44 protein-coding genes and 1 pseudogene (1 of these 45 only partly in view) are annotated in these 44,635 nt (G+C 63.9%); 29 read left to right on the top strand and 16 right to left on the bottom strand.

Features of this window, described 5'->3' with window-relative positions; genetic code table 11:
• The 8 genes and pseudogenes from B0T39_RS25840 to gltX all read left to right on the top strand — a co-directional run.
• Positions 1 to 232 (top strand): annotated as a pseudogene (locus B0T39_RS25840) (IS4 family transposase); the annotation flags it as partial.
• 254 nt (positions 233 to 486) lie between these two features.
• Positions 487 to 1,377 (top strand): ribokinase, encoded by an 891-nt coding sequence (locus B0T39_RS11750; RefSeq protein WP_081546795.1) that lies wholly within the window; start codon positions 487 to 489, stop codon positions 1,375 to 1,377.
• Entirely contained in the window at positions 1,374 to 1,772 is a 399-nt protein-coding gene (gene rbsD, locus B0T39_RS11745; RefSeq protein ID WP_081546793.1) for a D-ribose pyranase, read from the top strand. The genes B0T39_RS11750 and rbsD overlap by 4 nt, the downstream gene beginning before the upstream one ends.
• Positions 1,773 to 1,783: 11 nt before the next feature.
• On the top strand, positions 1,784 to 3,277 hold the full coding sequence (locus B0T39_RS11740; RefSeq protein WP_081546791.1) for a sugar ABC transporter ATP-binding protein: 1,494 nt from the start codon (positions 1,784 to 1,786) through the stop codon (positions 3,275 to 3,277).
• A 66-nt stretch (positions 3,278 to 3,343) separates the two neighbouring features.
• The gene (locus B0T39_RS11735) at positions 3,344 to 4,282 is read left to right on the top strand and encodes an ABC transporter permease (RefSeq protein WP_081546789.1); all 939 of its coding nucleotides are present in this window, start codon (positions 3,344 to 3,346) and stop codon (positions 4,280 to 4,282) included.
• A 62-nt stretch (positions 4,283 to 4,344) separates the two neighbouring features.
• On the top strand, positions 4,345 to 5,283 hold the full coding sequence (gene rbsB / locus B0T39_RS11730) for a ribose ABC transporter substrate-binding protein RbsB (RefSeq protein ID WP_081546787.1): 939 nt from the start codon (positions 4,345 to 4,347) through the stop codon (positions 5,281 to 5,283).
• Between the two features lie 140 nt (positions 5,284 to 5,423).
• Positions 5,424 to 6,455 (top strand): substrate-binding domain-containing protein, encoded by a 1,032-nt coding sequence (locus B0T39_RS11725; protein WP_254894542.1) that lies wholly within the window; start codon positions 5,424 to 5,426, stop codon positions 6,453 to 6,455.
• Between the two features lie 119 nt (positions 6,456 to 6,574).
• On the top strand, positions 6,575 to 7,960 hold the full coding sequence (gene gltX, locus B0T39_RS11720) for a glutamate--tRNA ligase (RefSeq protein WP_081546783.1): 1,386 nt from the start codon (positions 6,575 to 6,577) through the stop codon (positions 7,958 to 7,960).
• A 215-nt stretch (positions 7,961 to 8,175) separates the two neighbouring features.
• On the opposite strand, the gene B0T39_RS11715 is transcribed toward gltX, so the two are convergent.
• From B0T39_RS11715 to B0T39_RS11705, 3 genes are all read right to left on the bottom strand, one after another.
• The gene (locus tag B0T39_RS11715) at positions 8,176 to 8,973 is read right to left on the bottom strand and encodes a TenA family transcriptional regulator (RefSeq protein WP_081546781.1); all 798 of its coding nucleotides are present in this window, start codon (positions 8,971 to 8,973) and stop codon (positions 8,176 to 8,178) included.
• 93 nt (positions 8,974 to 9,066) lie between these two features.
• Complete coding sequence (locus B0T39_RS11710; protein ID WP_081546779.1) at positions 9,067 to 11,490, bottom strand: putative bifunctional diguanylate cyclase/phosphodiesterase; 2,424 nt, start codon at positions 11,488 to 11,490, stop codon at positions 9,067 to 9,069.
• Positions 11,491 to 11,958: 468 nt separating this feature from the next.
• On the bottom strand, positions 11,959 to 12,468 hold the full coding sequence (locus B0T39_RS11705; protein WP_081546777.1) for a winged helix DNA-binding protein: 510 nt from the start codon (positions 12,466 to 12,468) through the stop codon (positions 11,959 to 11,961).
• A gap of 156 nt (positions 12,469 to 12,624) precedes the next feature.
• On the opposite strand from B0T39_RS11705, the gene pxpB reads away from it, so the two are divergent.
• The 7 genes from pxpB to pcp all read left to right on the top strand — a co-directional run bounded on the left by pxpB (position 12,625) and on the right by pcp (position 18,355).
• The gene (gene pxpB, locus B0T39_RS11700) at positions 12,625 to 13,287 is read left to right on the top strand and encodes a 5-oxoprolinase subunit PxpB (protein ID WP_439896890.1); all 663 of its coding nucleotides are present in this window, start codon (positions 12,625 to 12,627) and stop codon (positions 13,285 to 13,287) included.
• Positions 13,280 to 14,212, top strand: a complete 933-nt coding sequence (locus B0T39_RS11695; RefSeq protein ID WP_081546773.1) for a biotin-dependent carboxyltransferase family protein — start codon at positions 13,280 to 13,282, stop codon at positions 14,210 to 14,212. Before pxpB ends, B0T39_RS11695 begins: the two co-directional genes overlap by 8 nt.
• Positions 14,197 to 14,934, top strand: coding sequence for a 5-oxoprolinase subunit PxpA (gene pxpA, locus B0T39_RS11690; protein WP_081546771.1), 738 nt, complete (start codon positions 14,197 to 14,199; stop codon positions 14,932 to 14,934). The genes B0T39_RS11695 and pxpA overlap by 16 nt, the downstream gene beginning before the upstream one ends.
• Before the next feature lie 63 nt (positions 14,935 to 14,997).
• Positions 14,998 to 15,711 carry a DUF969 domain-containing protein gene (locus B0T39_RS11685; RefSeq protein ID WP_081546769.1) on the top strand — a complete coding sequence of 238 codons (714 nt, stop codon included), beginning with the start codon at positions 14,998 to 15,000 and terminating at the stop codon, positions 15,709 to 15,711.
• On the top strand, positions 15,708 to 16,694 hold the full coding sequence (locus B0T39_RS11680; protein WP_081546767.1) for a DUF979 domain-containing protein: 987 nt from the start codon (positions 15,708 to 15,710) through the stop codon (positions 16,692 to 16,694). The genes B0T39_RS11685 and B0T39_RS11680 overlap by 4 nt, the downstream gene beginning before the upstream one ends.
• Before the next feature lie 9 nt (positions 16,695 to 16,703).
• Positions 16,704 to 17,714 (top strand): DUF2891 domain-containing protein, encoded by a 1,011-nt coding sequence (locus B0T39_RS11675; RefSeq protein WP_081546765.1) that lies wholly within the window; start codon positions 16,704 to 16,706, stop codon positions 17,712 to 17,714.
• Positions 17,711 to 18,355, top strand: a complete 645-nt coding sequence (pcp, locus tag B0T39_RS11670) for a pyroglutamyl-peptidase I (RefSeq protein ID WP_081546763.1) — start codon at positions 17,711 to 17,713, stop codon at positions 18,353 to 18,355. The genes B0T39_RS11675 and pcp overlap by 4 nt, the downstream gene beginning before the upstream one ends.
• Positions 18,356 to 18,362: 7 nt before the next feature.
• On the opposite strand, the gene crcB is transcribed toward pcp, so the two are convergent.
• From crcB to B0T39_RS11635, 7 genes are all read right to left on the bottom strand, one after another.
• Positions 18,363 to 18,752, bottom strand: coding sequence for a fluoride efflux transporter CrcB (gene crcB / locus B0T39_RS11665; protein ID WP_081546761.1), 390 nt, complete (start codon positions 18,750 to 18,752; stop codon positions 18,363 to 18,365).
• 223 nt (positions 18,753 to 18,975) lie between these two features.
• Positions 18,976 to 19,338 carry a roadblock/LC7 domain-containing protein gene (locus tag B0T39_RS11660; protein WP_048410238.1) on the bottom strand — a complete coding sequence of 121 codons (363 nt, stop codon included), beginning with the start codon at positions 19,336 to 19,338 and terminating at the stop codon, positions 18,976 to 18,978.
• A gap of 50 nt (positions 19,339 to 19,388) precedes the next feature.
• Positions 19,389 to 20,021, bottom strand: coding sequence for a hypothetical protein (locus B0T39_RS11655; protein ID WP_081546759.1), 633 nt, complete (start codon positions 20,019 to 20,021; stop codon positions 19,389 to 19,391).
• Positions 20,018 to 20,572: a GTP-binding protein gene (locus B0T39_RS11650; RefSeq protein ID WP_081546757.1), complete on the bottom strand. Its 555-nt coding sequence runs from the start codon at positions 20,570 to 20,572 to the stop codon at positions 20,018 to 20,020. The genes B0T39_RS11655 and B0T39_RS11650 overlap by 4 nt, the downstream gene beginning before the upstream one ends.
• Before the next feature lie 18 nt (positions 20,573 to 20,590).
• The gene (locus tag B0T39_RS11645; protein ID WP_081546755.1) at positions 20,591 to 21,649 is read right to left on the bottom strand and encodes a hypothetical protein; all 1,059 of its coding nucleotides are present in this window, start codon (positions 21,647 to 21,649) and stop codon (positions 20,591 to 20,593) included.
• A gap of 11 nt (positions 21,650 to 21,660) precedes the next feature.
• Positions 21,661 to 23,046: a hypothetical protein gene (locus B0T39_RS11640; protein ID WP_081546753.1), complete on the bottom strand. Its 1,386-nt coding sequence runs from the start codon at positions 23,044 to 23,046 to the stop codon at positions 21,661 to 21,663.
• Positions 23,039 to 23,830: an MBL fold metallo-hydrolase gene (locus tag B0T39_RS11635; RefSeq protein ID WP_081546751.1), complete on the bottom strand. Its 792-nt coding sequence runs from the start codon at positions 23,828 to 23,830 to the stop codon at positions 23,039 to 23,041. Before B0T39_RS11635 ends, B0T39_RS11640 begins: the two co-directional genes overlap by 8 nt.
• A gap of 249 nt (positions 23,831 to 24,079) precedes the next feature.
• Between B0T39_RS11635 and hmpA the strand changes: the two genes are divergently transcribed.
• From hmpA to B0T39_RS11620, 3 genes are all read left to right on the top strand, one after another.
• On the top strand, positions 24,080 to 25,297 hold the full coding sequence (gene hmpA / locus B0T39_RS11630; protein ID WP_081546749.1) for an NO-inducible flavohemoprotein: 1,218 nt from the start codon (positions 24,080 to 24,082) through the stop codon (positions 25,295 to 25,297).
• Positions 25,298 to 25,512: 215 nt separating this feature from the next.
• Positions 25,513 to 25,959, top strand: coding sequence for an Rrf2 family transcriptional regulator (locus B0T39_RS11625; protein ID WP_081546747.1), 447 nt, complete (start codon positions 25,513 to 25,515; stop codon positions 25,957 to 25,959).
• 98 nt (positions 25,960 to 26,057) lie between these two features.
• Complete coding sequence (locus B0T39_RS11620; protein ID WP_081546745.1) at positions 26,058 to 26,915, top strand: endonuclease; 858 nt, start codon at positions 26,058 to 26,060, stop codon at positions 26,913 to 26,915.
• 19 nt (positions 26,916 to 26,934) lie between these two features.
• Here B0T39_RS11620 and B0T39_RS11615 read toward each other — a convergent pair whose 3' ends face one another.
• From B0T39_RS11615 to B0T39_RS11600, 4 genes are read right to left on the bottom strand one after another with little or no spacing between them, the layout of a single operon-like run.
• Entirely contained in the window at positions 26,935 to 27,792 is an 858-nt protein-coding gene (locus tag B0T39_RS11615; RefSeq protein ID WP_081546743.1) for a carbohydrate ABC transporter permease, read from the bottom strand.
• A gap of 17 nt (positions 27,793 to 27,809) precedes the next feature.
• On the bottom strand, positions 27,810 to 28,676 hold the full coding sequence (locus tag B0T39_RS11610) for a carbohydrate ABC transporter permease (protein WP_081546741.1): 867 nt from the start codon (positions 28,674 to 28,676) through the stop codon (positions 27,810 to 27,812).
• A gap of 10 nt (positions 28,677 to 28,686) precedes the next feature.
• On the bottom strand, positions 28,687 to 29,931 hold the full coding sequence (locus B0T39_RS11605) for an ABC transporter substrate-binding protein (protein WP_081546739.1): 1,245 nt from the start codon (positions 29,929 to 29,931) through the stop codon (positions 28,687 to 28,689).
• Between the two features lie 27 nt (positions 29,932 to 29,958).
• Positions 29,959 to 30,825 (bottom strand): BadF/BadG/BcrA/BcrD ATPase family protein, encoded by an 867-nt coding sequence (locus tag B0T39_RS11600; protein ID WP_141111196.1) that lies wholly within the window; start codon positions 30,823 to 30,825, stop codon positions 29,959 to 29,961.
• 233 nt (positions 30,826 to 31,058) lie between these two features.
• Here B0T39_RS11600 and B0T39_RS11595 point away from each other — a divergent pair, with 233 nt between their 5' ends.
• Positions 31,059 to 32,270, top strand: coding sequence for an ROK family transcriptional regulator (locus B0T39_RS11595; RefSeq protein WP_081546735.1), 1,212 nt, complete (start codon positions 31,059 to 31,061; stop codon positions 32,268 to 32,270).
• Between the two features lie 102 nt (positions 32,271 to 32,372).
• A complete protein-coding gene (locus tag B0T39_RS11590) occupies positions 32,373 to 34,046 on the top strand; it encodes a glycoside hydrolase family 9 protein (protein ID WP_081546733.1) in 1,674 nt (557 codons plus the stop codon).
• Positions 34,047 to 34,116: 70 nt separating this feature from the next.
• Here B0T39_RS11590 and B0T39_RS11585 read toward each other — a convergent pair whose 3' ends face one another.
• Positions 34,117 to 35,436 carry a DEAD/DEAH box helicase gene (locus B0T39_RS11585; RefSeq protein WP_081546731.1) on the bottom strand — a complete coding sequence of 440 codons (1,320 nt, stop codon included), beginning with the start codon at positions 35,434 to 35,436 and terminating at the stop codon, positions 34,117 to 34,119.
• A gap of 520 nt (positions 35,437 to 35,956) precedes the next feature.
• Here B0T39_RS11585 and B0T39_RS11580 point away from each other — a divergent pair.
• On the top strand, positions 35,957 to 37,486 hold the full coding sequence (locus tag B0T39_RS11580; protein WP_254894541.1) for an EAL domain-containing protein: 1,530 nt from the start codon (positions 35,957 to 35,959) through the stop codon (positions 37,484 to 37,486).
• A gap of 75 nt (positions 37,487 to 37,561) precedes the next feature.
• A complete protein-coding gene (locus B0T39_RS11575; RefSeq protein ID WP_081546729.1) occupies positions 37,562 to 38,389 on the top strand; it encodes a hypothetical protein in 828 nt (275 codons plus the stop codon).
• A gap of 161 nt (positions 38,390 to 38,550) precedes the next feature.
• On the opposite strand, the gene B0T39_RS11570 is transcribed toward B0T39_RS11575, so the two are convergent.
• Positions 38,551 to 39,348: a response regulator gene (locus B0T39_RS11570; RefSeq protein WP_081546727.1), complete on the bottom strand. Its 798-nt coding sequence runs from the start codon at positions 39,346 to 39,348 to the stop codon at positions 38,551 to 38,553.
• 300 nt (positions 39,349 to 39,648) lie between these two features.
• On the opposite strand from B0T39_RS11570, the gene flgB reads away from it, so the two are divergent.
• The 7 genes from flgB to B0T39_RS11535 all read left to right on the top strand — a co-directional run.
• Entirely contained in the window at positions 39,649 to 40,062 is a 414-nt protein-coding gene (gene flgB / locus B0T39_RS11565; protein ID WP_081546725.1) for a flagellar basal body rod protein FlgB, read from the top strand.
• Entirely contained in the window at positions 40,062 to 40,472 is a 411-nt protein-coding gene (gene flgC / locus B0T39_RS11560) for a flagellar basal body rod protein FlgC (protein WP_081546723.1), read from the top strand. Before flgB ends, flgC begins: the two co-directional genes overlap by 1 nt.
• A 19-nt stretch (positions 40,473 to 40,491) precedes the next feature.
• The gene (locus tag B0T39_RS11555) at positions 40,492 to 41,202 is read left to right on the top strand and encodes a flagellar hook assembly protein FlgD (RefSeq protein ID WP_081546721.1); all 711 of its coding nucleotides are present in this window, start codon (positions 40,492 to 40,494) and stop codon (positions 41,200 to 41,202) included.
• A gap of 36 nt (positions 41,203 to 41,238) precedes the next feature.
• A complete protein-coding gene (gene flgE / locus B0T39_RS11550; RefSeq protein WP_081546719.1) occupies positions 41,239 to 42,483 on the top strand; it encodes a flagellar hook protein FlgE in 1,245 nt (414 codons plus the stop codon).
• 17 nt (positions 42,484 to 42,500) lie between these two features.
• Positions 42,501 to 43,244: a flagellar basal body rod protein FlgF gene (locus B0T39_RS11545; protein ID WP_081546717.1), complete on the top strand. Its 744-nt coding sequence runs from the start codon at positions 42,501 to 42,503 to the stop codon at positions 43,242 to 43,244.
• Between the two features lie 72 nt (positions 43,245 to 43,316).
• Complete coding sequence (flgG, locus tag B0T39_RS11540; RefSeq protein ID WP_043593001.1) at positions 43,317 to 44,099, top strand: flagellar basal-body rod protein FlgG; 783 nt, start codon at positions 43,317 to 43,319, stop codon at positions 44,097 to 44,099.
• Positions 44,100 to 44,143: 44 nt separating this feature from the next.
• Positions 44,144 to 44,635: the 5' portion of a flagellar basal body L-ring protein FlgH gene (locus B0T39_RS11535; protein WP_254894540.1), read on the top strand. 204 nt of this gene lie beyond the right edge of the window; the window shows 492 of its 696 coding nt (coding positions 1-492); its start codon is at positions 44,144 to 44,146; the stop codon falls past the right edge of the window.

The raw sequence follows: 44,635 nt of genomic DNA, 5'->3' as shown, positions 1-44,635 counted from the left end.
CAGCGTCAGACCGACGGATCTGAGCTTTACGACGGCGCTGCATTATTTGCGCTACGAGTGGAGCTGGCTAGCAATCAGCAGCCCCGGCACCTTGCCGGCGCGGCTGCTTCGCCTGCGCGAGCGCTTGGGTGAATTGCTACTTTCGAAACAACGGCGAGGGCGTGAATGCCCTCGCGTTGTGAAAAAGCAGCCGTCCCGTTACCCGATCAAACAAGTTCGATCCGCTAAGTGAACGGCATTACCCCTCAAGGGAGCTTTTTTTGCGTCCCGGCTGCGCGGCCCGTCTGTAGTTTTGCCGCTACATTGAAGCTCGCCCGCCGTCAAGCGCCGCCGATGGGCTTGGCGCGGACTGTTGCATTTGCTGAACAGATTGAGTTTTTCGCTTCCGGCCCGCAGACGGCTCTGCTATAAAGCGTCAGCTGAGTACGTTTTAGCAATTGACGCCGCCAACTAAGCCGCGCGTCGCTTGATAACGATGAGGAAATTATGACCCGGGTCCTGGTTGTGGGCAGTGTGAATATGGATCTGGTGGTGGAGGCGGAACGCTATCCACGGCTGGGTGAAACCTTGTTTGGCAAGCGCTTTGCCTCCTATCCGGGCGGCAAGGGCGCCAATCAGGCAGTGGCCGCCGCGCGGCTGGGCGCGCAAGTGACCTTGTTGGGCTGCGTGGGCCGCGATATGTTCGGTTCTCAGCTCAAGGAGGCCTTGCAGGCCGAGGGCGTGGACATTGGCCGTCTGCGCGAAGCGGAGGTGGCCACTGGTTTGGCGACGATCACCCTGGCCGAGGGCGACAACGCCATCGTGGTGGTGCCCGGCGCCAACCATGAGTTGCTGCCGCAGCATCTGGACCAGGACGAGCAGGCTTTCCGCGACGCCGACGTGGTGCTGGCGCAGATGGAGGTGCCGCTGGCCACGGTGGAGCGTGCGGCCGAGCTGGCTCAGCGCCACGGCAAGCCTTTCTTGTTGAATCCGGCGCCGGCTCATCCGCTGCCGTCCAGCCTGTTGGAGCGAGCCGCCTTGCTGACGCCGAACGAGCATGAGTTGGCGCAGGCTCTGGACGAGAGGGGCGGGGACTGGCAGGCGCTGATGCGCAAACTGCCGGGAAGGGTGGCGATGACGCGAGGCAAAGACGGCGCTTATTTCTGCCGCGCCGACGGCAGCCTGCACCATCAACCCGGCTTCGTGGTGTCCGCGGTGGACACCACCGGCGCCGGCGACACCTTCAACGGCGCCTTGGCCGCGTTCTGGCCGCAGGGCCTTGAGGCGGCGATGGCATTGGCCTGCGCCGCGGCGGCCTTGTCCGTGACCCGCGCGGGCGCGCAAGGCGGCATGCCGACGCTGGCCGCGCTGCAACAGATGCTGAAGGAGCAGGCATGAAGCGGCTGGGACATCTGAACCGCGACATCGCGCGGGTATTGGCTTGCATGGGCCATACCGACAGCCTGGTCATCGCCGATTGCGGCCTGCCGATTCCGCCCGGCGTAGAGTGCATAGACCTGAGCCTGCGCCTGGGTGTGCCGGAGTTTCCCAGCGTGCTGGACTCCATCCTGGCGGATTTCAAGGCGGAGCGGGCGCTGTTCGCCGCCGAGTGCCTGCAACACAGTCCGGCCGTGGAGGTGCTGGCCAACGATATGGCCGCGCACGGCGTGGCGGTGGAGTACGTGCCGCATGAGGAGTTCAAGCGCCGCTGCCGCGAGGCCAAGGCGGTGATCCGCACTGGCGAATGCACGCCGTACGCCAATGTGATCTTGTATTCCGGCGTGATCTTTTGAAGGGGCGGGCGATGAAGGTAAGCATGCGCGGCATCAGCAAGGCCTTTGGCCCGGTCAAGGTGCTGGAGGCGGTGGATTTCACCGTGAAGGGCGGCGAAGTGCATGCCTTGATGGGCGAGAACGGCGCCGGTAAATCGACCTTGATGAAGATTCTATCCGGCGTGCACCAGGCCGATGCCGGGGAGGTCCTGCTCAATGACCGGCCGGTGACGATTCGCTCCACTACCGAGGCGGAGTCCCACGGCATCGCCATCATCCACCAGGAGCTGAACCTGATTCCGCAGCTGTCGGTGATGGAGAACCTGTTTTTGGGACGCGAGCGCGAGCATAGCCGCTTCGGCGTGATCAATCGCGCCGGAATGCGGCGCGAGGCGAGCCAGATTCTGCAACAGCTGGGCGCCGGCCGGATCGATCCGGAGACGGAGGCCGGACAATTGTCCATCGGTCAGCAGCAGATGGTGGAAATCGCCAAGGCGATGTCCTTGAACGCCAAGGTGCTAATCATGGACGAGCCGACCGCGGCTTTGACCGAGCGCGAGATCGAAGCGCTGTTCGTCTTCATGGAGCAGCTCAAGCAACGCGGCGTGGCGATTGTCTACGTGTCGCACCGAATGGAGGAGATCTTTCGCGTCTGCGACAAGATCAGCGTGCTGCGCGACGGCTGTTTCGTCGGCGAGCGTCAGACCGCCGCCACCGATTTCGACGAGGTGGTGAGGCTGATGGTGGGCCGCGAGATCGGCGACCGTTTTCCCAAGCGCGCGTCCGCGCCCGGCGCGGTGCGCTTGGAAGTGGAGCGTTTGGCTGACGACGGCAACATCCGTGACATCGGCTTCGAAGTCCGCGCCGGCGAGGTGTTGGGCGTGGCCGGTTTGATGGGGGCGGGCCGCAGCGAGATTCTCAATGTCTTGTTCGGCGTCAAACCGCGCCGGCAGGGGCGGGTGCGGCTGGACGGCGCGGAGCTGAACATCCGCCGGCCCGGCGACGCCATTGCCGCCGGCATCGCCTACGTCACGGAAGACCGCAAGAGTCAGGGCCTGGTGCTGGGCATGTCGGTGCGGGAAAACGCCACCTTGGTTCATCTGCGCCGCCACGCGCGACTGGGTGTGGTGAGCCGCCGTTCCGAGAACGAAGAGGCGCGGCGGCTGATTGAGCAATTGCGCATCCGCACCCGCGACGCTGAACTGGATGTCAAATCCCTGTCCGGCGGCAATCAGCAGAAGGTGGTGTTCGCCAAGTGGCTGGCGGAGCCGCCCAAGCTGCTGCTGTTGGACGAGCCGACGCGCGGCGTCGACGTGGGCGGCAAGGCCGAAATCTACCACATCATCAATCAACTGGCGGCCGCCGGCGTGGCCATCGTTATGGTGTCGTCCGAACTGCCGGAGGTGATGGCGATGAGCGACCGCATCCTGGTGATACACGAGGGCCGCCGGGCCGGGCTGTTCGAGGCCGCTTCGGCGACGCAGGAAGACATCATGGCAGCGGCGGCCGGCGCGACGGCGGACTGAGCGCCGACGCGCATTGAATATTCAGGTCGCGCCCATTGGGCGCAAGCAAGGGAAACGGTAAGCAAGATGACCCCGCAACAAAAAGCAATGCTGCAAAAACTCGGGCCTTTCATCGCCCTGCTGGCGATCTGCGCCGGCTTGTCGGTGATGAGCGCCGACTTCCTGACCATGGGCAATCTGCTCAATGTGATGCGCCAGGTCTCCATCAACGCGCTGATCGCCTTCGGCATGACCCTGGTTATCTTGCTGGGCGGCATCGACCTGTCGGTGGGGTCCATCCTGGCCTTGTCGTCAGTGTTGACCGCGATGCTGCTGCAGGCCGGCGTGGATCCGTTGCTGGCCACGCTGTTGGGCATCCTGTCCGGCGCGTTGATGGGCTGCTGCAATGGTCTGGTGATCAGCAAGGGCAAGGTGGCGCCCTTCATCGCCACCCTGGCGTCGATGACGATTCTGCGCGGTCTGTCGCTGGTGGCGTCCAACGGCAGCCCGATCACCGGCTTCGGCAGCGATATGTTCTCCATGTTGGGCGGCGGCTATGTGGCCGGCGTGGTGCCGGTGCCGGTGGTGTGGATGCTGCTGATGTTCGCCGGCTTCTGGTTCATGTTGAAGAAAACCGTTTTTGGCCGCCATGTTTACGCCACCGGCGGCAACGAGGAGTCCGCGCGTCTCTCCGGCGTTAAGGTGGACCGGGTCAAGATCTGGGTCTACACCCTGTCCGGCGCATTGTCGGCGATGGCCGGCGCGGTGCTGACTTCGCGCTTGAATTCGGCGCAACCCACCGCCGGCGCCGGCTATGAGTTGGACGCCATCGCCGCGGTGGTGCTGGGCGGTACCAGCCTGACCGGCGGCCGCGGCTGGATTGTAGACACGCTGATCGGCGCTTTGCTGATCGGGGTATTGAACAATGGTCTGAATCTGCTGGGCGTATCGTCCTTCTATCAGCAGGTGATCAAGGGCGTGGTGATTCTGCTGGCGGTGCTGTTGGACCGCAGCGGCAAGAAGTGAGAACGGGCCCGCCGTCGGCGGGCCTGCAGCGCAAGCGACCATTACACAAGGGGAGTTCCGATATGCAACGCTTAATCAAGCCTTTGGTTTTCAGTGTCATCGCGGCGAGTCTGATCGCCTGCACCAAGCAGGGTCCGGCCGACGGCGCCTCGTCCGGCGCCAGCGCGCCGGCCGCGGCCTCCGGCCAGCCGGTAGTGGGCCTGGCGGTGTCCACGCTGAACAATCCGTTCTTCGTCTCGCTGCGCAAGGGCGCGGAAGACGAGGCGGCCAAAGAGGGCGTGCGCCTGATCACCGTGGACGCGCAGGACGACTCCGCCAAGCAGCAAGCCAGCGTTGAGGACCTGATCCAGAAGAAGGTGAGCGTGATCCTGATCAACCCCACCGACTCCTCCGCCGTCGCCAATGTGGTGAAGGAAGCGGTGAGCAAGGGCATCAAGGTGGTGTCGCTGGATCGCAGCGTCAACGGCGCGGAAGTCAGCGCCCACATTGCTTCCGACAATGTGGCCGGCGGCAAGATGGCGGCCGAATTCCTGCTGCAGAAGCTGGGCGGCAAGGGCCGGCTGGTAGAGCTGGAGGGCATTCCCGGTTCCTCCGCCGCTCGCGAGCGCGGCCAGGGTTTCCATGCGGTGGCGGACGGCAAGGCCGAGGTCAAGGTGGTGGCCAAGCAGCCGGCTGATTTCGACCGCGCCAAGGGTTTGTCGGTGATGGAAAATATCCTGCAGGGCAATAAGGACGTGCAGGGCGTGTTCGCCCACAACGATGAAATGGCGCTGGGCGCCTTGAAGGCGATCCAGGCCGCCGGCCTGAAGAACGTCGCGGTGGTGGGCTTCGACGCCACCGCCGACGCGGTGGCCTCGGTCAAGGCCGGCGGCCTGGCCGCGACCGTGCAGCAACAGCCGGAGTTGATTGGCCAGTACGGCGTGCAGACCGCCAAGAAGCTGATCGACGGCCAGCAGGTGGAGAAATTCATCCCGGTGCCTTTGAATCTGGTCAAGCAGTAAGCCGGGGGAGGCCGCCATCGCTCTGGCGACGGCGGCTCGCTTGAGGTAAGGTTGCCAGCAATCGGCGGCCCCGCCCCGCGCTTGCGCAGGCCGGGGCTGTTTTGCAATCGAGTTTTGGGCGGCGGGCATGGCGCCGCCGCATGAGGAATAGGCTGTCGATGAGCGGCTACAAGCGTTTGACCATAGACGACATCGCCGAACTGGCCGGCGTGTCGCGCACTACCGCCAGCATGGTGCTCAACGGCCATGCCGAGCGCTACCGCATTTCCCGGGCCACGGTGGAGCGCGTGGAGAAGGTGGCGCGCGAGCAGCATTTCAACCCGTCGCAGTCGGCGCGTTCCTTGCGTTCGCGGCGCAGCAATTCGGTGGGACTGGTGATTCCCGATTTGACCAACTCCGCTCACGCGGCACTGGCTCAGGCGATGGAAGAGTTGTGTCGCCAGCGCGACTACCAGATGCTGCTGGTGACCAGCGACGAAGATCCGCGGCGCGAGGCCGAGGTCATGGCCCATCTGGCGGCGCGGCAGGTGGACGCTATGATCGTGGTGCCGTGCACGCACGAGGCCAAGTCTTACCAGAAATGGGTGCGGCGGCTGCCGCTGGTGTTTGTCGACCGCAGGGTGGACGGCAGCGGCATTCCGTCGGTGGTCACCGACGGTTGCGCCAGCGTGGAGCGGCTGGTGGGCGACGCCTTGGAGCAGGGCGTGTCTGAAGTGGTGTTCTTCGGCGGCCAGGCCGAATTGTCGCCCAGCCGCGACCGTTTGCAAGGCTATCGCCAGGCCTTGGCGCGGCATGGCGTGGAGGAAAAGCCGGGCTGGGTCTGCCATCGCGATTACCTGCGCCGTTCCGGTTTCGAACTGATGCAGCAATGGCGGCAACAGCATCAACGCCTGCCTCAGGCTTTGTTCACCGCCTCGGTGTCGCTGCTGGAGGGCGCGCTGGCCTTTCTCAATCAGCATTGCGGCCTGGCCAACGCGCCGCTGCGCCTGCTGACCTTCGACGATCACTCCTTGCTGGATTGCCTGCCGCTGCGCGTTGACGCCATTGTGCAGGACAGCCGCGAAATGGCGGCGCGTAGCCTGGATCTGGCCCTGGCTCTGCTGGAAGGGCAGACGCTGACCGAGCCGGAGGCCCTGGTGCCGGCCAGCTTGCACCGGCGCTGGCCGGATTAGGGTCTGTTGAACTATGTTTTTCCCCGGCGGAAAAACAAAGCTCAACAGACCCTGGGGTTTGCTGCCGCTTTGCCAGCCGGCGTACAATAGCCGTTTTACGTTTTCGAGCCTGAATCACCATGATCCGTACCCGTTTCGCTCCCAGTCCCACCGGTTATCTGCATATCGGCGGCGTGCGCACCGCGCTGTTTTCCTGGGCCTACGCCCGCAAGAACAAGGGCGTGTTCGTGCTGCGCATCGAGGACACCGATCTGGAGCGTTCGACGCCGGAGTCGGTGAAGGCGATTTTGGACGGCATGCACTGGGTGGGCCTGGACTACGACGAAGGCCCGTTCTACCAGACCCATCGCTTCGACCGTTACAAGGACGTGATTCGGCAACTGCTGGACTCCGGCCACGCCTACCTGTGCTATTGCAGCAAGGACGAGCTGGAAGCGATGCGCGCGGAGCAAGAAGCGCGCGGGGAAAAGCCGCGCTACGACCGTCGCTGGCGCCCGGAAGCCGGCAAGACCTTGCCGACCATCCCCGCGGACGTGACTCCGGTGGTGCGCTTCAAGACCCCGCTGGACGGCGTGGTGGCCTGGGACGACGCGGTCAAGGGCCGCATCGAGATCGCCAATCAGGAACTGGACGATCTGATCATCGCCCGCCCGGACGGCAGCCCGACCTATAACTTCTGCGTGGTGGTGGATGACTGGGACATGCAGATCACCCATGTGATCCGCGGTGACGACCACGTCAACAATACTCCGCGCCAGATCAATATCCTGAAGGCCTTGAACGCGCCGCTGCCGGTGTACGGCCATCTGCCCATGATTCTCAACGAGGACGGCCAGAAGATGTCCAAGCGCCGCGACGCGGTCAGCGTGGTGGACTACGCCGACAAGGGCATCTTGCCGGAAGCGCTGCTTAACTACCTGGCGCGCCTGGGCTGGGGCCACGGCGACGACGAGTTCTTCTCCATGGAGCAGTTCGTCGAGTGGTTCAGCCTGGAGGCGGTGAGCGCGTCCGCCAGCCGTTTCAACCACGAAAAATTCATGTGGCTGAACGCTCAGCATATCAAGAGCGCGGACAACGGCCGCCTGGCCGAGCTGATCGCGCCGCGTTTGGCCGCCGCCGGCGTCGAGCTGTCCGGCGGGCCCGCCATCGAAGAGGTGATCGCTCTGGTCAAGGAGCGGGTGCAGGATTTAAACGCGCTGGCGTTGGAAGTGGACTATTTCTATCGCAAGCGGGAAGCCTCCGCGGCCGACGTGGACAAGCATCTGTCCGACGACAGCGTGGCGCGCATGGGTCGTTTCGCCGACAAGCTGGCGGGTTTGGACACCTGGTCCGCGGAAGCCATCCACGAGCTGTTCAAGCCTTTCTGCGCTGAAGAGGGCATCAAGATGGGGCAGTTGGGCATGCCGTTGCGCGTGCTGGTGTGCGGCACCACGCAGACCCCGTCGGTGGACGCGGTGCTGGCCTTGATCGGCAAGGACGAAGTGCTGCGCCGCCTGCGCGGCTAAGCCGGCTCGCAGCGTCAACGCAAACCGCCCCGCAAGTTTTGGCTTGCGGGGCGGTTTGTTTTACGGCGGGCTCTGTATCAATTCATTGCCTGCTGCGTGGAGGGGCGGCTGTGCTCGGCGAGTACGGTTGCGGGATGTTTGCGCCGGTTCTGCGCGTTCCGCCTTTTCAGCCCCAAAGCCTTCCGTCCTGTGCTCGCGAGGCTTTGAACAGGCTGTCAGGCCAGCGCCGGTTCCGCGCAGGGGCGCGCGCAAATCTCCGGGGCGGGCTGGCTCATGTAATGATCCAGCAGCAGGCGCATGTAGCGATGGCTCTGACAGATCGCGTGACGCAGTTCCGCCACTTGCCGCGAGCTTGGGTCTTCACCCACCAAAGTGACGATGATTTCCAACGCCTCCCAGGGGTGCTCGTCGTCGTAATGCGCGTGCAGTGCCAGCCACTTCATCGCCTTGGCGCGCTTCTCCTTGGGAAACTGCCGGGCGTAATCCTCCTTGGAGCAGACGGCGGCGCACCATTCTCCGGTGGCGCCTTCTATTGCGTAATTGGTGGCCGCCATCGCCACCTCCAGCGATTCACGCTCGCAGATCTGATGGCACCAGTGGCTGAGACTCAGCGTTTCCAGCGCCTGGGGGTTGCGCAGCAGACTGTCGATGTCCACGCCGGATGCGAGGGCCCATTGCACCCAGTGGTCGGCGTGGTTTTGCTCCACTCGGATGTTGCGGATCAGGTAGCGGCGCGCCATATCGTGGCCGCGATGCTGACCGTAGCGCACTTTCAGCAGGTTCTTGGCCATATATTGCGGAAACTGTTCGATCACCGGCCAACCACCGCGCAGAAAAGCTTGGTGGACGGCGTTGGGCAGCACGCCGTCGCGCATCTGCCGGAACAGTTCGTGTTCCACCACCTGGCGTTTGAAGGCGTCGCAGTGACGCACCAGCTCCCTTGTCCATTCCGGATAGCTGTGGAGGTCCATCAGCGGGCCGCTCCTGACAAAACCGATCTCTTTACTCATCATGTCCCCTTTCCTTAGAAGCAAGGCCGGGCCAAGCCGGCCAGACGCGACGGCCTCCCGGCCGCCCTGATCCGGCCTGAGAACCAGGCCGGTAGCCTATTGCTGTCGCATTCGGCGGTCGCCGCGCGCATGGCTGAAGCCGAAGGGTTCCGGCCGGCTCAGGTGGAAGCCCTGGGCGTAGTCCACGCCCAGTTTGCGCAACTCGGCCACGATCTCGGGCGTGTCTACGAATTCGGCGATGGTGCGCTTGCCGGTGACGTGGCCGATGTGATTGATCATCTCCACCATGGCGTGGTCTATCGGGTCCGTCGCCATCTCGCGGACGAAGCTGCCGTCGACTTTCAGAAAGTCCACCGGCAAGTGCTTCAGGTAGGCGAAGGAGGACATGCCGGTTCCAAAATCGTCCAGCGAGAACAGGCAGCCGATTCGGCGTAGTTCGTGGATTAGCCGCTGCGCGGCCTCCAGGTTGGCGATGGCGTTGGTTTCTGTGATCTCGAAGCAGATCAGTTCCGGAGGCACCCCGCTGCGTTGAAACTGCTGCTGCACGAAGGCGAGGAAACCATCGTCGCACAAGGTGGAACCGGACAGATTGATTGCGCAGTGCCTAATGTCCTGATTGCCGGCGCGGCGCAGCAGCGCCAGTTCCTGGAATACTTTCTCCACCACGATGCGGTCGATTTCGGTCATCAGGCCGTAACGCTCCGCGATCGGCACGAACAAGCCCGGGGGCACCTGGCTGCCGTCGTCGGCGTTGAGGCGCAGCAGCACCTCGACATAGCGGCCGCTTTCCGGATGGGCCGCCAGCGGGACGATGTCCTGAGCGTACAGGGTGAAGCTGTCGTCGCGCAGGGCTTGGCGCAGCCGCTGCACCCAGTCCATCTCGTGAAAGCGCGCCGACACTTCGGAATTGTGAGGGATGTGCAGTTGGATGCGGTTGCGGCCTTTTTCCTTGGCCATATAGCAGGCGATGTCGGCCGAACGCATCACCTCGGCCAGCGAGGTGTCGGCGTCGGATACGCAGACCAGGCCGATGCTGGCGCTGATGGAAAATTGGTTTCCTTCCCACTGGAAGCTGCATTCCATGATGGCCTGGCGCAGATTATTGGCCTTGGCGATGGCGGATTCGACCGAGCTGTTGCCGAGCAAGACGCCGAATTCGTCGCCGCCCAGCCGCGCCAGCGTGTCTGAAGCGCGCAGGCGCCGCGCCACCGAGCGGCTGATCTGGCACAGGAGTTCGTCGCCGGCGGCGTGGCCGTAGGTGTCGTTGATCAGTTTGAATTGGTCCAGGTCGATGAACATCAGCGCCAGCGACGCCTCGGCCTGGCCCAGTTGCTTGATCGCCTTGATGGCGCGGGTTTCGAACTCCCTGCGGTTGACCAGGCCGGTCAGCGCGTCGTGGCTGGCCTGCCAGGACAGTTCGTTGATGTATTGCTGCTCCGAGGTGTTGTCGTGCAGCACCAGCACGATGCCGTATTGCTCGCCGTGGCGGTCGCGAATCGGCGCGGCCACCAGGCTGACCTGCAGCGGAATCGCGTTGTGGCGAAGCATGTTCAGCTTGGGGTAGGTGCGGCTGGTTTCGTCCTGGCGGCAAAGCTCGGCGAAGCTCAGCGCGCTGTCGGTTTCTTGCCCTTGTTTGATCAGGCTGAGCAGTTCGTCGAAGTGCAGGCCCAGGCTTTCCGTCTCTATGTGGCTCAGCATGCGCTTGGCGCTGTGGTTCAGATAGATCACCGCGCCCTGCATGTTCAGGGTGATCACGGCGTCGCCTATCGATTGAAGCGTGATCTCGGCGCGTTGTTGCTCCGCTTGCAAGGCGGCTTTGTAATTGTCCGAAGCCTGGATCAGCCGGCGGATCTGCAAAATGGTCAGAAGCACCAGCAGCATTCCGGCGATCAGGTTGGCGCTCCAGACCGCCTGGCTTACCTCGCGGGAGGCGTTGCCCAGTACGCGGGAAAAGCCTTGGGCAGGCGCTTTCACCGCTTCGTTGATTTCGGCGATCTGAGAAGTGAGGGCGGCTTTGTCCGCCTGGCTCAAGGAGCCGTCGGCGTAGCCCTGGCGCAACTGCTCGCCTATGGTCTGAATTTCCTGGAGGTAGTAATCGCCGATTTTCCAATAGCGGATGGCTTCGGCCAGGTAGCTGATGTGGTGAAACCACAAATAGGCTCGGATAATGTTGTCAATGTCGTCGGGATGGTTGCCGCCGTCCAGGAAGCCTTGGCGCGCGGTGCCCAGGTCCGGCGGCTTGCGATCCAGCGCCAGCCGGGCCCGGTGGTCACCCAACTGGATGGAGATCGCTAGCCGGTAGCGTTGGAAATCGTGGTCGGATCCGGTCTGGGCGTAGCGGGTTAAGTGGTAGATGGAGTCCTTCTGCGCTTTCGACCACAAGCCTTCCCCCGCCACATAGGCTCGGGCGGTGGAAACCACATAGAGGCTGAACGCGCTTAGCGCCACCTGCATGACGACGATGAGCAGGAAGGGCAGCACGACAAAGAGCAACTGTCGGTTGGCGGTATTCGACCTCATGGCGGTTCCGGCTGATGAATATGGTAACTATGCGGCTAATGGTCCCCATCAAGCGCCGACGCCGACGTCTCTGGCACGAGCGGCGAGCCGGCGCCGCGGTTGAATTCGGAGCCTGCCTGTCGCGGCGTGCCCGCCGACGGGCGGAAGTTCACCGGTCTAAGTGCTGGTGTATCGCGTTTTTATCATCCCATTCGAAATTATTCAATGTTTTTGACAACTATATCGAATGTTTATTTTAGATGAGGAGGTTTGATAATAAATGAATAGCCTAATTTCTCCGGGCTTGCCGTTGGCTTGATTGTATTTGCGCCTGGCGCTGCGGGAGGAGCACTGCGCTGGCAATCGCCGGCGCGACGCGACGGGGCCGGTGGAAAGAACGTCGTTCGCCAAAGTTGGCGGGGCAAGCTTGGGCCACGCTCGCCGCGCGAGGTTTTCTCCACGCGCGGCGAATCGAAAATCAACAAGCGCTTACATAGAGGCGGCGTCGCGCGAGGCCTGGTCGTACAAGCTGGCCAGCATGCGCAGCAATTGCGCGTTGTCGCCGATATCGGCCTGCTGGCCGCCGTTGTCGATCAGCGCGTTGATCAGGCATTGCTCGCGCACGTCGCGGTAGCGCTGGCACAGTTCGACGCCGGCCTGGGTAGTGGCGAACAAAGCTTCCTTGCCCACTTTTTCGCTGCCGACATAGCCCATCTTCACCAGCTTTTTCAGCGCGTAGGACACCACATGCGTGTCTTCTATATTCAGCACGAAGCAGATATCCGCCAATTTCTTGCTGCGGCCGCGGTGGTTGACGTGATGCAGCAGCGACACTTCCATCGCGGTCATATCGGTCTCTCCCGCGGCCGCCATGCAGCGGATCATCCAGCGATTGAAAGCGTTGTTGGCCACGATCAAGCCGAATTCGAACTCGGATAGTTCGGCGCAACGCTCGGAGACCAAGTGCGATGAGGAGACAATGTTGCGTTGAGCGTTCATGGACGGGCCTGGAGACGAAGTGGCTTGGCCGGCCAGTATAGCAAAACGTCATTTGCGCTGGACATGGCCAATAAATACAAATAATTTATAGACGTTTTATCTGCAAAATAATAAATATACGCCCCGCGAGACGGGCGGCTGCAAATGGAGAATGGTTTGGCATCGAACTCAATGCGCTATTACCTGCTGGGCGAGCGGGCCGCTGTCTTGGAAAGCGTTAGGCCGGCCGATCTGGCGTGTCAGCGACGCATCTGGTGGCTGGCGCAAACCTTGACGGGCGCGCCCGGGCTGATCGAGGTGGTGCCCGGCATGAACAATCTCACCCTGATCTTCGATCCGGACGCCGGCGACGGCGAAGCCTGGCTGGGACGCTTGCGCCGCGGCTGGGCAGAAGCGCAAGAGGCCGAGCCGCGCTTGCGGCGGGTAGAGGTGCCGGTGCGCTACGGTGGTCGTCACGGTCCGGACCTGGCCGCGGTGGCGGTGCATGCCGGCCTGAGCGAAGCGGAAGTGGTCGCCGCGCACGCTTCGGCGGACTACGTGGTGTACTTCCTCGGTTTTCAGCCCGGTTTTGCCTATATGGGCGGATTGCCCGAGCGTTTGGCCACGCCGCGGCGCGCAGAGCCCAGGTTGGCGGTGCCGGCCGGTTCGGTGGGCATTGGCGGTGGGCAGACCGGCATCTATCCGGCGACCAGCCCCGGCGGCTGGCAGATCATCGGCCGAACTCATCTGACATTGTTTGATTCGCGGCGCGCGGAGCCGTCCCTGTTGCTGCCGGGCGACTGCGTGCGCTTTGTGCCGCAGGAGGGCGGAGATGATTGAAATTACGCAGGCCGGCATTCAAAGCACGGTGCAGGATTTGGGTCGGCGTGGTTTGCGCCATCTCGGCGTGGCGCAGGGCGGAGCGCTGGACGCGCCGGCGCTGATCATGGCCAACCGTCTGTTGGGCAATGCCGCGGACGCGGCCGGCATCGAGGTGGCTTTGGGCCCGTTTGGCATCCGGTTTCTGCGCGATGGCTGGTTCGCCTTGATGGGGGCGGACTTTGGGGCGGAGTTGGACGGCGAGCCGGTATGGAGCGGTTGGCGCTATCCGGCCCGCGCGGGTCAGCATTTGCTGTTGCGTGGCTGCCGCCACGGCATGCGGGCTTATCTCGCCTTGGCCGGCGGCATCGACGCGCCTCTGGTTTTGGGCGCGCGCGCCACTGACTTGCAAGCGGGTCTGGGCGGCTGGATGGGGCGGGCGTTGGAGGCGGGGGACCAGTTGCCATTGGGACCGGCGCTTGCGCTGTCCGGCCGGCTGGGCCGGCGCAATCTCGGCTGGTCGCCGGTGTTGCGCGCCTTGCCGGGTCCGGAGTGGCAGCAGTTCGCCCGCGCGGCGCGGCAGGCGTTCAGCGAGAGCGAGTGGACGGTGTCCGCCCAGAGCAATCGCATGGCTTACCGCTTGCAGGGCGAGGCCCTGGCGCGGGAGACCGCCGGGGATTTGCCGTCCCACGGGGTATTGCCCGGCGTGGTGCAGGCGCCGCCGGGCGGCCAGCCCATTGTTTTGCTGGCGGACGCGCAGGCGACGGGAGGCTACCCGCGCATCGCCTGCGTGATTGAAGCGGATTTATGGAAACTGGCGCAGGCGCGGCCGGGGGCCAAGCTGCGTTTCGAGATGGTGGACGCGCAACAGGCGGCGGCGGCGCGTTTGCGCCTGCGCCAGTGGTTGCAGGGACAGGATTGGAGTCAGACATGCAGATCGATTTGAACGCCGACATCGGCGAGGGTTGCGGCGACGACGCGGCGATCATGGACCAGGTCAGCTCGGTGAACATCGCCTGCGGCTGGCATGCGGGTGATGCTGAAACCATGTGGCGGGCGGTGCGGGACGCGACGCGACGCGGGGTGGCGATGGGCGCTCACCCTGGCTTTCCCGACCGCGAGCATTTTGGCCGCAGGACGATGCAGCGCGCGCCGGAACAGGTGTATCAGGACGTGCTCTACCAAGTGGGCGCGCTGGGAGCCATGGCTCGGGCCGCAGGAACGCGGCTGCGCCACGTCAAGCCGCACGGCGCGCTGTACAACCAGGCGGCGCGCGATCCGGCGCTGGCCGACGCCATCGCCCGCGCGGTGAAGGATTTCGATCCTGAACTGCGGTTGGTGGGTTTGGCCGGCGGGGAGTCAGGCCGCGCCGCGCGGCGTCACGGCTTGCAAGCGGTAGAAGAAGTGTTCGCCGACCGCGCCTATCTGGCCGACGGCAGCCTGGCGCCGCGCGGAATGCCGGGAGCGGTGATCGAGGACGCGGAGCAGGCTTTGCGCCAGACCCTGGAGCTGGTGTTGCGCGGGCGAGTGGCCTGCCTGGACGGCGGGGCGCTGGAGATTCGCGCCGATAGCGTTTGCCTGCACGGAGACGGCGCGCACGCGCTGGAGTTCGCGCGGCTGCTGCGTCGGCGCTTGGAACAGGAGGGCGTGCGCATCGTTGCTTTGTGAGCCTTACCCGGAAACTAGAGCCGTCCGTAGGCGGCCATTTCCATCATACAAAGGAGAAACTGCATGGATCTTGCATCCTATCTGCCCCTGGTGGGCATTCCCGTCGTTGTGGCGGGCTTCGCCTTGCGCTTCAATCCGCTGCTGGTGGTTACCGCCGCCGGCCTGGCGACCGGTTTGGCGGTCGGCATGGATTTGGGCGCGCTGTTGGAAACCTTCGGCGAGAAATTCCTCAATAGCCGTCAATTGGCCACCTTCATTCTGATCTTGCCGGTGATCGGCCTGTTGGAGCGCTATGGTCTGAAAGAACGAGCGCAGCAATGGATAGCGGGCATCAGGAGCGCCACCACCGCGCGCATTCTGATGTTGTACTTCGTGGTGCGCGAGCTGACCGCCGCGCTGGGCTTGATCAATCTGGGCGGCCATGCCCAAACCGTGCGCCCCTTGCTGGCGCCGATGGCCGAGGGCGCCGCGGCCAACCAGTTGGGAGAGCTGCCGCAGGTCTTGCGCGACCGCATCCGCGCCCATGCGGCCGCCTGCGACAATATCGCGGTGTTTTTCGGCGAGGATATTTTCATCGCCTTCGGCGCGGTCTTGTTGATGGACGCCTTCCTCAAGGAAAACGGCATCGCCAATATCGAACCGCTGCACATCGGCCTGTGGGCGATTCCCACCGCCGTCAGCGCGTTGATCATCCACATGGCGCGGCTGGCGCGGCTTGACGCCGGGCTGCAGCGCGATATCGCCGCTTGGCGCGCTAAACAGGAGGCTGCGGTATGAAGGCATGGTTCAGCATCAATGATATTTATTATCTGATCGGCATCGTGGTGATGCTGTTGGTGGGCATGACGCTGCGCGACCGCGGCAATCCCAAGCGCTATACCACCGCCTTGTTCTGGTTCTTGTTCGGCTCCACCTTTTTGTTCGGCGACTTGATGACGGCGGTTCTGGGCAAAGCGATGACTTATCGCCTGGTGGGCCTCATCGTGATTGCGCTCGCCCTGCTGGCCGGCGCCGGTCTGCTGGCGCCAGGCAGTTATAGCCAAAGCAGCGATCAGCAGCGGCGGGAGGCCGCCAGCCGCCTGGGTAACAAGGTTTTCCTGCCCGCCTTGTTGATTCCGCTGTTGACTGTGGCTTGTACTGTTTTGCTTAAGGGTGTCGGGATTGGCGGCGCGGCCTTGTTGGATCAGAAGCATTTGACCCTGGCCGCCTTGGCGGTGGCCTGCGTCTGCGCGGTGTTGCTGGGCTGGAAGCTGACCGGTGGTACCCCGCTGCAGGCGGTGCGCGAATCGCGCCGCCTGGTGGACGCTATTGGCTGGGCGGCCATCCTGCCGCAGATGCTGGCGATGCTGGGCGGGGTGTTCGTCGCCGCCAAGACCGGCCTGGCGGTACAAGAGGTGGTGAGCCTGTTCGTCGATCCAGGCAACCGCTTCTTGCTAGTGGCGATCTACTGTATCGGCATGGCGCTGTTCACCATGATCATGGGCAACGCCTTCGCCGCATTTCCGGTGATGACCGCCGGCATCGCGCTGCCTTTCCTGATTGTCGGTCAGCATGCCGACGCGGCGCCGTTGGTGGCTATCGGCATGTATTCCGGCTATTGCGGCACGTTGATGACGCCGATGGCGGCCAATTTCAATATTGTGCCGGCAGCCTTGCTGGAGTTGAAGGACAGATACCTGGTGATCAAGACTCAGATCCCCACTGCGCTGGCCTTGCTGGGCGTGAATATCCTATTGATGTATTTCATCGTGTTCCGTTGAGGAGACAGCATGAATCCGCAACAAGCATCCAGGCTGGCGGCGCTGCCGCTGGCCGGGCTGGTTCGGGAGTATCCGAACTTTCTGAGCCATCTGCTGAACGGGCCAGAGGACGCGCGCGCGCCGCGTGATTTGCACCCGGTGTTCTACGGTTGCTACGACTGGCACTCCGCCGTGCACGGCTTCTGGCTGCTGGCGCGGCTGGCTCGTCGTTTTCCAAGCTTGCCGGAGCAGGCTGATATCGTCGCTCTGTTCGCCAGCCATTTTTCGCCGCAGGCTTTCCAGGCGGAGGCGGACTACTTCGCCGCCCCGGGCCGTACAAGCTATGAGCGGCCTTATGGCTGGGCCTGGTTGCTGGCCCTGGCGCAAGAGCTTGAGGCTTGGGATGCGTCTCAAGCTGGGCAATGGCGCGCGGCGATGCGGCCGCTGCTGACTTTGATCCGCCAGCGCTGGCTGACGTTTCTACCTTTGCAGGACTATCCGACCCGCAGCGGCGGGCACGCCAACACCGCCTTTGCCTTGTTGCTGAGCCTGGACTACGCCCGCGCCGCCGACGATGCCGAGCTGGCGCAGGCGCTGGAGGCTGCCGCCCGGCGTTATTTCCTGGCCGATGCGGATTATCCGACGCGTTTGGAGCCAAGTGGCGACGATTTCCTATCGCCCAGCTTATGCCAGGCTTTGTTGCTTAGCCGGCTGTTGCCGGCCGAGCCGTTTCGCGATTGGCTGCGCGCTTTCCTGCCGGATTTTCCGCGGAGCGCTGCCTTGCTGAGTCCGGTTAAGGTCAGCGACGGCTCGGACCCCAAGATCGGCCATCTCATCGGCTTGAATTTGAGCCGCGCCTGGTGTTTGCGCCAGTTGACGGCGGCCTTGCCGCCGGACGACGCTTGGCGGCCTTTGCTGAGCCAAAGCGCGCGGGCGCATTTGGACGCCGGCCTGCCGCAGGTGGTCAGCGGTCATTACACCGGCGAGCATTGGCTGGGGACTTTCGCTTTGCTGGCTTTGGACGAGGGAGTGCTTGAATGAGCAAGATCGTGTTGTTGACGGGCTTTGAACCGTTTGGAGGCGAGAGTGTGAATCCGTCATGGGAGGCCGCGAACCGGCTGGACGGCGAGCCGTTGGCGGGCGCGGTGGTGGCGGCGAGGCGGCTGCCCTGCGTGTTTGGCGAGGCCTTGAGCGTTTTGCGCGGAGAGATGGCTGCGCTGAGGCCGGCGCTGGTCGTGGCGGTGGGGCAGGCGGGCGGGCGCCCCGAGCTATCTTTGGAACGGGTGGCGATCAATGTAGACGATGCCCGCATCGCGGACAACGCCGGCCGGCGGCCGATAGACCGGCCGGTGGTGCCGGGAGGGCCTGCCGCTTATTTTTCGTCCTTGCCGATCAAGGCCCAGGCGGCAGCCTTGCGCGCCGCCGGCATTCCGGCGACGGTGTCGCAGAGCGCAGGCACCTTTGTCTGCAATCATGTGTTCTACGGCCTGATGCACGCCTTGGCCGGCGCGCCTGCGCGCGGCGGCTTCATCCATATTCCCTATTTGCCGGAGCAGGCCGCCGCGCATCCGGGCGCGCCCAGCATGAGCCTGGATATGATCGTCGCCGGTCTGCGGCTAGCCTTGGAAACGGCCTTGACGGCGACGGAGGACATTGTCGAGACGGGCGGGGCGACGCACTAGGCGGCAATTACACTTTGAGCGCGCGCAGCCACTGCCAGCTGGCGATGCCGGCCAGGGTGGCCAGCAGCGAACCGCAGACATGGACGGCGACGGCGGTCAGCGCCGGCAGCAGCCGCTGTTGCTGCAGCAGGGAGACGACTTCGGCGGAAAAGGTGGAGAAGGTGGTCAGGCCGCCGCAGAAGCCGGTGATCACCAGCAGCCGCCATAGCGGCGACACGCCCGGCGCGCTGGCGAAGAAGGCGACGGCGAGGCCGATGATGTAGCCGCCGACCAGATTGGCGGCCAGCGTGCCCGGCGGCAGGCTGGGCCACAGGCTGTTGAGCTTGACGCCCAGCGCCCAGCGCAGCAGCGCCCCCAGCGCGGCGCCGACGGAGATGGCGAGTAGGGTTTTCCACATGGAGCGGGTCTGGCTAGAAAGCAAAACCCTATTGTGCCGGCCAGACGCCGCCAAGTATAGGCCGGTTTGCCGGAGCGAGTTCAAAGCCTCGCGCGTCGGGGCGAGACAAGGCGAAACCGCCGAGAAGGCGGAATGCGCAAGAGGGAATGGGCATTTCCGAAGCGGCTTTCAAGGCCTTTGCCTGGCTAGCCCGCCTACGCGCAACAGACATTGAACCGTTTATTTAGAGGATTTCGGCAATGCTGCGCGCCGCGCGCTTGGCGTCCAGAAAAATCAGGCCCAGCTTGGCCTCGCGCCGCGCGATCACGGTCAGCACCGCGTCCGGGCTGGCGTGGCTCATCAGGATGTAGCCGTGTTCTCCCTTGACCATCACTTGTTCCAGGCCGCCGCGCGCCAGTTCGCGCGCGGTGCGTTCACCCAGGGACAGCATCGCCGCTGCCATCGCGCCGACCCGATCCTCGTCAACCTCCTGCGGCAGCAGCGCCGCCATGGTCAGACCGTCGGCGGAAATGATGGCGGACGCTTCTATGTCGGCGGACGCGCCGTTGAGGTCGCTCAGGATGGATTTGAGCATCTGTTCACGCATGGGGTTCTCCAGGGTTTTGTTCAATGCGCCGGCCGCCGCGCGGCCGGGGTTCAGGCGTAGCGGCGTGCCAGCAGCTCCACCAGGCCGACAAAGGCTTCGCTTTGCAGCCGCGGCTCGCCGCCTATGATCAGCGCGAAGGCCTGCTGCGCCACGTGCAAGGGGTAAAAAGCCAGTTGGCTGCGGCCGGCAGGGTCCACCGCGGCCCAGGCGGCGCTGCCCAGATTGAGATGGTTCTTGAGCAATAGATGATGCCGACGGCTCAAGGACATCAAATCGCCGGCCAGCGCGGCGATTTCCTCGGCGGTTTCGTGGTGGAAGCCGGCGGTGGCGTAATAGAGGCCGTTATCGTCGGCCAGCAAGGCCTGAGCGCTGCCGGACAAAGCCGCCAGAAGCTCCGGCAACTGACTTTCCAGATTGCCGGCGGGGGCCGGCCGCGGTTCGGCGGTGCCGTGCACGAATTCCAACCGTTGCAATCGATAGAGGGTGGCCAGCGCCTGCTCCAACTCGTCGTCGCACCACTCGCTGAGCAAGGGTTCGCTCAGCGGCACCGCATGGCCAAGTCGCAGAATGTTGAGCAGCAGGCGACGGGTCAGATCGGCTTCGGCTCCGGCGACGGCGTAAAAAGCGCCGGCCGGCGTGGCCATCGGATAGAGCGGCCCGCTCAGGCGCAGTTCTTCGTTCATTGCGGTTCTCCCAGGCCCGGGTCTATCGAGTACAGCAGCGCCAGCAGCAGCTGTTTGATGTCTTCGCGGCTGCGGCAGTCCACTTCGAACACCGGCGCGTTCAAGCCGCGCGCCGCCAGGGCTTCGGCGTAGACGGCGGTGGCGGACAGCGGCGCGAGATCGGTCTTGCTGACGCCCAGCGCCAGCGCCAGCGGCGCGCGGCGCAGCAGCGGTTCGAAGGCGCGCAGGAAGAAGTTGAGATCCTGTAGTGGGTTGGCGCGGCTATGGTCCAGCAGCAGGATCAGACCTATGCTGCCGCGGCTGACGATGTCCCACATGAAGTCGAAGCGTTCCTGGCCGGGGGTGCCGTAGAGGTGGACCTTGGTGTCGGCGTCCAGGCGCAGCATGCCGTAGTCCAGCGCTACCGTGGTGTGGTCCTTGCGATGCAGGGTCATGTCGCTGGCCTTGGCGTCGGTGCGGATCTGGGCGATGTCGCTGATGGCGGCGATGGCGGTGGTCTTGCCTGCGCCCACGGGGCCGGCGAAGAGGATTTTGTTATCGGGGCTGCGCATGATGGAAGGTCGTGAGGCTCACAAGCGGGTCACTTTTTGCAAGAGTCGGGACAGGAAGCCGGCGCCGTCTGGGGCAAGGGCTCCGGTCGGCGTCGAACCGGGCCGCACCGGCGCGCTGGATATCACTTTCAGGGGCGGCGCGTCGCTGCGCCAGTCCAGCAGGCCCAGAGCATGGGCCGCGGCCAGGAAGGTGCAGGCGTGTTCGGGGTCCACGCGCAGCAGCCGGATGATGATGCGGAGCGTGGCGGGCGTTTTGGTCAGCAGCGCGCTCAGACGCGTCGCGTCCGGCAGCGCCGCCAAGCGGGTCAGGTTGGGCCATTGCCTCAGCCGCAGCGGAGTGTCCGCGCCGATGCCGGCGGGCAGCCGGCCCTGGCTGCTCCAGATCGCCAGCTGCCATAGCAGCGCGGACAGCGGCTGGGTGACGACGCCGGCGCTGGCGCCGGCGGCCTGAGCCTGCAATGCGAGTGCATCCTGCCGGCACAGCTCGCGCAATTGCTCCGCGGGCAGCAGGCATTGCGCTTGCGCGCAGTCCGGCCGCAGCCATAGCAGAGGCCGGCCGTCGGCCAGCAACAGCGCAGGCCGCGGCTGGCGCGCCAATCGCGTCGTCGCGCCGAGCAGGCCTCGGCGGGGATCGAAGCGGGCGATGGAGATTGACGGCATGGAGGGAGCCGGCGCGGCGGTCGGTTCGGGCCGAGGCATCGGAAGCGGGCCCGTCGCCGGAGCGGGTGTTGCAACGGGCGCGGGCCTCAGCGCCGCTTGCAATTGGGGAAACAGGGACTCCACCCGAAGCGGTTTGATCAGCGTCGGGGCCGGCGCCTGTTCCGGCGGCGCCGAGGCGACGATCAAGGCGGGCAGCGCCGGGTGACGGAGGCGGAATTCCTCCCAGGCTTGCCAGCCGACGGGGCTGTCGATGTCGACGATGGCCAGGTCCGGCGAGTGTTGGCACGGCGATTCCAGCAAGCGGTAGCTTATGCTGTGGTGCAAGCGAAAAGCCATGCGCAGCAGGGCCAGCTTGTGGTCGTCCATGCCGACGGCGAGCACGGCGATATCGGAGGCGGGCGGGGTGGAGCGCGGCATGGGCGTTTTGCTCAGGCGGCCAGCATGCGCCGACGGGCGGCGTTGGCGTCGGCGTCGAAACCGGCCAGCTGCGCGCTGACCTCCAGCGGCAGCCGCGTCACATGCGAGCGCAGCTGCTGCAAAAGCCACTGGAAGCGCGCCCAGTCGTCCTGGCGACGGTAAAGCTGCAGCAAAGGCGGATAGTTGGCGGCGTCCTCCGGCTGGCTCAGCACCGCCTGTTCCAAGGTTTGGATAGCCATATCGACTTGGCCTTCGCTGAGATAGACGTCGGCCTCGCCGCGCGCGTCGACGCTCTCGGTCGCCGTCGTCGCGGTTTGCCGCGTGACCAGCGGCCGGCGCAAAGGCGCGGCGGCAGGGGGCGCGCCGCTGAAGCCGAAACTGCGGCCTATGCGTTCCAGCTCCAGCCGTTCGGGGCGTTGCGCCAGCAGATCCAGCACAGGGTGGGGGCCGAGCAGCCAGCCCGCGTGGATCAATTGTTCTTTGAGGCTTACGCCGTGTTCGCCCAGCGCCAAGTGGAAGCGCCAGAGCGTCCGCGCATAGCGCGGTAGTTGGCGCTGCCGGTAATGCACGTGCAGCAGGTCCAGCAGATGCGCCAGCGAGTGGGGCCGCAAGGCCAGCGTCTGTTCCAACGCGCTGGTCGCGGCGGCGTATTCTTGCCAGCGCAGCCAGACTCTGGCCCGGCGCTCTGCCGGCAACAGCGCGGCGATGACGTCTTTCTCTCTTTCGTTCAGTGGAAACAGCGGGGCGCAGCCATGCAGCAAGACTTGCGGCCGTTCGGCGGCGGTGGATGGCGACGGGGATGGGCGGGAGGGGGGATGGCCGCCGGTTGTCTCCTCCGCCGTTTCTTCCGTCAAGTTCGGCGCGTCGTCGCCCAGGCGCAGGCCGATGGCCTCCGGCCCCCAGCCCAGTCTCTGGTCCGCCAGCACGCGCAGGGACAGGTGATTGCGCTCGACGCGCAGGCCGGCCTCCACCGCCTGTTCCAACGCTTCCCGCCCGATCAGCGCCAGATCGTGCTGACGTTCCAGCACCAAGGCGTAGTCGTCCAGCGCGCCGGTCTTGAGGTAGAGGCCGGCCAGGCGCTGCAACTGCTTGGAGGAGTGCGGCGCCAGCCGGTCCACGTAATGGCGCAAGGCTTGCGCCGCCTGTTCCAGATAACCGAACTCGATGAAGATGTCGACCTCGGCGAGCGAATCCAGCTCATCCACCTGATAGGGCTGTTCGGCGTCGCTGGCGTCCGCAGGTTCCGGTTCCGCTATCGGGATGTCGGTATTCCGCGCATGCGCGGCGCGGTCGCGGCGGGCTTGCCAGCGCAGCGCGGCCAACAAGGCGAGCAAACCCATGGCCAGCCCCAGGCCGGCGAGAAGGTCGAAATTATTCTGCGGCAGCCAGTCAGTCATGAGGCGGCTCCTCGCGGGGCGGCGGCGTGAAATCGGCGGGGCCGATCAGGTCGGTGCCGCATTCCAGAGTTTCGAACCAGTCCAGAAAGCGCTTCACCATGAGCTTGCCCTTAAAGGAGCCGCCGTGTTGCGGTACGATCCACTCGATGTCCAGTTGGCGGACCATCTCCACCCATAGCCGACAGGCCTTGTTATTGGACATATAGCGACGATGGAAGGCGAGCATGTGGCGGTCGTGCAGGTGGGCGTCGAAATCGCTGACCGGCAGGCCGGCCGCGTGGCCGTCCATCAAGGAGGCGCCGATGTCGCCGGAGAACAGGATCTTGCTGATCGGATCGTAGATCTGAAAAAAGCCGACTGTGTGCAAGTAATGGGCCGGGACGATTTGCAGCTCCGCGCCGCCCAGCCACAGCCACATGCCGCGCGGCGGAATCGCCACCAGCCGGCCAGCTGTGGCCCCGCGCATGCAGAAGTGGGGCAGGAAGCGGGTCCATTCTTCGGCGATGATCACTTGGGCGTCAGTGATCAGCAGCCAGCCGCCCACCGAGGCGATGATGTCCGGGTCCTGATGCGAGGCGAAGATGTAGCGGGTGTGCGAGGGCAGGAAGTAATCGGCCAGTTCCGCGATCAGATGTTTGTAAGTGAGGTTGCCGCCCGGATCCAGCAGAATGCCCTCGCCTTGGTCGATGATGGCGAACTGGTTGGATTGTATGCCTTCGCCTTGCACCAGTTCGGTGAAGGCGACGCATTTGTGATTGCCGTCGTCGTAAAGCACCAATGCCATGAACCGCCCCGTTTGCTTGGCCCGCCCGCGGATGGACGTGTTATGCCGTAAGAATGCGCAGATATTATGCAAGCGGTATGGCTGGGGTCTTGACCTGGGTCAAGCTCACCCGGAAGGAATATTTTTACGCGGCGGTGACAGCGTCGCCATAAAGATGTATAATTTTTACATCTTTAAGCCGACCGACACCGAGTCGGCATTTTTTACCCACAATAAAATGTATCAAGCACACATCTTTAGGAGCCCGCCATGTTGAGTCCCGAAATCCGCGCTCTGGTCAAAGCCACCGTTCCGGTGTTGCAGCAACACGGCCTGGTTTTGACCAGCCATTTCTATCGCCGCATGTTCACTCACAACCCGGAGTTGAAAAACATCTTCAACCAGGGACATCAGCATTCCGGCCAACAGCAGCAGGCGCTGGCGATGGCGGTGTTGGCCTATGCCCAGCACATCGACGATCCATCGCCGTTGGCGCCGGTGCTGACCCGGGTGGCGCACAAGCATGTCAGCCTGGGCATTCGCGCCGAGCACTATCCCATCGTCGGCAAGCATTTGCTGGCTTCCATTCAGGAAGTGCTGGGCGAGGCGGCGACGCCGGAGCTGATAGCGGCTTGGGCCGCGGCCTACGGCCAATTGGCGGATATCTTGATCGCGGAGGAGCGAGAACTGTACCGCGTCAGCGCCAACGCCGAAGGCGGCTGGGCCGGCTGGCGGCCGTTCCGTATTGCGCGCAAGGTGGCGGAGAGCGAGGAAGTCACTTCCTTCTATCTGGCGCCGGCCGACGGCGGCGCGGTGCCGGGCTTCCGGCCCGGCCAGTATGTGTCGGTTAAATGCTTCGTCGAGGAATGGGGCCTGGCCCAGCCGCGTCAGTACAGCCTGTCCGACTCGCCCAACGACGAATATCTGCGCATCTCGGTCAAGCGCGAGGACGGCGGCGAGGGCAAACCGGCGGGACGGGTGTCCAATCTGCTGCACGTGGAAAAACGGGAGGGAGACATTCTGGAGCTGAGCGCGCCGCAGGGCGATTTCTTCCTGCATGAAGAGCGCAGCGGCCCGGTGGTGCTGATCAGCGCCGGCGTCGGTCAGACGCCGATGCTGTCCATGCTGCGGCATTTGCTGAGAACCGGCAGTCGTCGCGAAATCCGCTACCTGCATGCGGCTCGCCACGGCGGCGCGCATGCGATGCGCGACGGTTTGCGGCAGATGCAGGAACGCCACGCGCAGTTGCGCGCCCATGTTTGCTATGAAGCGCCGCGCGCGGAAGATGAGCTGGGCCGCGACTACCAGCAACAGGGCCGTCTGCAGCTGAGCCAGCTGCGTGAAATGACGCTGTTGCCGGACGCCGACTACTATTTGTGCGGCCCGGTGGGCTTCATGCTGGCGCAGCGCGCCAGCTTGCTGGACCTGGGCGTGGCGGCGGAGCGGGTTCATTTCGAAGTGTTCGGCTCCAACGCCGTCGGCGCTTAAGCCATGGCGCCGCTGGCTTCCCATTGAGCCGGCGGCGCTCTCCGTGGGGCTCCGTCTCTGGAGCCTTGGAACCTGTTCAATGTCTGCCGCGCGTCGACGATACGGCGTTTAAAACAGTTTCAGGATGCTGGTGTACCATGTGTACACTCCGCATCTTCAGTCATTTTTGTCTTGTCTCGCGCTTGATCGCTAGGCTTGGAACAGGTTTTAAGACCATGCAATTGACCCGTTTTACCGATCTCGGCCTGCGCGTGCTGATGTATCTGACCTGGCAGGAAGAGGGGCAGTTGGCCACCATTCCAGAAATCGCCGCCCGTTTCGAGGTGTCGCGCAACCACTTGGTCAAGGTTGTCCACTTCATGGCGCAGCAGGGCTGGTTGCAGACCAGCCGCGGCAAGGGCGGCGGCTTGGCGCTGGCGCGGGCGCCGGAGCAGTATCGCGTGGGCGAGGTGGTGCGCGAGTTGGAAGGGTTGTCGCAGCTGATTGACTGCGCGGACCCGCCGTGCGCGCTGCGGCCGGGCTGTAGGCTCAAGGGCGCGTTGGACGAGGCGTTGGCGGCGTTTTTCCGGACGCTGGACCAATATACGCTGCGCGACATGATGGCCGCGCCTACGGGCGAGGCCATCGTCCGGCTGCACCGGCAGCCCTTGCGTCCCAATTAATGACATTGAAATTTTTATTGAAATTTATATGTATTATCATTTGTAATATTTTTTGGATCTTATTGTCGTGAACGCAGCGGGTACTTACACTGCCCGCCATGCGTTATCCCATCCTCCTCCCCGTTATTTTGTTGTTGGCCGCCTGCGATGCGGCCGAATTTTCCAAAATCAGTCAATCCGCGGAAGTCAAAACCCTGGCCAAGGCCGGAGCGGCCGTGGTGCGCCAGCTGGAACAGGCGACGCGGCCAGATGCCGACACGGGCGCGCCAGGCCGGGTTCAGGCCGCGCAGCTGGTCAGCGGCGTCAAACAAGTGGGGCACCGCGACTTTTCCAACGCCAAGAAAGTATTGCCGCGGGTGTTCTCCGGCATGGAGCAGGATTTCTATTGCGGCTGCGATTACCGCGGCAAGGCGGTGGATTGGGCTTCCTGCGGCTATGTGCCGCGAAAATCGGAAACCCGCGCCAGTCGCATTGAGTGGGAGCACGTGGTGCCGGCCTGGAATCTGGGTCATCAGCGTCAATGCTGGCAGCAAGGCGGCCGCAAGAACTGCGCGGCCAGCGATCCGGTATTCCGCATGGCGGAAGGCGATTTGAACAATCTGGTGCCGGCGGTGGGCGAGGTTAACGGCGACCGCGCCAACTTCGCCTACGGCGCGTGGAGCCGCAAACCGACGACTATGTACGGTCAATGCCAGTCGGTGACGGATTTCGGCAACAAACGCTTCCAGCCGCGTGAAGAAGCGCGAGGCGCGGCGGCGCGCATCACGCTTTACATGCATGCGCGCTATCAGCTGCGAATGAGCCGGCAGGATCAGCAACTGATGTGCGCCTGGGCGCGCCAGTACCCGGTAAACGCCTGGGAGCGCCGTCGCGACGCGCGCATCGTCCAACTGCAGGGCGAGGGCAATTTCCTGGTGGCGGAGCCGCAGCGCTTGGCCGAGCTGTGCGGAGCTTGAGCGCCGCGGCCGGTCGGCCTTATTTGACCGCGCCATCCATGCCGCGCATGAAATAGCGCTGGCAAAACAGAAATACCAGCAATACCGGCGCGATGGTCAGCACCGCGCCGGCGGCCACCATCCGCGTGGAGGTGGCGAAAGCGCCTTTCAGATACTGCATGCCCACTGACAGCGGGTAGAGATCCGGGTTCTTCAGCACCACGCTGGGCCAGACATAGCTGTTCCACGACCACACCAGGGTGAAGATGGCCAAGGTGGCCAGATAGGGCCGGCTCAGCGGCAGGCATATGCGCCAGAACAGCTGCCAGTCGCCGGCGCCGTCCATGCGCGCGGCGGCGATGATTTCCTCGGGGATCTCCTCAAAGGCGTGCTTCATCAGAAAGATTCCGAAAGCCCCGGCCAATGTCGGCAGCGCCACGCCGGCGCGGCTGTCGTCCAGCCCCAGCCAGGATAGGGTCACGTAATTGCTGAGCACATTGGTTTCGCTGGGCAGCAGCAGAGTGGCGATGATGGCGTAAAACACCCATTGCCGGCCGCGGAAGCGCAGCTGCGCCAGCGCGAAGCCGGCGCAGCTTGAAACCAGCAGCGTGCCAGCGGTGGAGAGGCCGGAAATCAGCGCGGAGTTCCATAAAAATCGTCCCATCGGAATCTGATTCCAGACTTCGCGAAAGTGGGTCAGCGACAAGGGCTCCGGCCAGCGCGGCGGGAAGTCGAACACTTGCTCGCCGTCGCCCAGCGCGATCATCAGCGTCCACCAAAACGGATAACAGGCGGCGCAGGCCAGCGCCAGCAGCAGCAGGTAGTCAGGCAGGCGCCGCAGCGCGCGCGCACGTGCTTGCCGGGCGGGGCGGGCGAGTAGGCTTGAGGCTGCGGTCATGGCGAGCGTCCTGAAAGCTAGCGGTGGGCGGGGCGCAACAGGCGGAAGTTGAGGCCGGCCAGCAATAAGCACACGCCGGTCAGCAGCAGGCCGGCGGCGGCGCCGCGGCCGAAGTCCAACTGATCGAAGCCTTGATGGAACATGTAATACAACACGGTGTAGGTGGAGTTCAGCGGGCCGCCGCGCGTCATCACCAACACTTCCTCGAAGGCTTTCAACGCGTCCAGCGTGGAAATCAGGCTGCAGAACAAGATGGTGGGCCTTAGCATAGGCAGAGTGATGCGCCAGAAACGCTGCCAGGCATTGGCGCCGTCCAGCAGCGCCGCTTCCTGCATCTCCGCCGGAATCGCCTGCAGGCCGGCGAGGTAGAGCACCATGTAGTAGCCGACGCCGCGCCAGAAGGTGACGAACATCACCGCGAACAAGGCGATGTCCTCGTCGCTGAGAAAGCCGATCTCCTGTTGCGCGGTCAATAGCCGCAACCAGCGCAGCGCGCTGTTGAGCACGCCGTAATCGGCGTACATCCAATTCCACATGATGCCGACCACGGCTACGGTGGTGATCACCGGCAGGTAGATGGCGGCGCGGAACAGCTTGACGCCGCGCAAGGGCCGGTTGGCCAGCAGCGCCAGCGCGATGGCGGCCAACTGGATCGCCGGCACCACCAGCAGATAGAGCAGGGAATTGCGCATTGCGCGCCAGAACACCTCGTCCTGCAGCAGGAATTCGAAGTTTTCCAGGCCGGCCCACTGCGGCGGGGACAGCAGATCGTAGCGAGTGAAAGCCAGATAGGCGCCGAACAGTAGCGGCCAGAAGGTGAACGCGGCCATCAGCGACAGGGCCGGAGCCAGGAACAGCCAAGCGTTGCGGGCGCTGGATTTCATCGCGGCGCGCTTACTTCAACTGCCGGTTCCAGAACGCGGCCGCCTCGTCTAGCGCCAGTTGGGCGTCCTTGCGGCCGGTGACCGCGGCTTCCACGCTGTCCACCAGTTTTTTCTTCAGGTCCGCCAGCCGCGGCACCCCGCTCAGGCTGAAGGTGCGGATGTCCGGCGCAGCCTTGGCGCCCTGAGCGCGGGCGATGTCGACCAAGCTGCCTCCGGTCTGGGTGAAATAAGGGTCGCGCAGCGCTGCGCGAGTGGAGGGGAAAGTGGCGCCGGTGACTTTGGAAAACGCCAGTTGCTGAGCGTCGCTGGTTAGGAAGCGGGCGAACTGGATCGCTTCGGCTTGCGTGGACGCAGGCAGTCCCTTGGATACCGCCCAGCCGAACTGGTAGCCGCCCTGTGTCATGCCGGTGGGCCCCAGCGGCGCAGGCTGTACCTGGCTGACCGCGAAAATGGCGCGGGCGTCGGTCTGGGTGCGTCTAACCGCGGTGGGAGCGGTTTCCATCATCGCCAGCCGGCCGCTGTTGTAGAGCTTGACGCTGGCCTGGTAGTTGTCGTCGGCAAATAGGTTTTCCTTGGCCAGCGCGCCGGCCTTGTAGGCGTCGGCGTACTGGCGTAGCAAGGCCACATGCGCCGGGCCGTTGAAGACCGCCTTGCCGTTTTGCAGCAGCGGCAAGCCGCGGCCCAGCATGATGCCGTCGATCTGGCCCAATTGCGGCAGCAGGCCGGGCACGCCTGTCTTGACGCGGATGGCCTTAGCCGCGGCCAGTTGCTGTTCCAGATTGTCCAGCTTGCGCGCCGGATCCAGGCCGGCCTTGCGGAACAGTTCGCCGTTGAGCACCAGCACATTGACGTTGTTGTACCAGGGATAGGCGTAGAGCTTGCCGGCTACGCTGAGGTCTGCCAGCGCATTGGGCAGATAAGCGGCCTTGTCCGCGGCCAGCGTGCTGTCCAGCGGCAAGAGCGCGCCTTTCTGCGCGTATTTATACAAGCGGGGCACGTCGTGATTGATCAGCGCCGGCGGCTTGCCGGCGGCGATGGCGGCGTTGAGCTTGGTCTCGAAGCCCTCGTTGAATACATCCACCCAGCGCAGTTCGACATTGGGGTTGCGCGTCTCGTATTGCTTTTTCGCCGCGGCGAAGTAGGCGTCGAACTGCGGCTTGAGGGAGTCGGTCCAGTATTCGACCACGATTTTGTCGGCGCGGGCCGGGCCGGCCAGGGCCAGCAAGCCGGCGAGCAGCAGCGAGGGGAGGCGCATGGGGTGTCCTTTGAGATGAGAAGGGGATCAGGCGGCCAGCAAGAGCAGCGCGCCGGCGCAGGCGTCGCCCTTCGGCGGGCTGAGGCGGGCGGCGAATTCCGGCGGCAGCCAATCGCGCAGCGCCTGGCCCAGGCCGCCGCACAGCGCTACCGGCAAGCTTTCGTCCGGGTCCAACGCCTTGGCGATGGACCAGGCGTCGCGGCCGGCCTGGCGCAGCAGTTCTGCGGCCAGAGAGTCGCGGCGGCCGTTGGCCACCACCAGCGGCGCCAGCCGCGCGAACAGCGTCGGGGTGGCGCGGCCGTTCCAGGCCATCATCGCCTGCCAGTCGCCCCCCACATGTTCCAGCACCGCGCGGGTTAGCGGCGTCGGTTCCAGGCGGCCGTCCAGCGCCATCTGCGCGTACTGGGCGGCGCGCTGGCCCAGCCAGGCGCCGCTGGCCTCGTCGCCGCTGGGGTAGCCCCAGCCGCCGACTTCGCGGTGGCCGCCGTCAGGGTACAGCGCTTCGCCTATGCTGCCGGTGCCCAGCGCCACGATCACGCCGGGGCGGCCGCCGTGGGCGCCCAACAAAGTGGTGTAGCCGTCGGTGGCCAAGCGCAAGCGGGCATAGCCGGGATCGGCGGCGCGGAAAGCCTCGGCCCAGCCGGCGTTGTGCACGCCGGACAGGCCGAGGCCGACCGCGCATTGCGCCGGCGGAGCCAGCGCCAGGCCGGCTTGCTCGAAGGCGCGGGCGATGACTTCGTTCACGGCGGCCCAGGCTTGCGGCACGCCGCGCGACAAGGCGGAGGGGCCGCCCTCGGCATGGGCCAGCGGGCGGGCGCGCGCGTCGCTCAAACAGACGCGGGTGCCGCTGCCGCCGCCATCGACACCCAAGCGATATTCAAAAGCTTCAGTCACGGTGCTGTCCTTGGTCAAATGCGGGCGTCCGGCGCAAATCACTGCAACATTATGGATTTGCGTCGACTCTATTGCGATGCCATTGGAATTTTCAGGAATTCAATCATTGCATTGGCATTTCGTCAAGTTGATTTATTTAATTGTGGCGACAATGTGGTCCGTCAGTCGCCGCCGGCGCAACAGACCTTGCCGGCGCGCTTGTCCGCCCTGTGCCGGCTCGCCATACTGCCGGCATGAAATCCATTCCCGCAGGCCGGGACTCGCGCACGGTGGCGGGGACCAATCTGGAACATGCCCGCGCGCACAACCGCCGCGCGGTGATTGAAACCATACGTCTGAACGGGCAACTAACCCGCGCCGAGATCGCTCGCCTGACCGCGTTGACGCCGCAAACGGTGTCCAATATCGCGGCGGAATTGCTGGACGGCGGCATGTTGTTGGCGGGAGAGCCGATGCGCGAAGGCGCGCGCGGCCAGCCAGCGATACCGCTGAGCATCAATCCCGACGGCGCTTACTCGCTGGGCATTCAGCTGGACACCCAGTCGCTGATCGCGGTGGCTGTGGACTTGGCCGGTCAGTGCCGCGCGCGCGTGGAGGCGCCGGTGCAGCGACCAGATCCGCAACTGGCCCTGCCCTTGATCGAAGAGGTGGTGGGGCGGCTGCGGGCCGACTCCGGAATAGAATGGGGTAGGGTGCTGGGCTTGGGACTGGTGATGCCGGGTCCGTTCGGCGTTGAGGGCATGAGTTCGGTGGGCCCCACCACTTTGCCGGGCTGGGAAGAGGTGGACGCGGCGGCGCAACTGGAGCGTAGGCTGGATCTGCCGGTCTTGCTTGAAAAGGACGCCACCGCCGCCGCCGTCGGGGAGCGGCTGTACGGCCGCGCCGCCGCGCTGCGCAACTTCGTTTACCTGTTCATCGGCGCCGGGCTGGGCGCGGGTTTGTTTCTGGATGGGAGGCTGTACACGGGGGTTCGCCACAACGCCGGTGAAATCGGCCATATGATTGTGATGCCGGACGGAAGACCTTGCGACTGCGGCAACCACGGCTGTCTGGAGCGTTATGTATCGCTGCGCGCGTTGTACGAAACGCTGGGCCTGGCCGACGACGCCGAACTGGCGGCGCGCAGCCTGGAGCGGCCGACGCCGGAGATCTGCTACGGCATGGAACGCTGGCTGGCTACCGCCGCGCCGCCGTTGCGCCAGGCGATCAATATCCTGGAGAGCCTGTTGGACATTGAGGCGGTGGTGATAGGGGGTTTCCTGCCGCCGGCCTTGCTGGAGCAGTTGGAGCAAAGGCTGCATCCGCTGCCGGGGTCTATCCGGCAGAGCTTCGGCCCGCGCGTGTTGCTGGGGAGCGCCGGCCGCGACACGGTGGCGCTGGGCGCGGCGGCCCTGCCCATCTTCGATGAATTCAATCCGCAATACGAAGTGCTGCTCAAGGCTTGATGCGGCATTTTTATGTCAATGGCTTGACCTGGCCGTCGCGGCGCGTAAATATTGCCCGTCATTAAGGCAAAACGATTTACTTAATTAGCCGGGAGACGCGCCATGAAGATTCTGCTGAATCATGTTGGTTTTGAACCCCAAGCGCCCAAGCAGGCCTTGTTGCAAGCACCTGCCGGGGCAGTGCCCGCAACGCTGGCCCTGTTGGATGGAGAGGGGCGGATCGCGGTCGACATTCCCTTGAGGCCGCAGGGCATGGCGGAGGGCTGGCCGGAATGGCACTACTGGCTGGCTGATTTCAGCGATTGGACGCAGCCGGGACGGTACCGGCTGTGGTTACGGGACAGCGCGCCGCCGGTGATCAGTCATGAGTTCGAGGTGGGGCCTGATTGTCTGGGCGGCCAGATGCTGTCCGATCTGTTGCATTATTTCAAGTCGCAACGTTGCACCGGCCTTTACGACCAGGCCGATCGAGCGGCGCCGGAGTGGGGCGGAGAGGCGCGACGGGATGCGCGCGGAGGTTGGTTCGACGCTTCCGGCGACTGTTCCAAATACCTGTCCCATCTGTCCTACGCCAACTTCATGAATCCTCAGCAGACGCCGCTGCTGGCCTGGAGCCTGATGGCGGGCCGCGAGGCTTTGCCGCCGCAGCCGCGCTGGTTCGACGAGCGCATGGTGGACGAGGCTTTGCACGGAGCGGATTTTCTGTTGCGCATGCAGCACTCGTCTGGCTTTTTCTATATGACTTTGTTCGACGGCTGGAGCAAGGCGCCGGAGCAGCGCGAGCTGTGCGCCTTCACCACTCAGCGTGGAGTCAGATCGGGCGCTTTTCAGGCGGGTTTCCGCCAGGGGGGCGGCCTGGCGATCGCCGCGCTGGCGCGCGCCGCGGAACTGCCGCGCGACGGCGAGTTCTGTCGTGGAGACTATCTGGCCGCGGCGCGGCGAGGTTTCGCCCATCTGCAGCAATACAACGCGCGTTATCTGGAGGACGGCTGTGAAAACCTGATCGACGACTACTGCGCGCTCTTGGCCGCCTGCGAGCTGTACGCGGCCAGCGGCGAGCCGGTGTTCGCCGATGCCGCCGACCGCCGCGCGCGGCGCATGTTGGCGCAGCAGGACGAGGCCGGTCGTTTCTGGATGGATGCAGAGCGGCGACAGAGCTATTTTCACGCGGTCGAAGCCGGCTTGCCTTATCTGGCCTTGCTGCGTTTCGCCGCGGTGTTGCCGGCCTCGCCGCTGGCGAGCGATGCGCGGCGGGCGGTCCGGCGCGGATTGGAGGCGGAGATGACGCTGACGGCAGCGGCGGGAAACCCTTTCGCCTATCCGCGGCAATGGGTGGCTGTGGATGGGGCGGCCGGCTCTGCGCGTTTTTTCATGCCGCAGCACAATGGTAGCGGCTACTGGTGGCAGGGGGAGAACGCACGTTTGGCGTCTCTGGCCGCCGCGGGCTGCGCTTTGGCGGAGGGCGAGGCCGACGGGGCGCTGCTGAAGTACGCGCAGGGAGCGCTGGACTGGATTCTGGGGCGCAATCCCTTCGACGTTTGCATGCTGCAGGGCTGGGGCCGTAATAATCCGCGCTATGAGCCGGGCTATTACAACGCCTGCGGAGGAGTGTGCAATGGGATCACCGCCGCGCCGGGCGCGGATGAGGGCATTGCCTTTCTGAGCCCGGAACAGACCGATATCGGCCAATCCTGGCGTTGGACAGAACAATGGTTGCCGCACGGAGCCTGGCTGTTTCTGGCCTTGGCTTTGCGCAGACGGGCGAACGAAAGCTGAAATGCGAAACGCCATCGGCAAGCCGATGGCGTTTCGCTGCAGCGCCCCCGGCAACGGGGGCGGCTTGCGCTTACTGCTGTTGGGTGCTGCGCGGGCCGCGGTTGCCCTGGTAGCCGCCTTCGCGGCGTTGGCCTTGGTAGCCGCCTTCGCGACGATTGCCGTAGCCGCCGCGACCGCCGCCGCTGCCCGGACGGCGATCACCGTAGCCGCCTTTGCCGCTGGTGTTGCGACGCGGGCCTTTCGGCGGGCGACGGGTGGGTTCCATGCCTTCGATCACGCCTTCGGTGATCTGACGCTTCAGGTATTGCTCGATGCGGCGAACCTTGTGGAACTCCTTGGACTCCGCCAGGGTGATGGCGGTGCCGTCGCGACCGGCGCGGCCGGTGCGGCCGATGCGGTGCACGTAGTCTTCAGCCTGTTTCGGCAGGTCGAAGTTCACCACGTGGGTGATGGTGGGCACGTCGATGCCGCGGGCTGCTACGTCGGTGGCCACCAGGATCTTGATGCGGCCGCGACGCAGATCGTTCAGCGTGCGGTTGCGCCAGCTTTGCGGCATGTCGCCGTGCAGGCAGGCGGCCGAATAGCCCTGGTCGGACAACTTGTCGGCCAGTTCTTCGGAGTAGGCTTTGGTGGCGGAGAAAATCACGCATTGGTCGAAGCCGGACTCTTTCAGAATGTGATCCAGCAGACGATGCTTGTGGTTCAGATCGTCGGCGTACAGCAGGTGTTCTTCGATGGTGCCACCCGAGGTTTCGCTGCGGGCGATTTCGATGCGCTGCGGATCGCGGGTCATCTTTTCAGCCATGCGGCCGACAGTGCCGTCCAGCGTGGCGGAGAACAGTACGGTCTGACGGGTGTCCGGAGTGGCTTTGACGATGGTCTCGATGTCTTCGATGAAACCCATGTCCAGCATGCGGTCGGCTTCGTCCAGCACCAGCATTTCCAGGCGCGAGAAGTCGATGCGGCCGGAGCGCATGTGGTCCATCAGACGACCCGGGGTGGCCACGATCAGGTCGATCGGGCGAGACAGCGCGCGGGTTTGGTAGCCGAAGGAGGCGCCGCCCACCAAGCAGGCGGTCTTCATCCAGCGCAGGTCCTTGCCGTATTCCAGCGCGTTCTTTTCCACTTGCTGAGCCAGTTCGCGGGTCGGGCACAATACCAGTACGCGCGGGCCTTGGCCCTTGCCGGTGGAGCGCTCGGACAGCTTGGTCAGCGCCGGCAGCAGGAAGGCTGCGGTCTTGCCGCTACCGGTTTGGGCGGATACCAGCAGGTCGCGGCCGGCAATGGCGGCGGGCACGGCTTGAGCCTGTACTTCGGTAGGGGAAGAGTAGCCGGCGGCTTCCAGAGCGCGCAGGATGGTCGGGGCGATGCCCAGATCGGAAAAATGCATGATGTCCTTTCAAGCCGGTTACTGCCGGCGTCACTTATAGCCAGGTTGGTGGCGGTCGGTTATACGGCGCCTTTAAGCCGTAAATCATCGGCACTAACCTGACAAGCGGCGAACAGCGGTCCAGTCTGATGCGACATTATAAGCGTGGACGAAGCCTGGAAATGGTCAGAGACGATGAAGCAATCTCACCCGGGCTGAGGCGTGGTTTGGAATGCCCGGTGGAAACACAAGAGGCCGGACTATACGGTAAATCGGACGGATTTACAACTGTTTTTTAAAAACATGCCGGCTAAGTATTTGATTGTTTGCCGCTTGCCGCGACGATTCTCCAAAAAAACTGCCGCTTGCCCGCGATGGCGGGCGAGGATGGGGCTCCGGTTGCATGGCGTTGGCTTGTGGAGATTTGCGAGGTTCTAACTACACTTCAACGATGACGGGCCATGCGTGAAACCTTCGTTGAGGGCTGGCAATGAGTGGAAAGAACAGATTCGCAAGCGCGGACCGGGCGCATTCCTGGTTGATGTCCTGCTCCTCTGGCGCGGCCTATGTCGTTTGCGTTGGTTTGGCCCTGGCGTTGATGGTGGGCTTGGCGCTGGCGTTGACGGCGTGGAGGATGCAGTCGGCGGCCGGGGAAAAGGCCGAGCTGGTCGTCGGACAGTTGACCTGGCAATTGTCGCCGGCGTTCGCCGCGTTGACGCGTTTGGACGCGCTGCCGCCGCCGGAGCCGGATTGCCGTGCTCAAACGCAGGCTTTGGCGGAATTGGTTCAGCGCACCTCGCTGGCGCGCTTCGCCCTGGCGCGCGGCGCCGGCGGCGCGTTGTGCGCCTCCCGGCGCGGTGTCTTCGAGGAGGCGGGAGGGTTTGAAAACGGGGCGAGCTTGTTGTCGGCCGGCAATGGCCAGTTGTTGCCGGGCCTGCGGCTGGGGCATGCCGCAGGGGTGATCGAGTTGGACGCGGGACCGTTGGTGGCTCAATTGGCGCTGGCCGAGCGGGAAGGGTTGAAAGTGAGCTTGCTGGCGGGCGCGCGCGCGCTGGCGGCCAACGGCGAGGTGAGGGATCAAGGAGCGGACACGGTTGGAGAGGTGGCTTGGGTGCCGTCTGCACCGGCGCGCATAGGCGTGCTGGCGGCGCCGCAGTGGGCGGCGGTGCCGTTGTTGGCTCTGAAAACCCAATGGTTGGCCTTGTTGGCGGCCGCGGCGTTGGGCAGCGGCATCGCCTGGGGCGCGCGCCGCGGTTCCGGCGGGCGCAAGGCGACGGGTTGGGAGATATCCGAGGGTATTCGGCAAAAAGAGTTTTTCGCCCATTACCAGCCCATCGTCACCGCGGCCAGCGGCGAATGCGTCGGGGTGGAGGTGCTGGCGCGATGGCGACACCCGGTGCAGGGCAATGTGCGCTCCGAACTCTTTATACAGACCGCGATTGAGGCCGGCATGATTGTGCCGTTGACGCGCTATATGCTGCGGCGGGTGGCCGAGGAGTTGAAACAGATCGTGTTGCCTCCCGGCTTTATGGTCGGGGTCAATATCTCTACCGATCACCTGGCTTTGCCCGAATTGCTGGAGGATTGCCGGCCACTGGTCAATCTACTGCGTGAAAAGCAGGCGCAGCTGGTGCTGGAGGTGTCGGAGAGAGCTCCGCTGCAGGAGGCTTCCGGCGCACAAAAGGTGATCAACGGCTTGCGGCAGATGGGGGTGAGGCTGGCCTTGGATGACTTCGGCGCCGGCTATGCCGACAAAGCTTATCTGAGCCGCTGGGGCTTCGACTATCTGAAGGTTGAGAAGGGTTACGTGTCGGCCTTGGGTCAAGACAGCCTGAAAGGGAATATCCTGGACGGCCTGCTTTTATCCTCCAGCGAGATGGGAGTGCAGGTCATCGTGAAAGGGGTGGAGACCCAGGGCCAGCAAAGCTATCTGAATGTGAAAGGCTTCGAGTATTTGCAGGGCTTTTATTTTGGCAAGCCGATGACTTTGAATCATTTCAGGCAGTGGCTGTATTCAGGTATTGCGGAAAGCCGGGTCCGCCCAGCCGGCAAGAGGGGGAGCGACGGGTGAGGCCGGATCGCGGCTTGGGTACGCGGGGGCGCTTTGTTACAATGCGCCCTTTTTGTTTCAGGAAAGGGGTAGGGAATGATGTATGCCGTGCAGCGTTATGCGGCCTCCCGTCCTTGGGCCAAGCGCGTCAGCCAGTTGTATGTCCAGGCCTTGCTGCCGTCCGCGGCGCGCAAGGAAATGAAGGAAGTGATCAAGCGCGAACTGGAGCGCGCCGCCCAGGTATTTGCAGTGGAGCAGCAGACCATCGTCGCCGAACTGGCTTTGGCGGAGTCCTGGGGCTGCTTTGCCCGTCATGGCCGCGTGATTTCCCATCTGGATGATGGTTTGGTCCACGCTTTGGCCCATACTCGGCTGCCCTCGCAGTTGCCGGATACGCTGAACTTGCCGGCCGACGCCTTCTTTCTGCATGTGCCGGGCGGCGGCGGAGCTTTTGTCTCGCATCAGCCGGAGCGCAAGGCCTTGCTGCTGACCTTGGTGGGGGAGGGGTTTTCGCGTGACGCCGCGCAATGGCTGCATGAGTCCGACGGAGTGGAGGCCTTGCTGGTCACTTATCCGGGCGAACTGGCGCCGCAGATAACCGCGGTGGCGGAGCGTTGGCAAGCCTTGTTGGCCGCGGTGCTCAACGGTCTTGCAATGATGACTCAGCCCAAGCTGGAGCGGGAGCTGGCCTGGCAGCCGGGCGCGCCGCGCCCATGGGTGGAGCAGGCCGGCGCGCCGACTTGCGTCAAGACCCGGCAGCGCGGCCGAAGTCAATTGCTGAAGGCAGGCTTTAGCGAGGTGAACTTCTGCCGCATTCCCGAGCTGGACGCCGCGCAGGCTTACGCGACTCAGGGTTACTGGCGGCGGCAGGCGTTTGGCGAGGCCAAGGCGAATTCGCGGCTGGTGTGGGTGGCGCCTAAGTAATAAAGAACGGCTGCTTCAAAGCCTGTTCAAAGTCCCGCGAGCAAGGATGAGACAGGGCGAAATCGCGCGAAAAAGCGGAATGTACTAATGGTACATGAGCATTTTGAGCTTGTACTCGCTGTGCAACGCTTCACGAAGCGCAGCAGATTTTGAACAGGTTCTCAGTATTCCTGCAGCAGTTCGCGTATGGTGTCTCTCAGCTTGTTGGTGGAGAAGGGCTTGTCGCAGCAGGCCGAGACGCCGGCCGCTTCCACTTCGGCCAGCCGGTCGTGATCGGTCTCGCTGGTGATCATCAGAATGGGGGTGCGCCCCATGGTGCTGCTTTGACGGATGTGGCGAGCCAGCTCGCAGCCGTCCATGCCGGGCATGTGGTAGTCGACGATGATCAACTGAAAGCTTTCGCTCTCCAGCAGCGGCAGCGCGTCGGCGCCGCTGGCGGCTTCGGTGAAGTGTTCGAAGCCCAGGCGCTCCAGCACGGCGCGCACATGGCGGCGCGAGGTCTGGCTGTCGTCGACGATCAGCACCTGGACGTTGGCCAAGTCCGTGTCCACCTCCATGGCCAGGCTTTCGGTATTGATGAAGTCCAGCGCGTTGGCCAGCACCTCGTCCAGTTGGCCGCTGGTGAAGGGCTTGGGCAGGATGCCAAGGCTGCCGGCCTGGCGAATGGGCTCCAGTCGTTCCGGATTGGTTTCGCTGGAAACCAGAATGAAAGGCATGCCGCTGAGGTCGGCGCTTTCGCGCATCTGTTGCAGCAACTGCTGGCCCGTCATGTCGGGCAGGTAATAGGCGCTGATCACCAAGTCGGGGCGCGACTCGCGCGCACGGCTGAGCAGCGATTCGCCGTTGGGATGGGTCTCCACTTTGGAGATGCCCATCTCGCCCAGCGCCTTGCTGATGATCTGCGCCTGCACATGCGACGGCTCCGCCAGCGAGATGATTAAATGTTGTACTTCCAGCATGCCTCTTCCCCCGCCTGTTTTCTCTATTTTCTCAAAGCCGTCCGCAATCGCCTGCCAATGCGTAAGTGTCGGCGATCTCGGACGCGTCTTCAATGGTTCTTATGTTGGTTTGGCACGAATTGCGCGGTGCGGCAAGCAAAATCTGTCGCTTGGGCCGGAGGCGGCAAATCTTGCCGCTCATTGTTGCCGTTTGGGCTGTTGCGGAGAAGGGTTTGTCCGATTGCCTAGAAAAATCAACGGGCTGTTGGGGTTTTATGACTTGGCACGCTTCCTGCTTAACGTCGCCTCAAGGAGGCTGACATGCTAGACAAAATCGCCAAACATTTCGACTTTCAGCAGCGAGCGCTGAATTTGCGGGCCTATCGCACCGAGGTGCTGGCCAGCAATATCGCCAATGACGAAACCCCCAGCTACAAAGCGGTGGATTTTGATTTCGGCAAGGCCTTGCAGGCGCAAACCGATGCGCAGGGTCGTTTGGCGATGAATTTGACCGATGCCCGGCACCTTGCGGGCGCCGGCGGCGCGAGCGGCGGCGCCGCGCTGCAATACCGCGCGGCGGTGCAGCCCAGTGTGGACGGCAACACCGTGGACATGGATGTGGAGCGCGCGGCTTTCGCCGACAACGCGGTCCGCTTCCAGTCGACGCTGACTTTTCTGAACAAGCGGATCAGCGGCCTGAGTTCGGCGATCCAGGGCCAGGGAGGCAATGGCTGATGTCTTTGTCCAATGTGTTTTCCATTTCCGGTTCGGCCATGTCGGCGCAGTCTATGCGTCTCAGCCTGGTGGCGAGCAATATCGCCAACGCGGAAAGCTCGACCAGCTCCACCGGCGAGCCCTACAAAGGGCGTCACGCGGTGTTCACCGCGATTCCGGTGACGGCGTCGCAGCCGCAGGTGGCGGGCGTGCGCGTGACCGCGGTGGTAGAAGATCAGACCCCGCCGCGGCTCAAGTACGACCCGGGCAATCCGCTGGCCGACCAGCGCGGCTACGTGACGATGCCGAATGTGAATCCGGTGGAGGAGATGGCCGACATGATCGCCGCCTCCCGCGCCTACCAGAATAATGTCGAAATCATGAATACGGCCAAGACGCTGCAGCAGAAAGTGCTGCAGCTGGGCCAGTGAGGCGAGAGGAGTAACGGCGATGGCTAGCGCAAATCCTTATGACGTACTGAATAGTCAGACTCAGACCAACCCGAACAGCAGCGTCAACGGCAGCAAGAGCAATTCCGGCGTGGTCGGCTCCAGCGCCAGCGACATTCAGAACACCTTTCTGAAACTGTTCGTGGCCCAGATGCGTTCTCAAGACCCGATGAACCCGATGGACAACAGTCAGATGACGGCCCAGATGGCGCAGATCAGCCAAGTGGGCGGTATTCAGCAGCTAAATCAGTCCATGCAGGCGCTGATCGGCGCGCAGGCGGCGTCCCAGTCGCTGATGGCGTCCAGCATGATAGGCAAAAAAGTACTGGTGGCCGGCAGCAGCCTGCCCAAGCCGCCGGATGGCGGCACCACCCCGGCCGGCGTGTTGCTGAACGGCCCGGCGCAGACTGTGAAAGTCAGCGTCAAGGACGCCAACGGCAATGTGGTCCGCACCATGACCATCGACAAGCCGGTGGCCGGCGTCAACACCTTCAGCTGGGACGGCAAGAACGACAAGGGCGAAGTGGTGCCGGCGGGCAAATACAGCTTCAGCGCCGACGTGACCCAGGCCAGCGCCAATGGCAGCACTACGGCCGTGGCCTACAACACGCAGACAGTGACCGCGGTGGCCTGGGATCAGGGCATTCCCGAACTGGTGCTACCGGACGGCAGCCGCGCCCAATTGGGCGACGTGGCGCAGATGACCGCCTGATCCCGCTGGCCTCATTCGACTTCAAGGACTGACATCATGGGCTTTCAACAAGGTTTGAGCGGCTTGAACGCCGCCTCCACCCAACTGGACACCATCGGCAACAACGTGGCCAACGCCAACACCGTGGGCTTCAAGAGTTCGCGCACTGAGTTTGCCGACATGTACGGCAATACCCTGTACGGCATCGCCACCACCACGCCGGGCATTGGCGTCAAGGTGGCCGCGGTGACGCAGAACATGAGCAACGGCAACGTGACCACTACGGGCCGCAGCTTGGACCTGGCGATCAACAACGGCGGCTTCTTCACCGTGGCCCAGCCGGACGGCACCTTGTCCTACACCCGTAACGGCCAGTTCCAGATCAATAATCAGGGCTATGTGGTCAATAACGGCAACTTCTTGCAGGGATGGCAGGCGGACGCCGCCGGCAATATCACCCAGGGACCGGTCAGCAAAATACAGCTGAACTCCAACCTGGTGTCACCGCAGGCCACCACCAAGGCCACCCTTGGCATCAACCTGGATTCCCGCAGCACGGTGCCGACCGTTACGCCGCTGGACCCGACCAATTCGGCCTCCTACAACTGGTCGAACACCAATACGGTTTACGATTCGCTGGGCAACCCGCACCAGGTGACCATGTACTATGTCGCCGGCGCGCCCACCGCCGCCGGCCGGACCTGGACCGCGACCGCCTATGTGGACGGCAACCCGGCCAATAACACACCGCCCAACAGCAACAATTTTTCGCTGACCTTCAATACCTCTGGCGTGCTGACCACGCCCGGACCGTTCAATATCAATTTCACCCCCAGCCCGCTCAACGGCTCGGCGGTGCCACAGACCGTGGCCTTCAGCTTTACCGGCTCCACCCAGGTGGGGCAGAACTTCGGCGTGACCACTCCGCCGACCATCGACGGCTCCGCGCCCGGTAACCTGAAGGGCATCAATATTTCGTCCTCCGGCATCATCCAGGCGACGTTCACCAACGGCCAGACCAAGACCATAGGCCAGGTTGCTCTCGCCAACTTCATCAATCCGCAAGGCTTGCAGTCCAAGGGCAATAATCTGTGGGCGCAGACCTACGATTCCGGCATCGCCTCCTACAATGCGCCCGGCACCGGCAATACCGGCACTATTCAGGCCGGCGCGGTGGAGGATTCCAACGTCGATCTGACCGCGGAACTGGTCAATATGATCACCGCGCAGCGCTATTACCAGGCCAATGCGCAGACCATCAAGACCCAGGACACCCTGGTGCAGACCTTGCTGAACATCTGATGAACTGAGCGCGCGCGATGGATAGAATGCTTTACCTGGCGATGAACGGCGCCAAGCACGTGATGTGGCAGCAAGCCACCACCGCCAACAATCTGGCCAATGTGCACACCAACGGCTTCAAGGCCGACGTGGTGGCGTTTCGCGCCTTGCCAGTGGTGGGCGAGGGCGCGCCGACGCGGACCTATGTGGTGGACAACACCGTGGGCCACGACCTGAGCCAGGGCAGCCTGATGCATACCGGCAACGTCAGCGATTTCGCCATCGGCTCCAAGGGCTTCTTCGCGGTGCAGGCACCGGACGGCGCCGAAGCTTATACTCGCGATGGCGGCTATGTGCTCGACGCCACCGGCATGATGCGCACCCGTTCTGGCCTGCCCATCATGGGCGACGGCGGTCCCATCGTTGTGCCCACAGGTTCCCGCATTCAATTGGGGGAAGACGGTTCGGTAGTGGCGATTCCGCTATCCGGCGTAGTGCGCACGCCGCAGTTGGTCGGACAGATCAAGATGGTCAATCCGGGCCCCAAGGATGTGTACAAGGGCGAGGACGGCCTGTTCCGCGTCAACGGTGGCGGCAACGCGGCCGCCGACGCCAACGTCAAGCTGGTGCCGGAAATGTTGGAGGCCAGCAATGTCAATTCGGTGGAAAGCCTGGTGCAGATGATCTCCCACGCCCGCCAGTACGACCTCAACGTCCGTCTGATGCAGACCGCGCAGCAAGGCGATCAGCAGGCGGCTCAGCTGTTGTCCACCAACGGTTAAACCATAAGATTAAGATTTCGCCGCGGCGGCCCGGTAGAGGCTGTGCGGTTCTGGAGACGAGGTAAACAAGCCATGATGCGCGCACTGTACATCGCCAAGACCGGCATGGATTCCAGCCAGTTTCAACTGGACGTGGTGTCCAATAACCTGGCTAACGTCAACACCGTGGGTTTCAAGCGCAGCCGCGGCATTTTCGAGGACTTGTATTACCAGACCTTGCGTCAGCCCGGCGCGCAGTTGGCCAACGGCAACACCACGCCCACCGGTCTGCAGGTGGGAACCGGTTCGGCGGCGGTGGCCACCGCCCGCATCCACTCCCAGGGGAATATGACTCAGACCGGGCAGCCGCTGGACATGGCGATCGCCGGCGAGGGCTTCTTCCGCATCCAGCTGCCGGACGGCACCACCGCGTATACCCGCAACGGCGAGTTCAAGCGCAACTCCAATGGCGACGTGGTGAACCCTGACGGCTATCCGCTGAATCCCAATATCAACATCCCCGGTACCGCCAACCAGATTACGGTGTCCACCGCCGGGGTGGTGCAGTACTTTTTACCCAATAACCCGGCGGCGCAAACCGCGGGCACCATCCAGCTCACCACCTTCATCAACCCGCAGGGCCTGGAAAGCGTGGGCAACAACCTGTATTTGCAGTCCGCATCCTCCGGCGATCCGCAGGACGGGGACCCGCAGACCGATACCCGCGGCGCGGTGCGTTCCGGTTTCGTGGAAGCGTCCAACGTCAACGTCACCGAGGAACTGGTCAATATGATCACCGCGCAGCGCGCGTTTGAAATGAACTCGCGGGCGATCACCACTGCGGATCAGATGCTGCAGAAACTGAGCCAGCTGTAAGCCGGAGCGGGCCGCCGGCAGAAGGCGGTCGATCGAGATTTGAATTGACGAGGTGTTTGATGAAGGCGATGGCGATGGCGGCGATGCTGGCCGCACTATTAAGCGCTTGCGTGACCCAGGAGCCGCCGCTGGTGCAGCAGCCGACCAGCGCGCGGCCGCAGCCGCAGCCGGTCAGCATGCCCACCAATGGCTCGATTTTCCAGGTGGCCAGTTACCGGCCTTTGTTTCAGGACCGGATGCCGGCCTATGTCGGCGACACCTTGACGGTGAACATCCAGGAAAACTCGTCGACGTCGGCGTCGGAGCAGACAACCAATACCCGCACCTCGGGCCTGAACAGCAGCATCAACGCCGGCATCAAGATTCCCTTCCTACCCAGCGGCGCCGCCGGTGGTTTGGCCGGGGCCAATTTTGGCGGCTCGGGTTCGGCCAACAATACCGGCAAGGGCGACAACAAGGTGGCCACCTCCTTTGTCAGCTCCATCACTGTCACGGTGTTGGAGGTGTTGCCCAACGGTAATTTGTCGATCAGTGGC

The organism is Chromobacterium haemolyticum, assembly GCF_002081825.1.
Taxonomy (GTDB): Bacteria; Pseudomonadota; Gammaproteobacteria; order Burkholderiales; family Chromobacteriaceae; genus Chromobacterium; species Chromobacterium fluminis.
The sequence above is the reverse complement of the archived record's forward strand: the minus strand, read 5'-3'. Positions and strand labels throughout refer to the sequence as shown.

Bases quoted from the DNA above. Each gene is read 5' to 3' on its own strand.
- B0T39_RS11545 (WP_081546717.1), top strand. From the start codon at position 42,501: ATGGATAGAATGCTTTACCTGGCGATGAACGGCGCCAAGCACGTGATG.
- hmpA (WP_081546749.1), top strand. From the start codon at position 24,080: ATGTTGAGTCCCGAAATCCGCGCTCTGGTCAAAGCCACCGTTCCGGTG.
- flgC (WP_081546723.1), top strand. From the start codon at position 40,062: ATGTCTTTGTCCAATGTGTTTTCCATTTCCGGTTCGGCCATGTCGGCG.
- B0T39_RS11705 (WP_081546777.1), bottom strand. From the start codon at position 12,468: ATGAACGCTCAACGCAACATTGTCTCCTCATCGCACTTGGTCTCCGAG.
- B0T39_RS11740 (WP_081546791.1), top strand. From the start codon at position 1,784: ATGAAGGTAAGCATGCGCGGCATCAGCAAGGCCTTTGGCCCGGTCAAG.
- flgG (WP_043593001.1), top strand. From the start codon at position 43,317: ATGATGCGCGCACTGTACATCGCCAAGACCGGCATGGATTCCAGCCAG.
- crcB (WP_081546761.1), bottom strand. From the start codon at position 18,752: ATGTGGAAAACCCTACTCGCCATCTCCGTCGGCGCCGCGCTGGGGGCG.
- B0T39_RS11625 (WP_081546747.1), top strand. From the start codon at position 25,513: ATGCAATTGACCCGTTTTACCGATCTCGGCCTGCGCGTGCTGATGTAT.
- B0T39_RS11715 (WP_081546781.1), bottom strand. From the start codon at position 8,973: ATGATGAGTAAAGAGATCGGTTTTGTCAGGAGCGGCCCGCTGATGGAC.
- gltX (WP_081546783.1), top strand. From the start codon at position 6,575: ATGATCCGTACCCGTTTCGCTCCCAGTCCCACCGGTTATCTGCATATC.
- flgE (WP_081546719.1), top strand. From the start codon at position 41,239: ATGGGCTTTCAACAAGGTTTGAGCGGCTTGAACGCCGCCTCCACCCAA.
- pcp (WP_081546763.1), top strand. From the start codon at position 17,711: ATGAGCAAGATCGTGTTGTTGACGGGCTTTGAACCGTTTGGAGGCGAG.
- B0T39_RS11725 (WP_254894542.1), top strand. From the start codon at position 5,424: ATGAGGAATAGGCTGTCGATGAGCGGCTACAAGCGTTTGACCATAGAC.
- B0T39_RS11605 (WP_081546739.1), bottom strand. From the start codon at position 29,931: ATGCGCCTCCCCTCGCTGCTGCTCGCCGGCTTGCTGGCCCTGGCCGGC.
- B0T39_RS11615 (WP_081546743.1), bottom strand. From the start codon at position 27,792: ATGACCGCAGCCTCAAGCCTACTCGCCCGCCCCGCCCGGCAAGCACGT.
- B0T39_RS11695 (WP_081546773.1), top strand. From the start codon at position 13,280: ATGATTGAAATTACGCAGGCCGGCATTCAAAGCACGGTGCAGGATTTG.
- B0T39_RS11750 (WP_081546795.1), top strand. From the start codon at position 487: ATGACCCGGGTCCTGGTTGTGGGCAGTGTGAATATGGATCTGGTGGTG.
- B0T39_RS11635 (WP_081546751.1), bottom strand. From the start codon at position 23,830: ATGGCATTGGTGCTTTACGACGACGGCAATCACAAATGCGTCGCCTTC.
- B0T39_RS11555 (WP_081546721.1), top strand. From the start codon at position 40,492: ATGGCTAGCGCAAATCCTTATGACGTACTGAATAGTCAGACTCAGACC.
- B0T39_RS11590 (WP_081546733.1), top strand. From the start codon at position 32,373: ATGAAGATTCTGCTGAATCATGTTGGTTTTGAACCCCAAGCGCCCAAG.
- B0T39_RS11575 (WP_081546729.1), top strand. From the start codon at position 37,562: ATGATGTATGCCGTGCAGCGTTATGCGGCCTCCCGTCCTTGGGCCAAG.
- B0T39_RS11610 (WP_081546741.1), bottom strand. From the start codon at position 28,676: ATGAAATCCAGCGCCCGCAACGCTTGGCTGTTCCTGGCTCCGGCCCTG.
- B0T39_RS11580 (WP_254894541.1), top strand. From the start codon at position 35,957: ATGTCCTGCTCCTCTGGCGCGGCCTATGTCGTTTGCGTTGGTTTGGCC.
- B0T39_RS11620 (WP_081546745.1), top strand. From the start codon at position 26,058: ATGCGTTATCCCATCCTCCTCCCCGTTATTTTGTTGTTGGCCGCCTGC.
- pxpA (WP_081546771.1), top strand. From the start codon at position 14,197: ATGCAGATCGATTTGAACGCCGACATCGGCGAGGGTTGCGGCGACGAC.
- B0T39_RS11655 (WP_081546759.1), bottom strand. From the start codon at position 20,021: ATGAACGAAGAACTGCGCCTGAGCGGGCCGCTCTATCCGATGGCCACG.
- flgB (WP_081546725.1), top strand. From the start codon at position 39,649: ATGCTAGACAAAATCGCCAAACATTTCGACTTTCAGCAGCGAGCGCTG.
- B0T39_RS11735 (WP_081546789.1), top strand. From the start codon at position 3,344: ATGACCCCGCAACAAAAAGCAATGCTGCAAAAACTCGGGCCTTTCATC.
- B0T39_RS11640 (WP_081546753.1), bottom strand. From the start codon at position 23,046: ATGACTGACTGGCTGCCGCAGAATAATTTCGACCTTCTCGCCGGCCTG.
- B0T39_RS11650 (WP_081546757.1), bottom strand. From the start codon at position 20,572: ATGCGCAGCCCCGATAACAAAATCCTCTTCGCCGGCCCCGTGGGCGCA.
- B0T39_RS11585 (WP_081546731.1), bottom strand. From the start codon at position 35,436: ATGCATTTTTCCGATCTGGGCATCGCCCCGACCATCCTGCGCGCTCTG.
- B0T39_RS11645 (WP_081546755.1), bottom strand. From the start codon at position 21,649: ATGCCGCGCTCCACCCCGCCCGCCTCCGATATCGCCGTGCTCGCCGTC.
- B0T39_RS11680 (WP_081546767.1), top strand. From the start codon at position 15,708: ATGAAGGCATGGTTCAGCATCAATGATATTTATTATCTGATCGGCATC.
- B0T39_RS11675 (WP_081546765.1), top strand. From the start codon at position 16,704: ATGAATCCGCAACAAGCATCCAGGCTGGCGGCGCTGCCGCTGGCCGGG.
- B0T39_RS11595 (WP_081546735.1), top strand. From the start codon at position 31,059: ATGAAATCCATTCCCGCAGGCCGGGACTCGCGCACGGTGGCGGGGACC.
- B0T39_RS11660 (WP_048410238.1), bottom strand. From the start codon at position 19,338: ATGCGTGAACAGATGCTCAAATCCATCCTGAGCGACCTCAACGGCGCG.
- rbsB (WP_081546787.1), top strand. From the start codon at position 4,345: ATGCAACGCTTAATCAAGCCTTTGGTTTTCAGTGTCATCGCGGCGAGT.
- B0T39_RS11685 (WP_081546769.1), top strand. From the start codon at position 14,998: ATGGATCTTGCATCCTATCTGCCCCTGGTGGGCATTCCCGTCGTTGTG.
- B0T39_RS11570 (WP_081546727.1), bottom strand. From the start codon at position 39,348: ATGCTGGAAGTACAACATTTAATCATCTCGCTGGCGGAGCCGTCGCAT.
- B0T39_RS11710 (WP_081546779.1), bottom strand. From the start codon at position 11,490: ATGAGGTCGAATACCGCCAACCGACAGTTGCTCTTTGTCGTGCTGCCC.
- rbsD (WP_081546793.1), top strand. From the start codon at position 1,374: ATGAAGCGGCTGGGACATCTGAACCGCGACATCGCGCGGGTATTGGCT.